Annotated in this window: 53 protein-coding genes and 2 pseudogenes (2 of these 55 cut by a window edge); 29 read left to right on the top strand and 26 right to left on the bottom strand. The window is 59.2% G+C overall.

Features of this window, described 5'->3' with window-relative positions:
- The 3 genes from VDP61_RS08570 to VDP61_RS08560 form a co-directional block, all read right to left on the bottom strand.
- Positions 1-136, bottom strand: partial view of a gamma-glutamyltransferase family protein gene (locus VDP61_RS08570; RefSeq protein WP_323006517.1) — the beginning only. It extends 1,442 nt beyond the left edge of the window; only the first 136 of its 1,578 coding nucleotides appear in the window; the start codon lies at positions 134-136; its stop codon lies beyond the left edge, outside the window.
- Between the two features lie 555 nt (positions 137-691).
- Positions 692-1,144 (bottom strand): ATP-binding protein, encoded by a 453-nt coding sequence (locus VDP61_RS17845; protein WP_416236510.1) that lies wholly within the window; start codon positions 1,142-1,144, stop codon positions 692-694.
- Between the two features lies 1 nt (position 1,145).
- Positions 1,146-1,481, bottom strand: a complete 336-nt coding sequence (locus VDP61_RS08560) for an STAS domain-containing protein (protein ID WP_323006515.1) — start codon at positions 1,479-1,481, stop codon at positions 1,146-1,148.
- A gap of 87 nt (positions 1,482-1,568) precedes the next feature.
- On the opposite strand from VDP61_RS08560, the gene VDP61_RS08555 reads away from it, so the two are divergent.
- From VDP61_RS08555 to VDP61_RS08545, 3 genes are all read left to right on the top strand, one after another.
- Positions 1,569-2,741: an acetyl-CoA C-acyltransferase gene (locus tag VDP61_RS08555; RefSeq protein ID WP_323006514.1), complete on the top strand. Its 1,173-nt coding sequence runs from the start codon at positions 1,569-1,571 to the stop codon at positions 2,739-2,741.
- A gap of 122 nt (positions 2,742-2,863) precedes the next feature.
- Complete coding sequence (locus VDP61_RS08550; RefSeq protein ID WP_323006513.1) at positions 2,864-3,319, top strand: GAF domain-containing protein; 456 nt, start codon at positions 2,864-2,866, stop codon at positions 3,317-3,319.
- 103 nt (positions 3,320-3,422) lie between these two features.
- Positions 3,423-4,073: a pseudouridine synthase gene (locus tag VDP61_RS08545; RefSeq protein ID WP_323006512.1), complete on the top strand. Its 651-nt coding sequence runs from the start codon at positions 3,423-3,425 to the stop codon at positions 4,071-4,073.
- Between the two features lie 238 nt (positions 4,074-4,311).
- On the opposite strand, the gene VDP61_RS08540 is transcribed toward VDP61_RS08545, so the two are convergent.
- The gene (locus VDP61_RS08540) at positions 4,312-4,998 is read right to left on the bottom strand and encodes a rhomboid family intramembrane serine protease (RefSeq protein WP_323006511.1); all 687 of its coding nucleotides are present in this window, start codon (positions 4,996-4,998) and stop codon (positions 4,312-4,314) included.
- An 89-nt stretch (positions 4,999-5,087) separates the two neighbouring features.
- Here VDP61_RS08540 and trpS point away from each other — a divergent pair, with 89 nt between their 5' ends.
- The 4 genes from trpS (at position 5,088) to VDP61_RS08520 (ending at position 9,546) form a co-directional block, all read left to right on the top strand.
- Positions 5,088-6,131, top strand: coding sequence for a tryptophan--tRNA ligase (gene trpS / locus VDP61_RS08535; RefSeq protein WP_323006510.1), 1,044 nt, complete (start codon positions 5,088-5,090; stop codon positions 6,129-6,131).
- 461 nt (positions 6,132-6,592) lie between these two features.
- Positions 6,593-7,867, top strand: coding sequence for an Hsp70 family protein (locus tag VDP61_RS08530; protein ID WP_323006509.1), 1,275 nt, complete (start codon positions 6,593-6,595; stop codon positions 7,865-7,867).
- A gap of 201 nt (positions 7,868-8,068) precedes the next feature.
- Entirely contained in the window at positions 8,069-8,935 is an 867-nt protein-coding gene (locus VDP61_RS08525) for a branched-chain amino acid aminotransferase (RefSeq protein ID WP_323006508.1), read from the top strand.
- Between the two features lie 155 nt (positions 8,936-9,090).
- Complete coding sequence (locus VDP61_RS08520) at positions 9,091-9,546, top strand: universal stress protein (protein WP_323006507.1); 456 nt, start codon at positions 9,091-9,093, stop codon at positions 9,544-9,546.
- A 225-nt stretch (positions 9,547-9,771) separates the two neighbouring features.
- Here the strand turns inward: VDP61_RS08520 and aroC are convergent, their stop codons facing one another.
- The 6 genes from aroC to pyk form a co-directional block, all read right to left on the bottom strand.
- Positions 9,772-10,872, bottom strand: a complete 1,101-nt coding sequence (gene aroC, locus VDP61_RS08515; RefSeq protein ID WP_323006506.1) for a chorismate synthase — start codon at positions 10,870-10,872, stop codon at positions 9,772-9,774.
- A complete protein-coding gene (pheS, locus tag VDP61_RS08510) occupies positions 10,869-11,945 on the bottom strand; it encodes a phenylalanine--tRNA ligase subunit alpha (RefSeq protein ID WP_323006505.1) in 1,077 nt (358 codons plus the stop codon). Before pheS ends, aroC begins: the two co-directional genes overlap by 4 nt.
- Positions 11,946-12,469: 524 nt before the next feature.
- On the bottom strand, positions 12,470-12,859 hold the full coding sequence (gene rplT / locus VDP61_RS08505; RefSeq protein WP_323006504.1) for a 50S ribosomal protein L20: 390 nt from the start codon (positions 12,857-12,859) through the stop codon (positions 12,470-12,472).
- 12 nt (positions 12,860-12,871) lie between these two features.
- Positions 12,872-13,072 (bottom strand): 50S ribosomal protein L35, encoded by a 201-nt coding sequence (gene rpmI, locus VDP61_RS08500; RefSeq protein WP_323006503.1) that lies wholly within the window; start codon positions 13,070-13,072, stop codon positions 12,872-12,874.
- Between the two features lie 123 nt (positions 13,073-13,195).
- Positions 13,196-13,420, bottom strand: a complete 225-nt coding sequence (locus tag VDP61_RS08495) for a hypothetical protein (RefSeq protein ID WP_323006502.1) — start codon at positions 13,418-13,420, stop codon at positions 13,196-13,198.
- 33 nt (positions 13,421-13,453) lie between these two features.
- Positions 13,454-14,902 carry a pyruvate kinase gene (gene pyk / locus VDP61_RS08490; protein ID WP_323006501.1) on the bottom strand — a complete coding sequence of 483 codons (1,449 nt, stop codon included), beginning with the start codon at positions 14,900-14,902 and terminating at the stop codon, positions 13,454-13,456.
- A 184-nt stretch (positions 14,903-15,086) separates the two neighbouring features.
- Between pyk and VDP61_RS08485 the strand changes: the two genes are divergently transcribed.
- The 4 genes from VDP61_RS08485 to VDP61_RS08470 all read left to right on the top strand — a co-directional run bounded on the left by VDP61_RS08485 (position 15,087) and on the right by VDP61_RS08470 (position 19,155).
- Entirely contained in the window at positions 15,087-15,836 is a 750-nt protein-coding gene (locus VDP61_RS08485) for an N-formylglutamate amidohydrolase (RefSeq protein ID WP_323006500.1), read from the top strand.
- Positions 15,829-16,140: a DUF1244 domain-containing protein gene (locus VDP61_RS08480; RefSeq protein ID WP_323006499.1), complete on the top strand. Its 312-nt coding sequence runs from the start codon at positions 15,829-15,831 to the stop codon at positions 16,138-16,140. The genes VDP61_RS08485 and VDP61_RS08480 overlap by 8 nt, the downstream gene beginning before the upstream one ends.
- Before the next feature lie 231 nt (positions 16,141-16,371).
- Positions 16,372-17,922 carry a calcium-binding protein gene (locus VDP61_RS08475; protein ID WP_323006498.1) on the top strand — a complete coding sequence of 517 codons (1,551 nt, stop codon included), beginning with the start codon at positions 16,372-16,374 and terminating at the stop codon, positions 17,920-17,922.
- Positions 17,923-18,165: 243 nt separating this feature from the next.
- Entirely contained in the window at positions 18,166-19,155 is a 990-nt protein-coding gene (locus VDP61_RS08470; RefSeq protein WP_323006497.1) for a calcium-binding protein, read from the top strand.
- Positions 19,156-19,406: 251 nt separating this feature from the next.
- Here VDP61_RS08470 and VDP61_RS08465 read toward each other — a convergent pair whose 3' ends face one another.
- On the bottom strand, positions 19,407-20,270 hold the full coding sequence (locus VDP61_RS08465; RefSeq protein ID WP_323006496.1) for a D-amino-acid transaminase: 864 nt from the start codon (positions 20,268-20,270) through the stop codon (positions 19,407-19,409).
- A gap of 3 nt (positions 20,271-20,273) precedes the next feature.
- Positions 20,274-21,236 (bottom strand): N-acetyl-D-Glu racemase DgcA, encoded by a 963-nt coding sequence (gene dgcA, locus VDP61_RS08460; protein WP_323006495.1) that lies wholly within the window; start codon positions 21,234-21,236, stop codon positions 20,274-20,276.
- Positions 21,237-21,446: 210 nt separating this feature from the next.
- Between dgcA and VDP61_RS08455 the strand changes: the two genes are divergently transcribed.
- Positions 21,447-22,403 carry an L-malyl-CoA/beta-methylmalyl-CoA lyase gene (locus tag VDP61_RS08455; RefSeq protein WP_323006494.1) on the top strand — a complete coding sequence of 319 codons (957 nt, stop codon included), beginning with the start codon at positions 21,447-21,449 and terminating at the stop codon, positions 22,401-22,403.
- 116 nt (positions 22,404-22,519) lie between these two features.
- Here the strand turns inward: VDP61_RS08455 and trxA are convergent, their stop codons facing one another.
- The 8 genes and pseudogenes from trxA to regB all read right to left on the bottom strand — a co-directional run bounded on the left by trxA (position 22,520) and on the right by regB (position 34,620).
- The gene (gene trxA / locus VDP61_RS08450; RefSeq protein WP_323006493.1) at positions 22,520-22,840 is read right to left on the bottom strand and encodes a thioredoxin; all 321 of its coding nucleotides are present in this window, start codon (positions 22,838-22,840) and stop codon (positions 22,520-22,522) included.
- A 58-nt stretch (positions 22,841-22,898) separates the two neighbouring features.
- A complete protein-coding gene (gene addA / locus VDP61_RS08445; protein WP_323006492.1) occupies positions 22,899-26,255 on the bottom strand; it encodes a double-strand break repair helicase AddA in 3,357 nt (1,118 codons plus the stop codon).
- Positions 26,252-29,235 (bottom strand): annotated as a pseudogene (addB, locus tag VDP61_RS08440) (double-strand break repair protein AddB). Before addB ends, addA begins: the two are co-directional and overlap by 4 nt.
- On the bottom strand, positions 29,225-29,932 hold the full coding sequence (locus VDP61_RS08435) for a nucleotidyltransferase family protein (protein WP_323006491.1): 708 nt from the start codon (positions 29,930-29,932) through the stop codon (positions 29,225-29,227). The pseudogene addB and the gene VDP61_RS08435 overlap by 11 nt, the downstream one beginning before the upstream one ends.
- Positions 29,908-30,921, bottom strand: a complete 1,014-nt coding sequence (locus tag VDP61_RS08430) for an aminoglycoside phosphotransferase family protein (RefSeq protein ID WP_323006490.1) — start codon at positions 30,919-30,921, stop codon at positions 29,908-29,910. Before VDP61_RS08430 ends, VDP61_RS08435 begins: the two co-directional genes overlap by 25 nt.
- Positions 30,914-31,393 carry a tRNA (adenosine(37)-N6)-threonylcarbamoyltransferase complex ATPase subunit type 1 TsaE gene (tsaE, locus tag VDP61_RS08425; RefSeq protein WP_323006489.1) on the bottom strand — a complete coding sequence of 160 codons (480 nt, stop codon included), beginning with the start codon at positions 31,391-31,393 and terminating at the stop codon, positions 30,914-30,916. The genes VDP61_RS08430 and tsaE overlap by 8 nt, the downstream gene beginning before the upstream one ends.
- A gap of 48 nt (positions 31,394-31,441) precedes the next feature.
- A complete protein-coding gene (locus VDP61_RS08420; protein ID WP_323006488.1) occupies positions 31,442-33,034 on the bottom strand; it encodes a PAS-domain containing protein in 1,593 nt (530 codons plus the stop codon).
- Between the two features lie 185 nt (positions 33,035-33,219).
- The gene (regB, locus tag VDP61_RS08415) at positions 33,220-34,620 is read right to left on the bottom strand and encodes a sensor histidine kinase RegB (protein ID WP_323006487.1); all 1,401 of its coding nucleotides are present in this window, start codon (positions 34,618-34,620) and stop codon (positions 33,220-33,222) included.
- 117 nt (positions 34,621-34,737) lie between these two features.
- Between regB and VDP61_RS08410 the strand changes: the two genes are divergently transcribed.
- Together VDP61_RS08410 and VDP61_RS08405 are read left to right on the top strand one after the other, a co-directional pair.
- Positions 34,738-35,352 carry an SCO family protein gene (locus tag VDP61_RS08410; protein ID WP_323006486.1) on the top strand — a complete coding sequence of 205 codons (615 nt, stop codon included), beginning with the start codon at positions 34,738-34,740 and terminating at the stop codon, positions 35,350-35,352.
- Positions 35,353-35,404: 52 nt separating this feature from the next.
- Entirely contained in the window at positions 35,405-35,959 is a 555-nt protein-coding gene (locus tag VDP61_RS08405) for an ActR/PrrA/RegA family redox response regulator transcription factor (protein ID WP_323006485.1), read from the top strand.
- A 92-nt stretch (positions 35,960-36,051) separates the two neighbouring features.
- Here VDP61_RS08405 and VDP61_RS08400 read toward each other — a convergent pair.
- From VDP61_RS08400 to VDP61_RS08390, 3 genes and pseudogenes are all read right to left on the bottom strand, one after another.
- A pseudogene (locus VDP61_RS08400) lies at positions 36,052-37,524 on the bottom strand (heme biosynthesis protein HemY).
- Positions 37,525-37,533: 9 nt separating this feature from the next.
- Positions 37,534-39,027, bottom strand: coding sequence for a hypothetical protein (locus tag VDP61_RS08395; protein WP_323006484.1), 1,494 nt, complete (start codon positions 39,025-39,027; stop codon positions 37,534-37,536).
- Positions 39,028-39,135: 108 nt separating this feature from the next.
- Positions 39,136-39,870, bottom strand: coding sequence for a uroporphyrinogen-III synthase (locus tag VDP61_RS08390; RefSeq protein WP_323006483.1), 735 nt, complete (start codon positions 39,868-39,870; stop codon positions 39,136-39,138).
- Between the two features lie 46 nt (positions 39,871-39,916).
- Here VDP61_RS08390 and tsaD point away from each other — a divergent pair, with 46 nt between their 5' ends.
- The 7 genes from tsaD to VDP61_RS08355 all read left to right on the top strand — a co-directional run bounded on the left by tsaD (position 39,917) and on the right by VDP61_RS08355 (position 45,992).
- Positions 39,917-40,996, top strand: coding sequence for a tRNA (adenosine(37)-N6)-threonylcarbamoyltransferase complex transferase subunit TsaD (gene tsaD / locus VDP61_RS08385; protein WP_323006482.1), 1,080 nt, complete (start codon positions 39,917-39,919; stop codon positions 40,994-40,996).
- Positions 40,993-41,928, top strand: coding sequence for an NAD(P)H-dependent glycerol-3-phosphate dehydrogenase (locus VDP61_RS08380; protein ID WP_323006481.1), 936 nt, complete (start codon positions 40,993-40,995; stop codon positions 41,926-41,928). Before tsaD ends, VDP61_RS08380 begins: the two co-directional genes overlap by 4 nt.
- A 6-nt stretch (positions 41,929-41,934) precedes the next feature.
- Positions 41,935-42,207: a YciI family protein gene (locus tag VDP61_RS08375; protein ID WP_323006480.1), complete on the top strand. Its 273-nt coding sequence runs from the start codon at positions 41,935-41,937 to the stop codon at positions 42,205-42,207.
- Positions 42,207-42,626 (top strand): EVE domain-containing protein, encoded by a 420-nt coding sequence (locus tag VDP61_RS08370; RefSeq protein ID WP_323006479.1) that lies wholly within the window; start codon positions 42,207-42,209, stop codon positions 42,624-42,626. Before VDP61_RS08375 ends, VDP61_RS08370 begins: the two co-directional genes overlap by 1 nt.
- Positions 42,627-42,885: 259 nt before the next feature.
- Complete coding sequence (locus VDP61_RS08365; protein ID WP_323006478.1) at positions 42,886-43,878, top strand: tripartite tricarboxylate transporter substrate binding protein; 993 nt, start codon at positions 42,886-42,888, stop codon at positions 43,876-43,878.
- Between the two features lie 82 nt (positions 43,879-43,960).
- Positions 43,961-44,473 carry a tripartite tricarboxylate transporter TctB family protein gene (locus VDP61_RS08360; RefSeq protein ID WP_323006477.1) on the top strand — a complete coding sequence of 171 codons (513 nt, stop codon included), beginning with the start codon at positions 43,961-43,963 and terminating at the stop codon, positions 44,471-44,473.
- A gap of 1 nt (position 44,474) precedes the next feature.
- Positions 44,475-45,992, top strand: coding sequence for a tripartite tricarboxylate transporter permease (locus tag VDP61_RS08355; protein WP_323006476.1), 1,518 nt, complete (start codon positions 44,475-44,477; stop codon positions 45,990-45,992).
- A 275-nt stretch (positions 45,993-46,267) separates the two neighbouring features.
- Here VDP61_RS08355 and VDP61_RS08350 read toward each other — a convergent pair whose 3' ends face one another.
- Complete coding sequence (locus tag VDP61_RS08350; RefSeq protein ID WP_323006475.1) at positions 46,268-46,609, bottom strand: DUF2853 family protein; 342 nt, start codon at positions 46,607-46,609, stop codon at positions 46,268-46,270.
- A 213-nt stretch (positions 46,610-46,822) separates the two neighbouring features.
- The gene (gene ahcY / locus VDP61_RS08345; protein ID WP_323006474.1) at positions 46,823-48,214 is read right to left on the bottom strand and encodes an adenosylhomocysteinase; all 1,392 of its coding nucleotides are present in this window, start codon (positions 48,212-48,214) and stop codon (positions 46,823-46,825) included.
- 88 nt (positions 48,215-48,302) lie between these two features.
- Between ahcY and VDP61_RS08340 the strand changes: the two genes are divergently transcribed.
- Together VDP61_RS08340 and VDP61_RS08335 are read left to right on the top strand one after the other, a co-directional pair.
- The gene (locus VDP61_RS08340; RefSeq protein WP_323006473.1) at positions 48,303-48,911 is read left to right on the top strand and encodes an HD family hydrolase; all 609 of its coding nucleotides are present in this window, start codon (positions 48,303-48,305) and stop codon (positions 48,909-48,911) included.
- A gap of 113 nt (positions 48,912-49,024) precedes the next feature.
- Complete coding sequence (locus VDP61_RS08335; RefSeq protein WP_323006472.1) at positions 49,025-50,035, top strand: glycosyltransferase family 2 protein; 1,011 nt, start codon at positions 49,025-49,027, stop codon at positions 50,033-50,035.
- 4 nt (positions 50,036-50,039) lie between these two features.
- Here the strand turns inward: VDP61_RS08335 and dapB are convergent, their stop codons facing one another.
- A complete protein-coding gene (gene dapB / locus VDP61_RS08330) occupies positions 50,040-50,849 on the bottom strand; it encodes a 4-hydroxy-tetrahydrodipicolinate reductase (RefSeq protein WP_323006471.1) in 810 nt (269 codons plus the stop codon).
- Positions 50,850-50,991: 142 nt separating this feature from the next.
- On the opposite strand from dapB, the gene VDP61_RS08325 reads away from it, so the two are divergent.
- From VDP61_RS08325 to mutS, 6 genes are all read left to right on the top strand, one after another.
- Complete coding sequence (locus VDP61_RS08325; RefSeq protein WP_323006470.1) at positions 50,992-51,717, top strand: sterol desaturase family protein; 726 nt, start codon at positions 50,992-50,994, stop codon at positions 51,715-51,717.
- 69 nt (positions 51,718-51,786) lie between these two features.
- Entirely contained in the window at positions 51,787-52,209 is a 423-nt protein-coding gene (gene rbfA / locus VDP61_RS08320; RefSeq protein WP_323006469.1) for a 30S ribosome-binding factor RbfA, read from the top strand.
- Positions 52,199-52,948, top strand: coding sequence for a phosphodiester glycosidase family protein (locus VDP61_RS08315; RefSeq protein ID WP_323006468.1), 750 nt, complete (start codon positions 52,199-52,201; stop codon positions 52,946-52,948). Before rbfA ends, VDP61_RS08315 begins: the two co-directional genes overlap by 11 nt.
- Before the next feature lie 64 nt (positions 52,949-53,012).
- Positions 53,013-53,918, top strand: a complete 906-nt coding sequence (gene truB / locus VDP61_RS08310; protein ID WP_323006467.1) for a tRNA pseudouridine(55) synthase TruB — start codon at positions 53,013-53,015, stop codon at positions 53,916-53,918.
- A 203-nt stretch (positions 53,919-54,121) separates the two neighbouring features.
- Positions 54,122-55,201 (top strand): calcium-binding protein, encoded by a 1,080-nt coding sequence (locus VDP61_RS08305; RefSeq protein WP_323006466.1) that lies wholly within the window; start codon positions 54,122-54,124, stop codon positions 55,199-55,201.
- Between the two features lie 238 nt (positions 55,202-55,439).
- On the top strand, positions 55,440-57,050 hold the 5' portion of the coding sequence (gene mutS / locus VDP61_RS08300) for a DNA mismatch repair protein MutS (protein ID WP_323006465.1). It continues 1,011 nt past the right edge of the window; 1,611 of the gene's 2,622 nt are visible here — the first part of the coding sequence; the start codon lies at positions 55,440-55,442; the stop codon falls past the right edge of the window.

The following is a 57,050-nucleotide window of genomic DNA, read 5'->3' as shown; positions in this document are numbered from 1 at the left end:
CAATTGCCGCATCCACTGCATTGCCACCAGCTTTCAACACGTCGATCGCCGCACCTGCGGCCAAAGGGTGCGAAGTGGCACACATGCCGTTCGTTGCGTAAACAGCCGATCGACCCGGTTTTTGAAAATCGCGCATTGCTACCCTCTTGCAGTGATTTAGCCAAACCTAATGGGAAAATCAGCAGAGTGGAATTCGTTTCTTTTCGCCCTTTATGGTGCCATGCCACAGCCGTAACGGCCCATAGCGGTTTTGGCCGGGGCCAAACTGGTCTATAGCAGGCGGCTGTAAAGCACAGGCCTCGGCGCTACGATATGGGTGGGGGCAATTACCGCAGCGCCGAGGGAAGCTATATGCAGCTACACCGACCATAAGGGGCAAAAACTGTGGCAAGTTCAGGGGAAAACAAAGGCAAGATTGCGTCACATCTGTAAATATAGCGTATCAACACTGACTTAAATCGCAGCCCCTCACATGACGCGTTGGAATCTATGAGTTCAGGCCGCGATATGTGAGTAAGGTTCAAGGCGAAACGCTTTGGGGGTAGGCCTGATGCCAGCCTTGCCGAATTGTCTGCGGTGGGCGCGCGTTGCCCCCCGACCAAAGCGCATAATCAGGCAGCAGCTCAAGGCAGCACAGGCAGGGCATGACACATTCAGGGTATTGGCTGACTGTGATTATACGCAACACGCTTTACTGATCAGTCGGCAGAGGAAGGAAGAAGGAAAGGTGATTACACGCTGCTATGCGCCTGTACGCAAGATCCCGGACCAGATTGCGGATCAAAAACCAGCCAAAACCGCCCTCTGGCAACTCGGTCATCACATCAATCTGAGGCAGAGTGCCCGATGGCGGTTCTTTCTGCGGAAAAGCCGCGCCCTGATCAATGATCACCACATGAATTCCGCCGGCTTGCTGATTCAGCCTGATACTGATTTCGCCAGAGGCGTTGGAATAGGCATGCTCAACTATATTGTTCAGAACCTCGGCCAGAACAATCTGGACAGTGCCCCGCGCTTCAGCATCCAGATTGCGCAAGGCAGGGCCGGCCAGCAGACAGGCCAACCCATCTCGGACGGCGTTCGGATCACCTGCAATTTTCACCTGCACGGTCTGCCTTTTGTTGCCACCATCTGATTTGACCATCTTAGCCAGCTTTACGCAGGCCGTCGGGCAAAGTTGGATGGATGGTAAAAACCGTATCCATCCGCGTCAGACGGAACACTTTGGCCACTGTGGGCGTCAGGCCGACCAGTTCCAGTTTGCGCGTTGTTCCAAGCTGCTTCATCACGCCAACCACAGCGCCCAGGCCGGAACTGTCAAGAAACGCCACCTGCGACAGATCAAGCAGCACGCGGTCAGATGCGGCCTGCGTCATCTCGCGCATGCGTTCCTTGAATTGAATGGCGCTGGCGGCGTCAATGCGGTCTTCGCAGACGGTGACAACCAATAGGGCGCCATGCGCCTCGGCAGTCAGGTTCATCCTGATACTCCTTCACGAATTCGGGACTTGCAGGCTATTGCCCAGTGGTTAGCATTCGGTAACCGAAAATCGGACAAGGGGGCAGAAATGCAAAAAGTTGTCATTGTGGGGGCTGCACGGACGGCTATGGGAGCGTTTCAGGGGGCATTTTCGGGTGTTTCTGCGGCGGTTCTGGGCGGGGCCGCGATTCGCGCTGCTTTGGGCAAGGCCAACCCCGCCTTGGTCCAAGAGCTGTTGATGGGCTGCGTTTTGCCCGCTGGCCAAGGCCAGGCACCGGCACGTCAGGCGGGATTTGCGGGCGGTCTGTCCAAAGCGGTGCCTGCAACCACGCTGAACAAGATGTGCGGATCGGGAATGAAGGCGGCGATGATCGCGCATGATCAGATCGCGCTGGGCCAGACCCATGTGATGATGGCCGGCGGCATGGAAAGCATGACCGAAGCCCCCTATCTTTTGCCAAAGATGCGCAGCGGGGCGCGTCTGGGCCATGCCGGGGCTATCGACCATATGTTCCTTGATGGGCTGGAAGATGCCTATGACAAAGGCCGCCTGATGGGTACATTTGCCGAAGATTGCGCGCAGGCCTTTCAATTCAGCCGCGAAGATCAGGATACCTATGCACTGGCATCATTGTCGCGCGCTGTCGCGGCGCAAACCTCGGGCGCGCTGGCAGCCGAAATCGTGCCCGTGGCCGTAACCACCCGCAAGGGCGCAGTAACCGTCAGCGCAGATGAGCAGCCGGGCCAGGCGCGCCCCGAAAAGATCCCAGGCCTGAAACCGGCCTTTCGCAAGGATGGCACGGTCACGGCGGCCAACGCCTCATCAATTTCCGACGGGGCTGCGGCGCTTTTGCTGGCCTCCGAGGCGGCTGCGCGCGAACATGCGTTACCAATCCGCGCCTATGTCATGGGGCACGCCAGCCACGCCCAGGCCCCGGCTGATTTTCCAACAGCCCCGGTGCCAGCCGCCCGCAAATTGCTGGATCGGCTGGGCTGGACCAAAGAAGATGTTGATCTGTGGGAAGTGAATGAGGCCTTTGCCGTCGTCCCCATGGCCTTCATGCGCCAACTCGACATTGCGCATGACAAGATGAATGTGAATGGCGGCGCATGCGCCCTCGGCCACCCGATAGGGGCGTCGGGCGCGCGGATCATCGTGACCCTTTTACACGCCCTTGAAGCGCGGGGCCTGAAACGCGGTATCGCCGCCATTTGCATTGGTGGCGGCGAAGGCACCGCAATCGCGATAGAGCGGCCCTGACCCGTTCCCCGCGTTCCTTTAGGCCCAAACACCCAAGGTTCTGCCCCATTCTGCACCAATGCCTCGCGCGCGACAGCATGGGTAGCCCCGCCCCTCACTTCACTTCACAGAAAAGCAAATTCATGCCCGATTATGCCCAGCTTGCCCAAACCCTCCATGCGCTCTGTCACGCCGAAACCGATAGCGTCGCCCTGATGGCCACCGTTGCCTGCGAGCTGCACCATGCGCACGCCTTGTCCGACTGGACCGGCTTTTACCGCGTCGTAGCGCCCGAACTGTTGAAGATCGGCCCCTATCAGGGCGGTCACGGCTGCCTTGTAATCCCGTTTTCGCGGGGGGTCTGCGGCGCTGCGGCTCGTACCGGGCAGGCGCAGCTTGTTCCTGATGTTGATGCCTTCCCCGATCATATTGCCTGCGCTTCCTCTACCCGGTCGGAACTGGTTCTTCCGGTCTGGAACGGTGCGGGCAAACTATTGGGTGTTCTTGATCTTGACAGCAATACCCCCGACGCCTTTACCGAAAACGATGTCACGCAATTGTCCCGGCTGATGGCCAGCCTGTTCCACAATGCGGTTTAAGGCAGGGCTGCCACCCCTGCGCGGCCCAACCACGGACAGGCAGCCACGCCTGATCACAGGACATGCGATTGTCTGACGCCCCGGCTTGGGATAAACGCAGCGGATGAACGAATTTGTCTATACCCCACCGATCACGCCACTTTCCGTGATCTATGCCGACGATCATATTGTGGTCGCGGACAAACCGTCTGGCTTGCTGTCTGTGCCGGGGCGGGGCGCGGCGCGCAGCGATTGCCTGATCAACCGCCTGCGAGAGGATTTCCCCGATATCTTGCTGGTGCATCGGCTGGATCAGGACACCTCGGGCGTGATGATATTCGGCCGAACCAAAGCCGCGCAGGGGTTTTTGGGCCAGCAGTTTGAGAAACGGCTGACCAAGAAGATTTATATCGCCCGAGTCTGGGGCGAAGTGACAGAAGAGAGCGGCCGCGTGGATTTGCCCCTGATCGTGGATTGGCCGAACAGGCCGCGCCAGCATGTGAATTTTGAAACCGGAAAGCCTTCGGTCACCGATTGGCGGATTTTGAAACGAGGCCGCGATGAGACCCGGATGCGGCTGACCCCGCTGACAGGTCGAAGCCATCAGTTGCGGGTGCATATGCTGGAAATCGGGCATCCGATTTTGGGCGACCCTCTATACGCCAGCGGGCCGGCGGCGGCATTTCCGCGCTTGATGCTGCATGCAGACAGTCTGAAAATCCGGCATCCCGAAAGCGGGGCGGCGATGAGTTTTTCGGCTGTGTGTCCGTTTTGAGGGGGGCGTCGCCTGTTGCCCCCTTGCGCGGCGTTTTATTGCATGGCCATTGAAAAATAGTGATTTAAAGCGTTTTGCGTTAAATCTGACTCAGGCATCGCTGCCTGCAATCAAAGATTTCAACGCGCCATGTGATAGGCCTTGGTTCAAGTCAAAGGCGAAACGCTATAATCATCTTCAATTCCTGTCTGCGGCGATCTGGCTATTTTTCAGACGGCCCAGGCTGCCCGCCGCGCCCTCACCTTTCCCGTATCTTCTCCTTTACCCGCGCCCAGCCGCCGGGGCTGACGACAAACGACAAGAAGAACCCGACAAAGAACCCCGCCAGTTCTGCCACCCAATCCCAGCCGCCGCCAAACAGCAGGCCGAATAGCAATTGTATGGCCATCAGCATGCCGATCAGGGAAAACGCGCGGTATTGGCTGCTGCCGGTATCAGCCAGGTTGGTCCATAAAAGGAAGGTAAACGCGCCGATAAGCCCGTATACCGGGGGGTAGCCACCGATCAGGGGGATATGGATGAACGGCAAGGCGGTATAGGTTAACGCCCCCGCGAGGGTAGCGCCAAAAAACACGACAAGAACGGCCCATGGGCGGAACACCTCGCCCACCATCTTGCCCAGCGCCAGCAAGAACACCACAACAAACAGCGCATGGGTAAAGTTCAGATGAACCAGCGGGTAGCTGACAAGGCGCAGCAAATGCTCAGGCGGGTAATAACTGTTGGCGATCATCTCACGCATGAAGTCGGGGGAAAAGGCAAAGCGTTGCACGGCATCCTGCCGCCAGCCGACCCCCGTGGCCCCCCCGACAAAGCCCGCCGCCGCAAGATTCAGCACCGCCTCCATCGCGATAAGGGGCAGCGCCAGCAGCCAGATGACCACGGGCAACGGGTTAAGCGGGGCGGCGTTGTGATCTGTCTGCATATAGCCTCATCTGATGGGGCTGTTGATTGACGCCCCTTTGCGGCAAGAGTAAGCGAGATGCAGCACAATTTCCAGATGGAGTATTCCCTATGACAGAGCCGGTCCAAACGCCTCGGTCCGCTTTCCCGACCCGTGTCTTTTCCGGCATTCAGCCGTCAGGCGGGTTGACGCTGGGCAATTACCTTGGCGCGCTGAAGCGTTTTGCCGAAAAGCAGAATGAGGGGATCGAGACGATTTATTGCCTGGTCGATATGCATGCAATTACCGTATGGCAAGACCCGGCAAGCCTGCGCCAGCAAACCCGCGAGGCGGCAGCCGCATTCATTGCTTCGGGGGTGGACCCTGCACGGTCGATCCTGTTCAACCAGTCACAGGTCAGCGCACATGCCGAATTGGCGTGGATTTTCAACTGCGTAGCGCGGATGGGCTGGATGGGGCGGATGACCCAGTGGAAGGACAAGACCGCCGGCAAGAACTCTGAAAACGCCTCGTTGGGTTTGTTTGCCTATCCTGCCCTTATGGCTGCCGACATTCTGGCCTATAAGGCGACGCATGTGCCGGTGGGCGAGGACCAAAAGCAGCATCTGGAATTGTGTCGCGATATTGCGACCAAGTTCAACAATGACTTTGGCGTGGATTTCTTTCCGATTACCGAACCTTTGATCGAAGGCGCCGCGACGCGGGTGATGAGCCTGCGCGATGGCACCAAGAAAATGTCAAAATCGGACCCGTCAGATCAAAGCCGGATCAACCTGACCGATGATTCCGATATGATTGCCAAAAAGATCAAGAAGGCCAAGACCGACGCAGAGCCTTTGCCAAGCGAATTGGATGGGCTGAAAGACAGGCCCGAGGCGCGAAACCTTGTGAATATCTATGCCGCTTTGACGGGGATGACAGCCGAGGCGGTTATTGCCCAGCATGGCGGGTCGCAGTTTGGCAGCTTCAAACCTGCGCTGGCTGATCTGGCCGTATCGGTGATGAGCCCGATCACCTCGGAAATGAACCGGCTGATGCAAGACGTGGCCGAGATTGACCGGATTTTGGGCGCAGGCGCCGCGCGAGCCGATGCGATTGCCCGCCCGATCGTGAATGAGGTTTACGATATCGTGGGGATGATCCGATCACGTTAAAGCCCGGCAAGAAGTTTTGGCCATTGTAACCAAGGTAACAGCGGCGCGGGGGCGGGCCTGCCATAATAAAAGCGCGGCATATTTTGGCTGTGTCGGTTCGGTCCCCCCTGTGCAAGCAGGTCGTGCTGGCTTTTATTGTGCCCCCCGGATCTGTCCTTGGGTCCGGGGGCTTTTAATGGTGTAGCGTTGCGTTCGGGCCCCCTGCGTTGGGGCTTTGAAACAGCGTGCAGGTTCGTCAACTGTTTGGTTCCCCAGAGCTGTGGCCCGTTTCGCCGGGTTGGCTAACCCGTTTCACGCCCTTTTCCCGCCCCGGAAAAGGGCGTTTTTTTGGCTCAAAGCATATCACCTTTGGCCTGCTGCATCAGATCAGGGCTGAAATACCCTGGGCCGCAAGACCGCAGCTTTACTTGGGCGGCAAACCCGCTTACACCCCGCGCCTTTCGCAAGCTATGGGGGCCGGAATGAAACGGACGACGCAAGTATGTGGCATCGACTTCGGCACCTCGAATTCGACAGTCTCTATTATGGCAGGTGGCACCGCGCAATTGATCGCGCTGGAAGGCCGTTCCCCGACCATTCCGTCAGCCGTATTCTGGGACAGCGAAGGTGCCGCGCCAGAATTTGGCCGCGCAGCAATTGCTGCCTATACCGAAGGCTGGGATGGGCGGCTGATGCGGGGGTTGAAATCAACGCTCGGCTCGCCCCTGATCCATGAAAAGACCCGGGTGGGCAACCGCGCCTTGGCGTTCACAGATATCCTTGGCTGCTTTTTCGGCCATTTGCGCGATAAGCTGGACCAGGTGCAGCCCGGTACGCATCACGCGGTTTTGGGCCGACCTGTGCATTTTGTAGACAACGACCCCGAGGGCGACGAGGCCGCACAGGATGTGCTGCACGCCATTGCCCGCGACAATGGGTTTGAGCATGTCGGGTTTCAGTTTGAACCGATCGCAGCGGCGCTGCACTACGAATCCACGGTCGAGGCCGAGGAACTGGTGCTGATTGTGGACATCGGCGGCGGCACATCGGATTTTTCGATCCTCCGGGTCTCGCCTGCGGGGCGCAGCAAACCCGACCGAGATCAGGATATTCTGGCAAGCCACGGCATTCGCGTTGGCGGCACCGATTTTGATCGTTTGCTGTCGCTGGCGCAGGTGATGCCCGCACTGGGTCTGGGGTCGCCTATCAACAAAGGCAAAAACGTGATGCCTTTGCATTATTATCACGATCTGGCGACATGGCACCGGATCAACGCCATCTATGCCGGGCGGGCGCTGATAGAATTGAAGCAGATCAGATATGACGCTGACGCGCCGCAGGTACTTGACCGCCTGATTGGCGTGATTGAGGGGCGCAGCGGTCATTCCATAGCCATGGCCGTTGAGGCAGCCAAGATTGACCTGTCAGAAACCCTGGCCACGCCGATACGGCTGACCGAGTTTATCGGGATGGATACCGGCGCCACCCGCGCGATATTCGACGCCGTGGTCCACAAACCTGTTGCCCGTATCGCCGAGGCGATTGCGATCGTGTTGGCCCAAGCCGGGCTGCATCCGGGGCAGGTCGGGCCAAACCGGATCGGCACCGTGTTCATGACGGGCGGCTCCTCCAGCCTGCCGATCGTGCAGGCTGCGGTGCAGGCCAGCCTGCCGGGCGTCAGGATTGCCACGGGCGATCTGTTGGGCAGCGTTGGCACAGGCCTGGCGCTGGATGCCGCGCGGCGGTTTGGCGGATAGGCAGCACCCAAGCCCCATGAAAAAGCCGCAACCAAACCGCATTTTCACGAACGGCAGCACGCAAAGATGCGTTCAGGGCGGTTGAATGGCCAAACCACGCCAAGGCCCCCTTCGATTCATCCAAGGGCCGGGCGCGCGAGGGCTGGACCAGGGCCCGGCAGAGTGGTTTACTCGGCCCGATGAAACTGAAAGGCTTGACCAATGGCATTTGGCACCAATATCCGCACCTATTTTGAAGGCAAATGGCATGATGGTGATGTTCCGATCATGCGGGCGGCAGACCATGGGTCTTGGCTCGGGTCTTCTGTGTTTGACGGCGCGCGGCATTTTGACGGCGTAACGCCCGATTTGGCCCGCCATTGCAGCCGCGTGAACCGATCTGCCGAAGCGCTGATGATAACCCCAAGCGTTGACCCCGAAGAAATGGAGGCGATTGCCCGCGACGGGTTGCGCGCCTATGGCCCCGGTCAGGCGGTCTATGTGCGGCCGATGTATTGGTCACTGGATGCGAATGAATTGGGGGTGGGGCCCAAGCCCAACTCTACCGGCTTTGCGCTTTGTCTGGAACAAGTGGCAATGCCGGACCCCGAGGCAGCCACCACATTGACCCGCACCCGCTTTCGTCGGCCCGTGCTGGAAGATGCTGTGTGCAACGCCAAGGCGGGCTGCCTGTACCCCAATAACGCGCGGATGCTGGCCGAGGCGTCATCGAAAGGGTTTGGCAATGCCTTGGTTGCCGATGCGCTTGGCAATGTAGCCGAATCCGCGACGGCGAATGTGTTTATGGTGCGGGACGGCGTCGCCTTTACCCCGGTTGCCAATGGCACGTTCTTGTCGGGAATCACGCGCGCACGGCATATTGCCAATTTACGCGCCGATGGGGTCGAAGTCGTCGAAGCTGTGCTGACATTTGACGATTTTCACGCAGCGGATGAGGTTTTTCTATCTGGCAATTTTGCCAAGGTAACGCCCGTGAAAGCCTTCGACGATACGCAATATCAAATTGGCCCCGTGACCCGCCGGGCGCGGCAATTGTATTGGGATTGGGCACATAGCGCCGGATCGTAACTCGCGATGTGATGGCCACGGTTCTGCATCGCCCGCCTTGGTATCATCCGGTTCCAAGGCGGTAAAAGCCGGTCTCGAAAAGCAAAAGCCTGCCAGAAGGCTTGCAAACCCAAACGCAGATACGCCATTATCTGCGGGCAAAGACGAGGAACAAGATGCGCAAGTTTATGGTGGTACTGGATGACAGTCGCGAATGTTTGAACGCCATGCGCTTTGCCGCGTTGCGTGCAGCCCGTACCGGCGCGGGGGTACAGATTTTATCGGTGATCCCCCCGGAAGAGTTTCAGCATTGGATGGGGGTTGCCGACCTGATGCGGGCCGAGGCGCGCGAACGGATTGAGGCACATTTTGAGGTGTTCGCCAAGTGGATGCGCGACAAGCAGGGCGTGAACCCCGAACTGGTCATCCGCGAAGGTGACCCGGTGACCGAAATTTTGGCGCAGATGCGCGAAGACCCCGAAATCGGGATTCTGGTCTTGGGTGCCGGCAATGACAAATCCGGCCCCGGCCCCTTGGTCACACAGCTTAGCCGAAGCTCGGGCGGATTGCCGGTCCCGATCACGATTGTGCCGGGTGACATGTCCAAAGAGCGGCTGGAAAAGATTACCTGACGCCCCTGCGGTCACCGCCCCATCGTGGCCCTCCCAGGGTAACGCCTTGGGGCGCTGGCGTACTGGCTTTAGCTTGGAACAATACCTATCACATGACGCGTTGAAATCTTTGATTTCAGGCGGCGTTATGTGAGGAAGGCTTTAAGTAGGGTATAGGCGCGCCCGCTTACCCTGTTGGGCCAAATGCCCGCCCCGCAAAGCCCACTGGCGTACACCCGGTTCAAGTCAGCCGATTTTTCCGCGAATACCGCCGGTCTGGCCGCGATCAAGCAAGGCATGGTCCAGCAAGACACAGGCCATCATCGCCTCACCCACCGGCACCGCGCGAATGCCTACGCAGGGGTCATGCCGCCCCTTGGTGATCAAATCCACCTCTTCGCCCGTCACCGTCACCGTCTGGCGCGGCGTCAGAATCGATGATGTCGGCTTGACCGAGAACCGCACCACAACATCTTGCCCGGTTGAAATACCGCCCAAAATGCCGCCCGCGTGGTTGCTCAAAAACTCCGGCCCGCGCTCGCCCATCCTGATTTCATCGGCATTCTCCACGCCAGTCAGCATCGCTGCCGCCATGCCCTCGCCGATCTCCACGCCTTTGACCGCGTTGATTGACATCATCGCCGCCGCCAAATCGGTATCCAGCTTGGCATAGATCGGCGCACCAAGACCGGGAACCATGCCCCGCGCAGTCACTTCGATCACCGCCCCGACAGAGTTATGACTTTTGCGCAACCCGTCCAGATACTCGGCCCAATGCCCTGCCGCGACCGCATCCGGCACCCAGAAAGGATTTTCCGCAATCTGGCCCCAATCAAACCGCGCGCGGTCAATCGTATGCGGCCCCATCTGCACCATATAGCCCGTGATCGTAAGGCCGGGCAAAAGATGCGCCAGTGCCGCGCGCGCGACACCGCCCGCGGCAACCCGTGCCGCCGTTTCACGGGCCGAAGACCTGCCACCCCCCCGCGGGTCACGCAGCCCGTATTTCTGATGGTAGGAAATATCGGCATGGCCCGGCCGGAATTTCTGAACGATATCGCCATAATCCTTGGACCGCTGATCGGTATTTTCAATCATCAACTGAATCGGCGTGCCGGTTGTGTGCCCCTCATAAACCCCAGACAGGATGCGCACCTGATCGGCCTCTTGCCGCTGGGTGGTGTATTTGTTCTGCCCCGGCTTGCGTTTGTCCAGCCAGGGCTGAATATCGTTTTCTGTCAACGGCACCCCCGGCGGGCAACCATCGACCGTCGCCCCCAGCGCCGGACCGTGGCTTTCGCCCCAGGTCGTCACACGAAACATATGGCCGAAGGTGTTGAAACTCATGCCACGCCGCCCGCCAGTTCCGGCACGTTCAGCGCCGAGAAACCGTAATGGCGCAACCAGCGCAGGTCGGATTCAAAGAACGCCCGCAAATCGGGGATACCGTATTTCAGCATTGCCATCCGGTCAATTCCCATGCCAAAGGCAAACCCCTGCCATTCATCCGGGTCCACACCCGCCGCCCGCAGCACTTTCGGATGCACCATGCCAGAGCCAAGAACCTCCATCCAGCCGTCGCCCTCACCAATGCGCAACTGCCCATCAACCCAGGAACACTGAATATCCACCTCTGCCGATGGTTCGGTGAAGGGAAAATGCGAAGCGCGGAACCGGGTTTTCACCGGCTTGCCGAAGAAGGCGCTGAAAAACTCCTCCAGCACCCATTTCAGATTGGCCATGGAAATATCCTTGCCAATCACCAAACCTTCGACCTGATGGAACATCGGCGAATGGGTTTGGTCCATGTCCATGCGGTAGACGCGACCGGGGCAGATGATGCGAATGGGCGCGCCCTGATCCAGCATCGCGCGGATTTGCACGGGGCTGGTGTGGGTGCGCAGCACATGCGGCGGGCGGTCATCGCCCTCGGCGCGGTTCATGAAAAACGTGTCATGCTCTTGCCGCGCGGGGTGCTCGGGCGGGATGTTAAGCGCGTCAAAGTTATACCAATCGGATTCCACCTGCGGCCCTTCGGCCACGGCAAACCCCATATCGGCAAAAATCGCAGTCAACTCCTCGGTCACCTGGCTTACCGGATGAATCGTGCCTGCCGCGCGTGGCCGCCCCGGCAACGTCACATCCAGCCATTCCGAGCGCAGTCGCATTTCCAGCGCCGCATCGGCCATCGCCGCTTTTTTGGCCCGCAGCGCCGCGTCAATCTCATCCTTCAGCGCGTTCAGCGCCGCGCCGAAGGTGCTGCGCTCCTCAGCCGACATTTTGCCCAATTCGCGCATTTTCAGGCTGATTTCGCCCTTTTTGCCCAGTGCGGCCAAACGCACCTCTTCCAAAGCGGCCTCATCCCCCGCGCCGGCAACTGCGGTCAGGTATTTGCCCTTCAAATCGTCAAGCGCGCTCATTCTCAGCCTCCGAAATTTCTTGCGTTGTTGCTAGCGATGCCGCCAGCCAATTGCAATACCATGCCCCCTGCGCTTTCTGTCCGGTAAAAATATCCAAGGGGTTTTCAGACCACATGGCCAAAGCGGGCAGCGTGAGGGCATTCAAAAGGTTTGACCATTTGACAAGTGACAGGGCTTTTATTTCCAATAAGTTACGGGGTTGGGCGCGCCCCGGCATGGCATGCCTTGCCCAGATTGGCCTGAACCGCAATCTTTGGGCCGGATACATCCACAGGGCCTATGCAGGGCGGGATAAGCGAAATACAGGGCTGGAACGCTGCTTCAAAGTTTCAGGCTGCGCCGCCAATTCCCAACGTGCCCTACCAAACGGCGGCCGTGGTCGCAGCTTTTGGGCTGTTAGGGTGGTAGGTGTTGAACGCACAGATCACTGCCCCCTTTTCAGGCGGCGCAGGTGAAGGCGGCGCAAGAAAAAAGGCCCTGCGGTTCTCACCAGCAAGGCCTCTCAAAGTCTTAATCTACCAAGATCAAGCGGCAGCTTTGGCTTCTTCCGATTTATCGAAAGCAGCCTTGGCCGAGGCCGCGATGGCGTTGAACGCCTCTGGCTCATGTACAGCCAGATCGGCCAGAACCTTGCGGTCCACCTCAATACCCGACAGCATCAAACCATTGATGAAGCGGGAATAGGTAAAGCTTGGGTCAAACAACCGCACAGCCGCGTTGATTCGCTGAATCCACAGCGCGCGGAAATTGCGCTTGCGGGTTTTACGGTCACGGGTGGCGTATTGGTTGGCTTTATCAACCGCCTGCGTTGCAGTGCGGAAGTTGGTGCTGCGCGCGGCATAATAGCCCTTGGCAGCTTTGATTACCTTGCGGTGACGGGCGTGGGTAACGACGCCAGATTTTACGCGGGACATCTTTGGCTCTCCTTACCGGTTATACGGCATGTATTTTTTGACGATCTTGGCATCGGCATCACACAGGATCATGGTCCCGGCGGTGTCACGAATGAATTTCGTCGTACGTTTGATCATGCCGTGGCGTTTACCGGCGTGGCCAGCTTTTACCTTACCGGAAGCGGTGAAGGTAAAACGCTTCTTGGCCGCAGATTTGGTCTTCATCTTGGGCATTTCCATCTCCTCGTTCGAGTGGTTATCGCGCGACTCGGCATGCCACTTTGGCCGGTCGGGCGGTTCATAGAGCGCGTCGTGTAGGATGGGCAGGCCCCAAGCGCAAGCCAAAAATGCAAGGCATCAACGGAAATAGCGGCCAATCACGTTGTAAAACACCTGTGGAATTTCGGCAAAGGTGTAACCGCCTGCTTTATTTTGCACCGCCACGACAACCAGCACACCCGCAATCAACACAAGTACCGCCCCAGCCCGTGGGGAACGACTTTCAGAAAACGCGGAAAGCATAGAGGGAATGGCAAGAACCCCGATCACCATGCCGACAACCAAGAACAGGTCGGGGTCCATGCCATGCTCCAAATACCTGACTTATTTCAGGTATTATTCAGCTTCCGACGCATAAATCAACCGTTCATCACAGGGTGCCACGCGCAGGATATTCGTGGTTCCCGGCACGTTGAACGGCACGCCGGCGGTCACCACAATCTGATCGACCTCGGTAGCAAAGCCGTCGCTGCGCGCCGCCCGTACCGCTGCCAGAACGGCCCCCTTGAAGCGGCCCTGTGGTTCGGTGATGACGCAATGCGCGCCCCAGGTCATTGTCAATCGCCGCGCCGTCCGCACCAAAGGCGTCAGCGCGATAATCGGCGTGCGCGGGCGTTCACGCGCCACAAGGCTGGCCGTGGTGCCCGATTGGGTAAAGCAGCAGATCGCCTTGATATCGGTGGTTTCCGCAATTTCGCGCGCCGCCGACACGATCGCATCGGCTACGGAGGTCTTGTTGGCTTTGCGGCTGGCTTCAATCACCTCACGGTAGATCTTGTCACTTTCAACACTGATTGCCACGTTGTTCATCGTGGTCACGGCCTCTATCGGGTATTGGCCAGCCGCCAATTCCGCCGACAGCATCACCGCATCCGCACCCTCATAAATTGCCGTCGCCACATCCGATACTTCCGCACGCGTCGGCACGGGTGCTGTGATCATTGATTCCAGCATCTGCGTTGCAACAATCACTGGCTTTGCCGCCGCACGCGCCCCGCGCACCAGGCGTTTTTGGATAGGCGGCACCGCATGTACCGGCAGTTCCACGCCCAAATCGCCCCGCGCCACCATGATTCCATCTGACACCGCCAAAATCGAATCATAGGATTTTACTGCAGCCGGCTTTTCGATCTTGGACAGGATCGCTGCGCGCCCTTTGGCAAGAACCCGCGCCTCCAGCACATCTTCGGCGCGCTGCACAAAGGACAGTGCCAGCCAATCCACGCCCATTTGGCAGGCAAATTCCAGATCATCGCGGTCTTTATCCGACAGCGCCGCCAGCGGCAGCACCACATCCGGCACGTTCACGCCTTTGCGGTTCGAAATCACACCGCCCACAATCACACTGCAATCGGCATAATCCTTGCCGCATTTTTCAACCTTCAGCCGGATCTTGCCATCATTGACCAGCAGGCTCGACCCCACCTCCAACGCGGCAAAAATCTCGGGGTGTGGCAGGTTTACGCGGTTCGCATCGCCCGGTGCCGGGTCAAGATCCATGCGAAAGCTGGCACCTTCAACCAATTCCTCGCCCGCGTCATTGGCAAACACCCCGACCCGCAGCTTTGGCCCCTGAAGATCGGCCAAAATGCAAATCGGACGGCCGGTATCCGCCTCAATCTTGCGAATGATGTCATAGCGGGCGCGCTGTTCATCTTGCGTGCCGTGGCTCATGTTCAGACGGAACACATCGGCCCCGGCCTCAAACAAGGCGCGAATGGTTTCATAGGTCGAAGAGGCAGGGCCAAGCGTGGCCACGATTTTTACATTGCGAAGGCGTCTCATATCTGCCGCTGTCCTCTTTTGGGTATGGTGAGCAAGCGTGTTATGGCGGAATTTCCGGGCTGGGGCAACGAAGGAATGGTAGCGCAATCACGGCAGGCCGGTGCGGGCTTCAATCAGGCGGTTCCTTTGCGACCAAGTTTAACCTAAACATGGCCAAACCTTAAAGACACAAGGTAAACAGAATATGACCAAGGCCTATCAGATCATCGGCGCAGACCGCCCGTCCCGGTTTTTAATCACCTGCGACCACGCCACCAACCGCGTGCCGGATGATATCGGCAGCCTTGGCATCTCTGCCGCCGATATGCGCCGCCATATCGCCTTTGATCCCGGCGCGGCCGGTGTCACGCGGGCCTTGGCTGCGGCCCTGGATGCCCCTGCGATACTGTCCGATTTCAGCCGTCTGGTGATCGACCCCAACCGCGGCGCGGATGATCCGACCTTGGTGATGAAGCTGTATGATGGCACCCTGATCCCGGCCAACCGCCATGTAACCCCGGCGCAGATCGCACAGCGAAAGGCCACGCTTTACGATCCCTATCATGACGCCTATGCAAAACTTGCCGCCCGCCGCCCCGATACCGTTATCGTCGCTGTGCATTCCTTTACCCCTTGCCTGCATGGCCGCCCGCCCCGGCCCTGGCATATCGGCATTCTGCATGCGCCGCAGGATGGCCGCCTCAGCGCCAGGTTGCTGGCCCGGCTTCATGCGGAACCCGATCTTTGCATCGGTGACAATGAACCCTATCTGGGCCATCTGCCCGGCGATGCAATAGATCGCCACGCCTTGCAGATGGGCCGCCACAACACCTTGATAGAACTGCGCAATGACCTGATAGTAGATGCAGCCGCCCAAACAAGATGGGCGCAGCGCCTGGCGCCCTTGCTGCTTGCCGCGCTGACGGATCTGGAAAAGGAAAGCCCAAATGGATGACACCACCCGCACCGAACTGGAGGCCGCCGCCTTTCGCCGCCTGATCGAGCATCTGATGGACAAACGCCCCGAGGTGCAAAACATCGACATGATGAACCTTGCCGGGTTTTGCCGCAACTGCCTGTCTCGCTGGTATCAGGAAGCCGCAAACGAACGCGGCATCGCAATGGACAAAGACGCCGCCCGCGAGGTGATCTATGGCATGCCGTATGAGGATTGGCGCGCCGCCAACCAAACCCCCGCCGATGCCGAAACGCAGGCTGCCTTTGCCAAGGCATTCAAGGAAAACGTCGGCAACGGCTAACCCTTTTATCCTGCAAAACCTGTACATTCCCACCAATCCCGCTGGCATTGCATCCAGTCGGGAAACAGTGCTGCACAGGCCTTTGTCGCGGCCTTTGCAAGAGGTTGACTTAAAGCATATTCAGGATGCTTCATTACAGGTGGGAATGGTGGAAATAGTGGTTCGCCCAAGCGATGGCCGTGCTGCCGCATGATGCTTTGCCTTGGGCCTTAACATTTATGGGGTGACCTGATGGAATTGTTGCTGCTTGCATTGCCGATGCTTTTGCTTGGGGGGTTTTTGCTTGATGGTTCCGGCGATGATGACGACGCCCCGCCAGAACCGACCCCCGGCCCAGGCCCGGCCCCCGATACCACCATTTACGGCACCCAAGACGACGACACCTTAACCGGCACCGATGGCGCTGATACGATCATGGCGGGCGCGGGCAATGATAGCATCAGCGGGCTTGGCGGCAGCGACCTGATCCTGGGTGAGGCAGGCAATGACAGCCTGAATGGCGATGGTGGCGCCGACACGATCTTGGGCGGCGCTGGCCACGACTTGCTGAACGGCCAGTTTGGCCATGACCTGCTGAACGGTGGCAAGGGCGGCGACTGGATTCGCGGTGAAGGTGGCAATGATACCCTGATAGGCGGGGCCGGGGGTGATTTATTGCTGGGCGGGAACGGCAATGACGCGCTTTATGGCGGTTTGCAAGGAGACTGGCTGCAAGGCGGCGGCGGCAACGATCTGTCAAGCGGCGGTGGTGGTGACGACACCATGATAGACGAATCCGGGGCAGACACGCTTTACGGTGGTGCCGGGCGTGACATCATCATCGCAGCCATGGAAAGCCTGAATTCCGAAGGTGACCCCATCGACACAATGGGCGATGTCGTCGATGGCGGCGCAGGAAACGACTTGATTTACGGCGATGCCGGTTTTGTTCTGGGTGCCGCCGATATGATTACCGGCGGCGACGGTGATGACCTTATCTATATCAACGCCTGGGGCGCCGAGGCGGGCCAGACCATCATCGCCCCCGTGGTCATCACGGACTTTTCGGCCACCGACGCGCTGGAAATCCACATCGACCGCATGTCTGATCTGACCAACCTAAGCCTTGCCCCAACCGAGGATGGCACCGGAACGGAAATATTGGTAGACGGCGTTACCCACGCAATCTTGCAAGGGGCCACCGCGGTTGATCTGACCCAGATCACCCTGACCGCCGAAACAATTGCCCCCGGTCGCTATGACGGAACCGAGGGGGATGATACAATCATCTCGGGCGGCGGCGATGTCTATATGTCGGGTCGTGGCGGCCATGACCTGCTATCAGCCAATGTGGCCGGGGCGGGCAATGCCACGATAGAAGGTGGCTTGGGCAACGACACAATTATCGGCGGCCCGCTGGGCGATTGGCTCTATGGGGGGCTTGGGGATGATGTGATTGAAAGCCATTCCAGCGGGGATCAAGCCTCGGGCGATTTCATTTCTGGCGGCTTTGGCGATGATACGATTCTGGGCGGGCATCTTGATTTCATCATTGGGGGCGACGGCAGCGATGAAATCCGGCTGGATGCCGCGCATGGCCCTGTGACATTGCTGGATTTTGTACCGGGCGTTGACGTCATTGCCCTGACGGATGCCAGCGGCGGCCCTGCGGCAGATTTTTCACTGCGCGAGGTCGAACCCGGGGTTGAACTGCTATATGCTGGCAATGTCATCGCCTTGGTCGTCACTGTCGAAACCGCAGCGTTTGACCTGACACGAGATGTCCGCCTGACGCTTGGCTAACACCCCCCCTGGGCCTGCCATTCAAGGCGCGGGCCCAGGGGTACGAATCACCTCATCCAGCCGATTCAAATACTGTTTCCTGAACCACCTCAAAAAGCTGCGCACAACGCCATTGTAGCCGGGCATCGTGCAATGGCGCCACGCCCGGCAATTATCCTTGACAACCCTAACGATTCATTAAACTTGGCAGGAATTACCATCCAACTTCAACGCATTACGCTGCCTGTTCAGCCGAGATTTTTCATGGAAATGTTACTGTTGCTTCTTGTTCCTGCGCTTATTGGTACGCTTATCATCGGGGGCGGCAATGATGACGATGATGAGGGTGCCAAGACCCGGCCAGAATCAGAGACCGATACAGTCACCGGCACCGACGGAAATGACATTCTGCGCGGCGCAGATACCAACAGCGATATCAGCGGCGGTGAGGGTAACGACCTTATCTTTGGCAATCGGGGCCACGACACGCTTGATGGCGGCGATGGCGTTGATTTTCTGGATGGTGGTCCCGGCAATGATCAGTTGATCGGTGGCGCTGATGGTGACGTGCTTGCTGGCGGTGCGGGGAATGACGTTTTGTCAGGTGGTCCGGGCCGCGATTTCATCTCGGGTGGCGCGGGGGATGATACGCTGACCGGCGGTAGCGGCGCGGATGTGCTGATAGGCTCTACCGGCGCGGATGAATTGTATGGCGGCACAGGCGATGACTTTCTTGATGGTACATCCCGAAGCTTTACCCACGACCCGGACGGGATGCGCGAAGAATTCATAGCCGCGCTTAGCAGTGCGCATGGGGATGCGCTGACCAATGCAGACATTGATCGCTTTCTCAAGGATTTCACCTCTGATGCGGGCGACGATGCACCCGACGCGCTTTATGGCGGCATGGGTAGCGATTTCATCGCTGGCGATGATGGCGATACGCTGACGGGCGGCGAAGATACTGATTCCTTTGGGGTCGTCTGGGCCAGCGGCAGTGCGCCCGTGACGATCACCGATTACAGTGCCGCCGACGAACGTGTAAGCGTCTATCTGGAGGAGACCCCGGAAACCGTGCCGGAATTTGGTATGCGAGATGCGGCAGACGGATCAAGCGTCGAACTTCTTGTCAATCAGGAGGTCGTTGCGTCGTTGGCGAATGCAACGGTTGCCAATCTGAACAGTGATCAGATCGTGATGATCCTGCCCGGAAGCGATACCGCTTATGCAGCCACCCTTTTGCCCGCAGCCTGACTCGCATCGCTGCGCAGGGCCACAGGGGCGGTTCATTGCCGCCCCAATAACGCACAGGCCCTTTTACCCTTGGCCTGATGCCGCAACCCGCCTCTTTGCCCGCCTTGGTTGGCCCTCGATTATCGCGTTTCGCCTGAAGCAAAACGCTTTGGGGTTCAGGGCAAGGCGGTGTGATGGTTGGTAAAAATGGCCTACCATTCTTCGTGCAAGCCCACCCTGGGCTTGGGCCGCAACCCAGCCCGTTTACTGGCTCAGATCGCGGCTTTGCGGCTTTCCTCCACATAAATCTCGCGCAGGCGTTTGGCCACGGGGCCAGGGGTGCCGTCGCCAACGCTGGCCCCATCAACCGCCACTACCGGCATCACAAAAGCCGAGGCAGACGTCATGAACGCCTCCTCTGCGCCCTGCGCTTCTTCAATCGTAAAGGGCCGCTCTTCGACCACCATCTGCGCCTCTTTCGCGAATCTCAGCACGGCGGCCCGCGTGATCCCGTGCAAAATATCATGCGACAGGTTCCGCGTGATAATTCGCCCGTTTTTCACGATATAGACATTGTTCGAGGTGCCTTCGGTAACCTTGCCATCCTCGACCAACCAGGCATCATCTGCGCCGGCCTTTTTGGCCATCATCTTACCCATGGACGGGTATAATAGCTGAACGGTCTTGATATCCCGCCGCCCCCAACGGATATCCTCGATAGAGATCACCTTGATCCCCGTCTTTGCCTGCGGGTTATCCGCCAGCCCCGGTTTGGATTGGGTAAACATCACAAGGGTCGGCCGCGTCGTCGCCGGGTCCGGGAACACAAAATCACGGTCCCCCGGATTGCCCCGCGTCACCTGCAGATAAACCATGCCATCGGTCAGATCATTGCGCGCCACCAATTCGCGGTGAATTTCCAGCAGCTCGTCATCCGAACAGGGCGCTGCAATCTCCAGTTCTTTCAAGCTCCGCGCCAATCGCAACTGATGGCCAGCAAAATCAATCAGCTTGCCCCCCAGAACACTCGTCACCTCATAAACCCCGTCAGCCATAAGAAAGCCGCGATCAAAAACCGATACCGTGGCCTCGGCTTCGGGCAAATACTCGCCGTTGACGTAAACAATGCGCGACATGCTCTATCCCCACAAATTGGCGCTGGGCGGATGGACGCCTTGCGCGTCAAATACCAGCGGGTTCTCTCGGTCTTCTGCCAAAAGCAGCGGCCCGTCAAGATCGGTAAAGGCCACCCCCTGCGCCAAAAGCGTGGCAGGCGCCATCGCCAGCGATGACCCGACCATACAGCCCACCATCAAATCAAACCCTTCCGCCAGCGCCGCGCGCTTCATGGCCAACCCCTCGGTCAGCCCCCCGGTCTTATCCAGCTTGATATTGACCACATCATATTTGCCCCGCAAACGGGCCAGGCTTTCACGATCATGCGCGGCCTCATCGGCACAGACGGGCAAGGGCCGCGCCATTTCTGCCAAAATCTCATCCGCGCCCGCTGGCAGGGGCTGCTCTACCAAGGCCACGCCCATTGCGACCAAATGCGGTGCCAGCGCGGCGTAAATCTCGGGAGTCCAGCCCTCATTTGCATCAATGATGATCCGCGCTTTCGGTGCCCCCAGCCGCACCGCCTCCAGCCGCGGCATATCATCCGCTGTGCCAAGCTTGATTTTCAGCAAGGGCCGATGCGCATGTTTGGCTGCCTCTGCCCGCATGTTTTCAGGCGTATCAAGGGACAGCGTAAAGGCCGTAATTTGTGGCCCCGGTCGGGCCAGCCCAGCCAGCTCCCACACGCGTTTGCCTGCCAGCTTGGCCTCCAGATCCCATAAGGCGCAATCCACCGCATTGCGGGCCGCCCCCGGAGGCAACGCATCTTGCAAAGACATCCGCGTGATCCCCAAAGGCAGCCCCTCAATCTGCGCCGTCACCGAGGCCAGGCTCTCGCCATAGCGGGCATAGGGCACACATTCCCCCAGGCCCGTCACCCCCCGCCGCGTGATGCGCACAGTCAGCACTTTCGCTTCGGTTCGCGACCCGCGGCTGATGGTAAAAGCCTGCGCAAGGCGAAAGGTATCCGGGGTAACGGTAATCATGGCTTGGCCTGCTATTTTGTACATCTGTCAGGCGGCAGCGCAATCCATGGTGCCGCAAAATACGCGCTCGCAAAACGTCGCGCAAAACGCCCCCGCGTTCAAGCCCGGAAACAATGCTGCGACTGCAAAGGCTGTCTTGCGCTTGGGCGCGCCACAATCTAACCTTGCGACCAGCAAACGCGATATAAAATTACGTTGAGGATATCTGATATGAGCTTCCGCATCCAACCCGCACCCACTGCACGCCCCAACCGCTGCCAATTATTTGGCCCCGGCTCTCGGCCAGCTATCTTTGAAAAGATGGCGGCGTCGGCAGCGGATGTCATCAACCTTGACCTGGAAGATTCTGTCGCCCCGTCAGACAAAGACAGCGCGCGCGCCAATGTGATTGCGGCCATCGGTGCCGTCGATTGGGGCAATAAAACCCTGTCGGTGCGCATCAACGGCCTCGATAGCCCCTATTGGTATCGCGATGTTGTGGATTTGTTAGAGCAAGCCAGCGACCGGCTGGATATGATCATGATCCCCAAGGTTGGCTGTGCCGCCGATATCTATGCGGTTGACGCGCTTGTCACCGCGATTGAGCGCGCCAAGGGCCGCAAAAAGCCGATCGCCTTTGAGGTGATTATCGAAAGCGCTGCGGGCATCACCCATGTTGCGGAAATCGCCGCCGCCTCGCCACGTTTGCAGGCGATGAGCCTGGGCGCCGCCGATTTTGCGGCCTCGATGGGCATGCAGACCACCGGTATCGGCGGCACGCAAGAAAACTATTACATGCTGCAAGATGGTGCGCGGCATTGGTCTGACCCATGGCATTGGGCGCAAACGGCGATTGTGGCCGCCTGCCGCACCCATGGCGTTTTGCCCGTCGATGGCCCGTTTGGTGATTTTTCAGATGATGAAGGATTCCGCGCCCAGGCCCGCCGTTCCGCCGTGCTGGGGATGGTTGGCAAATGGGCAATCCACCCCAAGCAAGTCGCCTTGTCGAATGAGGTGTTCACCCCCTCCGAAGCTGCCGTAGCCGAGGCGCGAGAGATTCTGGCGGCGATGGAAGAAGCCAAGGCACGCGGCGAAGGCGCGACCGTCTACAAGGGTCGCCTGGTCGATATCGCCTCGATCAAACAGGCCGAGGTGATCGTGCGGCAATCTGAAATGATCGCCGGCTGACGCGGTTTGCACCGAAATCCACGGCCGACAAACCCTGCGTCCCGGCGACACCACACGCCCGATACCATAAAAAAAGAGCGGCCCGAAGGCCGCTCTTTGTCGCTATCCCTGACAAATCAAACTGCCGAGGCGATCCAGGTTGCCAGTGCCGCCTTGGGGGCAGCGCCAACTTTGTTTGACACAACCTGACCATCCTTGAACAAGAACAGCGCCGGAATACCGCGCACACCCAGTTCTGCAGGGCTGTTCGGGTTTTCATCCACATTGACCTTGACGATCTTTACCTTGCCTTCATATTCGACAGAAAGCTCTTCCAGGGCTGGCCCGATCTGGCGGCACGGCCCGCACCATTCGGCCCAAAAATCGACGACAACGGGAATATCCGACTTGCGAACTTCGGCGTCAAAGGTTGCGTCAGTGACAGGAATCGTGGCCATTACATATCTCCTTAATGGAATGTGTTGCAAGTAAAGTTAAGGGCGCACCGCACCAACGTCAAGGGAGCGCGGCGCGACTAAGTGCCAAGTCTGCTATCTCGGGGGCGATGGGCATAAGCTGTGCCGTGCGGGTCCATAGCAGCGCCACCTCGACGTGCTTGTCAGGGTAAATCTGGCTTAACGCCGTATGATAAGCGGCCATCTGGCGCAGCAATCCGTCCGGCACCGCCGCAACCGTATCTGGCACCAGAAGATTGGATTTGAAATCCACCGCCAGCACCCGCGTCTTTGATACCAACAGCCTATCAATCGTGCCAACCAACGGCTTGCCGTTCAGATCGGCGGTTATCGGGGCCTCGGCCAGCGCATCCGGGCTGAACAGATCGGCAAAATCGGGGTGCGTCAAAACGGCCTGCGCCTCGGCCAGAAGTTCGGCAGTATCGGCTGCATCGCCCAGCAAAGCCGCCGCAAAGCCGCGCCATTCCGCCGCTGCATAATTCGGCAAATGCTCCAACAGCAGGTGCAACCGTGTGCCCCGGTCCATCGCGGCGCGGTTGTCATCATCCGCCGTGAAATCGCCGGGCAGCGCCTTTGCCCCCCCCAGACCTGACGGGTTCACGGGCTGATCGGGGCGGCTTTCCACCGCGGCAGGGGCCGAAACCCAGGCCGGCAGGGCAATCCCCTCTGCCGCCAGCGCGGCTTGCGGGCCAATATCCGGCGGCCATTCACCTTCGGCCAATCGCAGGCCGCCACCGGGCAACACAGCGGCCCCCGCCGCCTCCATCGCCTCTTGGATCAGCCGATACCAAACCACATTCGACGCGTCTTCGTCGTCGCTTTTATCTTTTCCAATCGCCCCCGCCGCTGCCACGATCAGCCAGCTTTGCGCCCGCGTCATCGCAACATAAAGCAAGCGCATCGCCTCGGCCTCTTCGCGCGCTTTGCGGGCAGCGCGGGCCTCGGCAATCGGCTCCGGGCTCTCGGCCTTGGGCGTTTTCCAGGCCGGACCTTCCGCCAGCAGAAAAATCTCATCTCGCTCTCGTGCACTATATTGTGCGGTGTCAGGCAAGATCACGATCGGCGCCTCCAGCCCTTTCGATCCATGCACCGTCATCACCCGAATGCGCTGCCCTGCGCTGTCCATCTGACGTTTCACCTCTACGTCATCCGTCTCTAGCCAGCCCAAAAACCCGGTCAGGCTTGGCACATCATTGCGCTCATAGGCCAGCGCCTGCGACAGCAATTCGTCAATGCCATCTTCTGCCTCGGCCCCCAGGCGCGCCAGCAATTTGCGGCGGCCATCATGGCGGGTCAACATCCGTTCAATCAGATCATAGGGCCGCAGAAAATCCGCCTGATCGCGCAAATCCCTAAGGATAGAGACTGTTTCGGCATGCTGCGGGTCCAGTTCCAGCGCCCGCCACAAAAACCCCTTGCGCGGCTGGGCAAGGCTGTAAAGCTGTTGTTCGGACCAGCCAAACAGCGGGCTGCGCAGACAGGCGGCCAGCGACAGATCATCCTCGGGCGTGGCCAGAAACGCCAGCAGCGCCGCCAAATCGCGCACCGCAAGTTCCGCCCCCAGCTTCAGCCTGTCTGCCCCTGCAATCGGCAAGCCCGCCGCCTTGCAGGCCTGAATGATCGCGCCGAAAATCTCGGACCGTCGGCGCACAAGGATCAGAAAATCCCCCGCATGCACCGCGCGGCTTTCCGCACCGCCCTTGATCGGGATTTGGGTACCTTTGGCAATCGTGTCGCGAATGGCCTCGGCCACCTTTTGCCCCAGCTTGGCCGCGTGATGTTCCTCGGTGAACAGATCAACCGGATCATACCAGTTTTCCGGCTTCGGGTTTTCCGATTTCTCGATCACCGGCCACAAATCCACCCGCCCCGGCATATCGGGAAAGAAGGCGATGTGCTTTACCTCGCCGCCCAAGCCCTTTTCGCGGCGTTCATCAAAGGTCAGATCAACCAGCCGCAACACCGTGTTTGACGACCGGAACGAATGTTCCAGCAACAGTTCTTGCAGCGGGGTTTGCACCTGGCCCAGCTTGCCCTTGAACAAGTCGCGCTTTTGGTCAAACGCCTCGACATCCGCGCCTTGAAAGCTGTAGATCGACTGCTTTTTGTCACCCACAACGAAAATCGTCCGCGCCTCCTCGCGCGCGCCTCGCCCCGAGGTGAACTCATCCGCCAACAGCTCTATCACCCGCCATTGGTCAGGGCTGGTATCTTGCGCCTCATCCACCAAAATATGGTCAATGCCGCCATCCAGCCGGAACAAAACCCATTGCGCAACTTGCGGGTCGGTCAGCAAGGCCTTGGCATAGGTGATCAGATCGTCGAAATCGAGCCAGCCCCGCGCCTCCTTTCGCGCCTTGTATTCCGGCAAAAACGCTGCGGCAAAGCGGTGCAGAATGGCGGTACGTTTGGCGGCATACAGCGCAATCCGCGCGCCCCGTGCCGCCTCAACCCGGCGCATCAGGTCTTCCAGCCGGTCCAGCAACTGCCCCAGTTTGGTTTGGGTGCCTTTGGTCGGAAAACTCCCTATCTTGGCGGAAAACGGGGCTTTTGCACCTGCTCCGGTCAGCAAAACCCCCTCTAACCCCGCCAAAAGCCGCAGGTCAGGGCTGGCCAATTCCAGCCCCCGCAGCTTATCTGCCGCCTTCACATCATTGACCGAGCCTGTCGCGATGATCTCAATCGCCTCGCTCAGCCATTCTGCCTCACCGCCAAGGAAAACCTCGGCCAGAACGGCTGCCTCAGTCTGGTTATCGGGAACATCAAACAAGGCGCGGCACTCTGCCTCGGACAAAAACCGCGTAAAGTCATTGCGCCGCCGCACAACCTCGCCCGCCAAAGCGCCAAAATCCTCGCCCGTATAAGCCCCGGCCAGCGCGGCAATCACATCGGGCGCAGCAAGATCGGCCAGTTCGTCAATAATCTCATCGCGCAGCAAGGCTGCCGCGCGGTCATCCATTTCCGTAAACTGCGGCGATACTTTTGCCTCTAGTGGAAAGCGCCGCAGCAAAGACGCGCAAAACGAGTGGATGGTTTGTATCCGCAAGCCGCCGGGGGTTTCGATCGCGCGGGCAAACAACTGCCGCGCCCGCGCCAGCCGTGCGGCATCAATCGCATCGTCAACGCCCAGATCGGCAAGCGCCTGCCGCAGCGCCGCATCCTCTTTCATCGCCCATTCGCCCAAGCGCGCGAACAAGCGGTTCTGCATTTCGGATGCCGCCGCCTTGGTATAGGTCAGGCATAAAATCCGCCCCGGATCGACGCCCGACAGCAACATCCGCGCCACCCGGTCCGTCAAGACCCGCGTCTTGCCCGATCCGGCATTGGCCGACAGCCAGGTAGAGGCCTGCGGATTGGCCGATTGCACCTGCCGCTCAGACGCTGCGTTGCGGATCATGTTATATCCTCGGGCTTTGGATCATCGGCCATTTCCCATTCGCCATAGCGGGCAAGCTGGTCGTAATCGCCGGGAAAGCGTTCCTCATGCATGGCGCGGCGTGAAACATAGCCGCGGTCCGGCGACAGATAGTCCGCGATCAATGCATGCAACTCCTCCCACACCTGCCCCAAGGCCGCCTCATCCGGGGTGCTGGTATCTTGCTTGGGGGTGGAGCCGAGCCCGATATAGGTTATCCCGGCCACATCACGCGGCCCATCCAGCGGCTTGAACGCCCCCCGCGTTGCCATCGCCGCTTCCAAAAGCAACTGTTTATCGTAAAACTCTTGCTGTTTCTTGCTGGGCGGGCTGCCGGTTTTATAGTCGAAAATATGCACCCGGCCATCGGGCAGCAGATCAATCCGGTCGGGTTTCGCGGTCAGGGTAAAGGGCAAGCCAGCCAACGGCACAGCGCCTTGTTCCTCAATCACCACGGGCGTACCCCCTAGGCTGGCCTCAACCGCCAAAAAGAAATCCGCCGCGCGCTGCATCCGCGACAGCCACAAGACACGGGCGGCGGGCCATGGCACCTCCTCGGCCAAAACCGTTTCCGCCACGGAAATCAGCCGCAGGCGCGCCGCCTCTCGCGTCTCGGCCTCGGGTCGATTGCGGGTAAAGGTTTCCAGAACCTTGTGCAAAACCGATCCGCGCAGCAGCGCATCGGGCGAAGGGCGCAAAGGGTTCAGCTTGAACAGGCGCAAAATATGGCGGGCATAGATCGCATAGGGGTCGCGCAGCAGCGTCTTGATCCCGGTCACCGCCAATTTGGCAGGGCGCACCGCCACGGGGGGGGCGCGGCGCTGGGCGGCCTGCGGTTTTCACATCCCGATCCGGCCGCTCTGCCGCTGCAGCCAACGTCAGCCACTCCCGGCCCCGCAACCGCATATCAGCCAAGGCCGCCTGCCCGCCCTGATCGGGCAAGCCGCTTAAAAGATTGGTCAACCTGTTCACCCAGCGCGAGGCAACCGTTTCCGCATCGGCATTGCGCACCGCACGACTGATAACCACCCGCGGCGCGCCCAGCGCCTGCTGATAGTCATGCGCCGACAGGCCAATGCGGCGCTCGGGCAGCAGCAAGCCCGCCTCCAGCCGCATCGCGCGGTTCATCCACGGGTCAGGCGGGGGCGATTGTGGCCAGATGCCATCATTCAACCCGCCCAGAATAACCAATTCCGCCCCCTGAACGCGGGCCTCGATCGTGCCCCAGATCATGATCCTTGGGTGCGATTGCAACGGCTCACGCACCTCGCCCCGATTCAGCAATGCCTCAAACAAATGCCGGTAGTCGGCAGGGGTCATCGTACCGCCATGCGCAGCCTCGGCCTCCAGCTCGGTCATGGTGGCCAGCGCCGCCTCACCCGCCGCCTTTTCCCACAACTCGCTGGTCTGCGCGCTGGCCGCAGGCCCAAGCGCCAAAGCCTCGGCCAGGGCACGATGCCTGGCGACATGATCGGCCAAGGGCATGGCACCCGGCGTGGGCAAGCCAGCCAGCACCGCCGACAACCACTGCGCCCAGATCAGGGCTTTGGGGTCTTTCTCGGCCCCGGCCCAGACTGTCAAATCCGACCCGGTCGGAAAGGCCGGGCCATGACGGCGCAGCTTTAGTTCAAGATTGCGGGTAAACAGCAGATGCTCGCCCCGATTTCAGCCCCGGCTCATCCTTGCCACCAGCCCCATTGCCGCTGGCCGTCAGCGGATGTTTCAGCAAAATCAACAGGGTTTCCGCTGTCATCCGGTTTTCAAACAGGTCCAGCACATGCCGCAAAAACCGCCCCGGTGCCGAAAGCGCCAAGGGCCGCCCCGCACTGTCATCAGGCAAAATGCCCCAGCGATCCAGCGCCGATGTCACCTGCCGCGTCAGCCCCCGGTCGGGCGAGATCAGTGCCGCTGTCACCCCATTCTCGGCCGCCTCGCGCAAGATCAGGGCTATTGCCACAGCTTCGGCCCGCGGGGTCGGCGCCTCAATCAAGGTCATATCGGCGCAGGCCCGGGCAAGATCGGTCAAAGCTTTGCCTTCGGTCAACCATTGGTCGGTCACGGGCGCCGGCCGCAGCGACAGCGAAATCAGCCTGTTGCGCGCAGGACTGGGCGCAGGCGCATCTTCCCACGGCTGAATATCCATGGGCCCAAGGCCAAACATCTGCATCAGCTTGAAAAAGCGATATTGCGGATGGTCCTCGGCGGTCAACGCATCGCCAAGCCCCTCCCACACCGACGCCGGCAAATCAAAGTCAAACCCCGGCAAGACAATCGCACCCTGCGGCAGCTTTGCCACCGCCTGCATAAACAGCGCCGTCGTACCGCGCGACCCGGTAGAGCCCGCAACAATCACCGGATTGCCGGGCGGGGTTTCTTGCCAGCGCGCCGCAATCGCCTCTACCAGCTTGCGCTGTCGGGTTTGGCTGTCAGGTTGGCCCATTGTGGCCAAAAGCTGTGACACAATCGTCATAAATGCGCGCGTTCGCGCCCAATGGGCGGAATGATTGGCAACATCCAGCGTGGCTATCGTATCGGGTGAAACCCCTTCGCCCTGCATCTCATCCAGCAAGGTTGCAAGACTGTCGGCCAAATCATACAGCGCCGATCGCGGTGCCAGATCGGGCTGCTGCTGCAACAGGCCTTCGATCAACTGCGCCAGAATCAGCCGTTGCCGCAAGGGCGAGGTTGCGGGCGCAATACCTGTGCCGGGCAGGCTGCTTTCCAGATCGGTAACCAGCCGGATACGCGGTAAAAAGCTGGCCCCCTGCGCGACAAACAACTCTATAATCCGCCGCCGCATCCGCGTTGTGTTCACATAAAGCACCACCCGCGCCATCGCCTCGGGCGGCTGCCCGACCAGTCGCCGCTTCAACCCGGCAACCAATTGCGCCGGAAAATCCGCGCCGGGGGGCAGGGCAAAGATATGTGGGCCAGATATAGCGGCGCCAGTGTCACAAAACATTATTTGCCTCCAGCAACGTCTCGGCCTCGGCTATCCCCTCGGGTCGGCCAACGTCGCACCATCCACCCGCATGCTGCACACCAAAAGCGCGGCCCTTGGCAATGATCCGATCCCATAGAATGTTCAATGAGAACACCTGTTCCTTGATCGTTTCAATCCCATCGGGCAGCACTATCTGCGCCCCCAGATAGGCCAGGCCCGGCGCGCCATTGGCGCGGGTAATCCGGCCATCCGCGCCAAGCAAAAAGTCACCCATCCCACGAAACCCCTTGATCTGTGACGGTGGCGCCAGCAGCAAAAGCGCATCCATACGGGTTGCATCCCATTGGTCACGCAAGGTGATCAGCGGGTTTGGCCCGGTCCAGACCGCATCAGAATTCAGCGTGAAAACCGGCCCGGAACCAAGTGCGGGCAAGGCTGCCCGCAGCCCGCCCCCGGTTTCCAGAATCTGCTCTTGCTCCCATGACAGGGCGATATTCGGGCGGCCCTGTATGTGCGCCGCAATCTGTTCGCCCTTGTAATGCAGGTTCACCACCGTTTGCGCCACCCCGGCCCGCGCAATCTGATCCAGCGCATGGTCCAACAGGGTCTTGCCTGCAACGGCAATCAGGGGCTTTGGCCGATCCGCCGTCAAGGCGGCCATGCGTGTGCCAAAGCCCGCGGCGAACAGCATCACCGCGTCAGGTTTGTTCCGCATTGTGCGCGTATCCTCTCCAAGGCTTCAGGCGTGGGGGCTGGCAAGTAAAACGCACAGAATTCGGCCAGATCAGCAAGGGCCGGGTGCGCCAGATTGCGCTGCAATTGTGCCCAGACCCGGGGGATCAGTGCAAGATACTGGCCCTTGCCTGCCACCAGACAAAGCCGGGTGAAAATGCCCAGAATGCGCAACGCACGCTGCGCGCCAATCGTGGCGTAACTGGCGGAAAAGGCTTCGTTCGGCGCATCTTCGCCACGAAACCGGGCAATCATCGCGGCCTCGGTTGCCTGTGAAACATCGCGCCGCGCATCTTGCAACAAAGACACCAGATCATAGGCGGGTTGCCCCAGTTGCCCCAGTTGAAAATCCAGCAACCCTACCCGTGCAATGCCAGTCCTATCGGGCAACCAAAGCAGATTTTCTGCGTGGTAATCGCGCAAAATAAACACTCTGGGGCCATCGGCATGCACCTTGATCAACCGCGTGAGGATTTCGGTAAAGCCTTTCACATCGCCAGCATCGCCGGCAATCGCCCGACGATACCATTCCAACGCAAAGCCCGCCGCTTGTGCCCAACCTTCGGCGCGCAGATCGCCAAGCATCTGGGGTGGGGGCTGCGATTGAAGATGCAGCAGCACATCGGTTGCGGCGGCGTAAAGCTCGGCCTCCCTCTGCGGTTCCTCCGCAACCAATCGGGCAAACAGAAAATCGCCCAGGTCCTCAATCAGCAAAAAACCTTGCGCCAGATCCTTTGCCAATATCTGCGGCGCCGAAAGCCCAAGCGCATTCAGATGTGCGCCAATGGCGATGAAATCCGCCGGGTCATCGCCCTTGCCCGGTGGCGCATCCATCAAAACGGCCGTTTTATTCGCAAGACGCACCCGTTCATAGCGCCGGTCTGAGGCGTCGCCAGCCAAGAATACCCGGTCTGCCGCACCCCAACCGGCATCAGCCAGAAATACTGTTGCGGCGTTGCTTCGGCTATCCATTTTGGGCCAATGCGGCTTGCAACTGGTCCAGCAACCCGGCCCGGCCACCGGTAAAAACGGCGTCTCGCCCGTCTTCGCTTATCGACAGTGCAAGTCGCAATGCAAAGGGTGGCGCCAAATCCCCCAACCTGTCGGGCCATTCAATCAAGCAAATGGCGGTTTGGAAGGCCGAGTCCAACCCCAGTTCCAACACTTCATCCGGGTGCGACAAGCGGTAAAGATCGGCGTGCCAAATCTCACAATCCGCCGCCTCATAGGTCTGCACAAGGGTAAATGTCGGCGATGGCACATCCTCGGCCCGGCCCAGCTTTGCCTGAATAAACGCGCGGGCCAAATGGGTTTTTCCGGCGCCGATGCCACCGCTCAGCAGTAGCGTATCACCGGGCCGCAGATGCAGGGCCAGAAGTTCAGCCAGCGCTGTCGTCGCAGCGTCATCGGGTAAAAAGCAATGGGCAGATTGAGGTGCTGGCATTCCGGCAGTTTTACGCGCTGCGCCGCCCGGCGCAAGGGTCAAGACGCCCTATCCGGCCATTTTGCAGCCAGGAGAGAATCGAACCGAAACCCCATCCTGATTTTCGGCCTCAACCCGGAACGTTGCCATCGTTGCCCCGCCCGCCAAAGGGGTAAACTGGCACGTTATACGTCGCCCATCCGATAGTCGCGCCTCATCTTGCCATGCGTCACGCGGGTTCATCGCCGCCGAGAAATCCTCGACCCTATCCCACAATGTTGAGGGTGCGGTGGCGCTGCGCCAATGATTGCAAACCTTTGCAATCGCGCCATCTGCCCCCAATGTGCCTGCTGGATCATGGCCCCAAAGCTGGCTGTAGGCGGCATTTGACATCACCAGAATACCCGTCGCAGAAAACACGGCAATAGCCGCATCAACCGCATCAATCACCGCCTGCCCCAGTTCCAGATCCGCCCGATAGCGGCGCGTCTGGGTCATCTCATTTGAAATATCCTCGAATGAAAGGGCAAGCGCACCGTTGGGATGCGGCCTGCCGGTCACACGATATGTCTGGCCGCTGGAAAGGCTCCAGGTTTCTTCATAGAGTCCCGATGCGGCAGCTTCTTCAATATCGGTGATCTGGTTGCGCCAGCTTTTGTAATCGCGCGGTTCCGGAATCATCAGCCCAGCCCGCAAAGCATCAAAGAAACCCGGCAAGGTTGGCCGCTTGGTCAAAAAATCAGGCGGTAATCCCGTCAGATCAATCAAGGCGGGGTTGAACAAGGCCAGCTTGCGATCCTGGTCAAAAATTGCCAGCCCGGTGGAAAGATGGGCAAAGGTTTTCGTCAGGGTTTGCATGAAGGCACGCAGCCCCTCTTCGGCTTTGACGGTACTATCGGCGGGCAGCGCATAAAATTGACGCTCTTTGGCATCCCTGAATTCAAACAGGTCAAACCACTGCGGCTTTTCAGTGTCTGGGCCCACAAGCTTTTTCCGCTCACCCTGCATGGTATCGGCGGCTGCAGCATGCGTAAACAGCTTGGGCAGCGGCCATGTCAGATCTTCGTCATCCACCAGCCGGGCCGAGGCAAGGGCAAGATAGGTGGCATTTGCCCAAACCACATCACCCGCATCCGTTTCACGCCAGATCGGCAGCGGGGCATTGGACGACACACGGCGAAGCTGCTCCAGCTCATCCTTTATGGCGCGGCGCGTCAACGGATCAAGTACAGTCTTTGTCGCCGCCGCATCAACATCCAACACACTGATTCGAGTCAACCCGCCGCGCATTTCCGCGCGCAACAACAAAGGCGCACTGTCGGCATCATCGGCACTGCCCATGGTAAGCGCACCGTGCTGCGCCAGGGTTTCCAGCCGCGCCGCAACACCGGGAAAGCGGTGTTCAAGATAGCTGATCAGCCCTGGCCATGCCGTTGCCTTGGTCTGACAGGCCTTTGGAAGCAGGTTTCGTCCAACTGGCGTTATATCTATCAATACTTTATCATCAAACAGATATTCTGCATTTCCATTTGCCTCCAGAAACACGCTGTCGGGTTCACGCTGCGACTTTCGCTGTAGCAATGTCAGGAATAAAAGCCCCAGAAAGGCCGAAAAAACGCCGGTTACAACCAAACCGAATGCAAGCGAATAATCGAATACCACAAGCTACCCTCAAGATTAGTTTTCACCACAGGACACAACCTGAAGCAGATACCCTTAATGGGACGTTAATAAATGAAAAAATGCTGCATTTTTCAAGATTTCAGCAATGTGAAACCGTTTTGCCCTTGGTGCCAGGCCTGCAAGCCGTCACCGCAAACCGCCAAGCTGCGCATTGGCGGCGCGACTCAGGCCTCAATCGGGGTGTTTTCACCCAAAACACCTTGATCTTTCGCAATAATTTCTGCCAAGGGCCAAACCACCTCGACAATGGCACCGCAGCGGGCCGGGCGCTCTGCCGTAGTCAAGAACGGGTCAGAGCCATTGGCAAATGACACATCAGCGCCCGACCGTTCCAGCAGGGTTTTGGCAATGAACAGGCCCAAGCCCATACCTTCATACCCCGGCCGCACATCTTGTTTCTTGGTTGCGTTGCGGCGTTTGACAAACGGGTCACCGATCCGGCCAAGGATGTCGTTTGAATAGCCCTCTCCGTCATCAACCACCCGGATTGTCAACGCCTCGGCCCCCCATTCGGCATCAACCCAGACCGAGGCTTTGGCAAAGTCCACAGCATTCTGAATAAGGTTGCGCAACCCATGAATTATTTCGGGTTTGCGCTGAATGGTCGGCTGTTGCGGCTGCCCGTCCGAAAGCGGTCGCAGATCGAACAATACGGTTTTCCCGCGCCCGACATGCGGTTCAGCCGCATCGCGCAGTACCGCCCCCACCGGCGCCCGCATCAGGTGCAGATCCATTTTGCCGGCCCGGCCCATAGAGCGCAAGATATCGCGGCAACGGTCTGCCTGATCCTTGATCAACTGGGCGTCATCGCGCAGTTCGGGGCTGGCGGAAAGCTCTTCGATCAGCTCGGCGCTGACCAGCTTGATGGTTGCCAGCGGGGTCCCCAGTTCATGCGCCGCCGCCGCTACCACGCCGCCCAGATCGGTCAGCTTTTGTTCCCGCGCCAGTGCCATCTGCGTCGCCAGCAATGCCTCTGACATCGACTGGATTTCTGAGGCAACCCGGTACGAATATAGACCCAGAAACAGAATACCGATCACAATCGACAGCCAGAATCCAAATTCCAACAGCCGTGGCCCCGACAAAATCGTCCCATCGGCAAAATGCAGCGGTATATTGAACATCATTGTCAGGCTGATCAACCAGATCGCCATCAAGCCCAAAACAACAGTTGTGCGCGATTGCAGCGCCGAGGCCGAAATGATCACCGGCGCAATGATCAGCAACGCGAACGGGTTCGACAAGCCCCCCGTCAGATATAGCAGGAACGATAATTGCGCCAGATCGAACAGCAGAACCAACATCGCCTCAACGTCCGACAGCCGCCGATTTTTCGGAAAAACAAACGCAGACACAAGGTTGGCTATCACCGAGGCACCGACCACAAGATAGCAAAGCCCCAAGGGCAATCGTAGCCCAAAGTAGAATTGCGCCACCGAAATCGCCGCAAGCTGCCCCGCAATTGCCATCCAACGCAAGACGATCAGGGTGCGCAATCGCAGCCTGTTCTGCCCGGCAGAGCGGAAAACAAGGCCTCCGCCCCGTTTTAGCTCCGGTTTTATCATTGCATTGCCCCGCAAGCAGAAAAAGACTATCTCCAGTGATAAGAGGCGGCAGCCGGGGTTTCAATGTAAACCATGAAAGCCAGCCACAGGAACAGATTGCGAGTATAGGGTACGCAGATGATCAAGATTTATGCCGGGGTTGCCGTTGCTGTAGTGGCCGCAGTTTTGGGCGGGTCCGCCTATTGGGTCTATAGCAATCAAGGCGGTGACAAGTTTGACCAGTGCCGTGGTGGCCAGGTTGCGGGTGGCTCGATTGGCGGGCCTTTCACGCTGGTCAACCAAAAGGGTGAAACCGTCACCGACAAGGACGTGATCACGAAACCAACGCTGGTCTATTTCGGCTATACATTCTGCCCCGACGTCTGCCCCCTCGATAGCGCCCGCAACGCCGAGGCCGTGGATATTTTGGAAGAAATGGGCCTCGACGTGACCCCAGTCTTCATTTCCATCGACCCCGCGCGGGATACGCCCGAGGTAATGGCCGAATTCACTTCTGTCATGCACCCCAAGATGATCGGGCTGACCGGCAGCGAAGATCAGGTAAAGGCCGCGTCAAAGGCGTATAAAACCTATTTCAAAAAGCAGGACTCGGGTGACGAATACTATCTGGTCGATCACTCGACCTTTACCTATTTGATGATGCCCGAAGTTGGCTTTATGGATTTCTTCAAACGCGAGGCCACCCCGGATGAAATGGCCCAAACCGTTGCCTGCTTTATCAACGCAAGCTAATTCTTGGCCCAAGACTGGTCGACTGAGCGCAAATGAAAATGAAGGGATTGAGATGTCCGAAGATCTAAGTGCAGAAATTGGGACAGATCGCTCGCTGCTTTTGGTCGATGATGATGAGCCGTTTTTGAAACGTCTTGCACGGGCCATGGAAAAGCGCGGTTTTCTGGTTGAAACCGCCGAAACCGTGGCCATGGGCAAGGCCATCGCCCAAGCGCGCCCGCCAGCCTATGCGGTGGTTGACCTGCGGCTGGAGGATGGCAATGGCCTGGATGTGGTAGAGGTGCTGCGCGAACGGCGGCCCGACAGCCGGATTGTGGTTTTAACCGGCTACGGGGCCATTGCTACGGCCGTAGCGGCGGTAAAAATCGGCGCAACCGACTACTTGTCCAAGCCAGCCGATGCGAATGAGGTAACAAATGCGCTATTGTCGCGCGGCGATACCCTGCCTGAACCACCCGAAAACCCGATGTCGGCGGATCGGGTGCGCTGGGAACACATTCAACGCGTGTATGAAATGTGTGATCGTAACGTGTCGGAAACCGCGCGCCGCCTGAACATGCACCGCCGCACCTTGCAGCGCATCCTGGCCAAACGCAGCCCGCGTTAAAGCGTTTTAAAGTCTGGGTCAATCAGCCCCTTGCCGCAGCCCTGACCGTAAGACAGCAGGCCTGAACCGCGAAAAAGCAAGGGGCGGCGTCGCTATTTTTCGGCTTTGTCGCCTTGGTCGTCCAAGACGATCTCGGCATCTTCCGCGCCATCATCCGCGCCATCATCCCTTGTGATTACAGGCTGTTCAGGTTTGCCAATGATAAGCGGCAAGAGTTCGCTGCCGGTTGCGCTGGGGCCAGAGGCATCGGCGGGCTCGCGCCATGACAAGGTGTCAAAGCCAGCGCAGTTTTCACAGATGGGCACCCATTGCGAATGGATCGCCTGACATTTGTCGCAGCACCATTGCGGCCCACGCGGGGCCGTCAGCGCGCGGGCAAGCCAGCCACGGATCACAGCGTCATCGGCGCCCTCCCCACGCTCCACTGCCGCCATTATGGCCAGGGTGCGGGCATTCGGGTGGCTGGTTGCCAGATCACCCAAGGCGCGGCGGGCTGCCGGAAATTCCTCAGCCGTGATGTTCAGCTCGGCCAAAAGCAAGCGGGTTTCGATATGATCAGGGCTGAGCTTTGTCAGCACGCGAAAGCGTTTCAACCGGTCGGTTACGCTTTCATTCGGCGCAATTTCCGCAAAGGCGGCGGCAAGATCGGGGTGCGGCTGCACAGACCACGCCTTTCTAAGCACTTTGGTCGCATTGCGCGCATCGCCTCTGGAAATATAGCTGCGGGCGGCCAGAACCGCAGCCGGGATCAGATCGGGTGACAGGCGGTTTGCCTCTATCGCGGCCTCACGCGCCTCGATGCTGGCAAATTCGTCGATCACACCGCTGGCTTCTTGCAGGGCAAGAACGGCATCACGGCGGCGGAACACATCCTTTGGCAAGGCGCCAGATTTAAGCTTGGCACCCAGCGTGACCCGCGCACCCTTCCAATCGCCCTGCCCGGTTTGCAGGCCCAGCAAGGTTTCTTAAATCTCGCCATGCTTGGGCTTTAGCGCAAAGGCTTTTTCGGCCAGTTTCAACGCGGTCGCCGTATCGCCCTCGGCCATCTTTTGGCGCATCAGGCCACGCACACCCACAAAGCGGGATTTGTTGTCGTCCAGCAGCAGCTTATACGCCTCGGACGCGCGTTTTGTATCGCCCGACATCTCGGCGGCTTGCGCGATCAGCAGCGTTGTCAGCTCTGGCCGGTCCAGCAGCTTGTCGGCCTTGGTGGCCCGCGACAGCGCAACGCGCCCCTCACCCGAGGCCAGCGCCATCAACCCATCCGTCAGCGCCTGATAGCCCTTGCGTTCACGGTTGCGGTCGAAGTAGCGCGAAATCGCGGTTTCATCGCCATTCAGAAACCGTAGCACCGCAACCAGCAGCCCCACCAGTTTCAGCAGCAGCCACAGCCCCGCCAGCAACAAAAGCAGCGTAATGGCGGCTGCCAACGGCTTCAACGTATATTCCATCCCGAGCATGTCGATGCGAATACCGCCGCCGGTATCCATCAGCACCCCCGCCCCATAGGTGAGGCCCGCAATCGCGGCGACAAACAGCAAAACCTTGATGAGCGACCAAATCATTCCAGTGGGTTACCTTTCGCTCAACGCTGTCGCCAATTCGACAGTCGCTGCCTGTGCGTCAAGACGCAGTTTAGCCTGTTCACCCCATGCCGAAAGCGCCGCTTGCGCCGTTTCGGGCAGGGTGGCGATTTCGGTCAGGGCGGTTTGCAGATCGCCTTTTGCAACGGCTGCATTGGCCCGCGACAGAACCGCGTCGGGGTCGTCGCCTTCCTTGGGCGTCAGCGACCGCGCGCCGGTTTGGCTGCGCAGGAAAGAGCCGAATCTGTCAGACCAGGTGCTGCCCATATTACCACGCAAGCCCTTTTGCAGCGCAATGCGGGCGGGGGCATCAAATTCTTGGGTCAGGGCTGCAATGGTTGGCACGCCGCTTTCCGCCGTCTGGGTCAGAACCGCGGGCACCACCACACCGGCATTTGCCAGCATCGCCAAAGGCTCGGCAAAGGTTGCGCCGTTTTGCATGGCCGCCTCTACCTTGGTCAGCGCCGCTTGCAACAGCACCGATTCCGCCTGTTCGACCGCATCAGCGCGCACAGCTTCGGCCTTGAACACAAGATTTTCAGAGGCAATTTTTTGCGCCTCCAGCCCTGCACGCAAGGCGTCAATCTCGGCGTTCAACCGTGTGATAACGGCAGGGTCAACTGCTGCCCCCGCGCTTGGCTGGGCCTCAACAGCGGCAACACGATCTTCAAGGGCGGCAAGGCGCGGCGTCAGATCTTGGTTTGCCACTGCGTCGGGGATATTGGCCGCTGCAAGTTTCGCGGCCTCGGCAGTTTCAAGCGCAGTCGCGGCTGCGGCCTGAACACTGGCAAGCGCGTCTTGCAGCGCCGCGGTATCGTTTTCCTTGGGCAAGGCCAGTATTTCAGCGCGCAGGGCTGCAATCTCATCGCCCTGTTGGCTTAGCTGCGCTTGCAGCGGGGTAGCCCCCGGCACTGGCCAACCTTCGGGCACAACATAACGCGCCAAGCCAAAGCCCAATCCCGCAGCCACAACACCACCCAACACCAAGGGCACAAAGCCCGGGCCGGACTTGATGACGCTTGGCGCAGAACTGGGTAAAGCCGCAGGCGCATCGGCCTGCGGGCGCTTAGCCTGTTTCGCGGGCTCTTGCGGGGGCCGCCCAGAGCCGGGCTCGGCGTTGGTAGGCAGATCGGGGGTAGGCAGATCGGGGGTAGATAGATCGGGGGTAGATAGATCGGGGGTAGATAGATCGGGGGCGGGTTGGATGCTGGAATCGCCCGGAACAACGGCTTGCTCAACCGCTGTCTCTACAGCCTTATCCAACAGCGCATCGGGCGCAGAAGCGGCGCTGGCGGCTTCGGCAGCTTTATCCAATTTCAAACCCGGTTCTTGCGCGGGTCTTTGCGCAGCGGGCACGACCACATACTCACCCGTATCTGAACTGATCTTGGGTGCGGCAGGATCAATCACCGCTTTTGCTGCGTCAGCGGGCTTGCCCCCGTCTGGTTTATCCGCGCGTTTTCGCGGAGTCTTTGGGATAGCCATCACTGCGCCTCCATTTCCACACCCCAAACGACCGGGGATTTTTTTTAATCTAGACCGACTGGGCCGCAGGCTCAAGTCATCTACCTTTGGCCGCCGGCCTTGGGCCATTCAGGCCGGAGGATAAAAACCCTCGATCGCAGCCAGCAGCGACTCGGCGGTTGGCCTGTCTGCATACCACAGCTTTGCAATCTCCAACCCGGACAATGTGTCGCCCACCGCCTTGCTGAGAACGACGCAGATCAGCGGGGCCAAGGGGCCAAGGCTGGATACCTGCTTGCGAAACAGCGTGGCACTGCGCGGCGAAAACAAGGGGGCCAACACCGGGGTTTTACCCTGCAGCAAGGCAATGGCGGGCTTGGTCAGCGGCTGTTCGGCCTGACGGTACAAGATACAGGCCTCTGCAGGTATTCCAGCCTTGGTCAACACCTCTGCGACCGCCCCGCGCGTTTGTTCACCGCAAATATGCAACAAGCGCCCCGAAGGGCGTTGCGCGCAGATCAACGCAATCAGCGCCACAGCATCACCATCGGCTGAAATCGGCTCTAACCCGGCCAGTGCAGCGGCTTTGGCGGTACGGTTTCCCACACAATACGCGCGCTTTGGCAAGGTATCTGGCCGCATCGCATGGGCCATATAGGCCGCCACACCCGTTTCCGAGGTGAAGATAAGCGCCTCAACAGGCCCGGCGGGCAAAGGCGACGCTATAAAGCTTGGCGCAATCAGGGGGCTGATGGTAATCGCGATGTCATTTCCGAACCGCTGCCGCAAACTCGTGGCAAAACGGTGGCTCTGTGCAGCAGGGCGCGTAAGCAGAAAGGCGGGTCGGCGGGATTGTATGGCCATGGTGCAGGTGTTACCTGCAATAAAACCCTCTGGCAACGGGCCTGACATGCGACAAACCATTACCCTTCTTGGCATTGAAAGCAGTTGTGATGACACAGCCGCCGCCGTCGTGCGCGATGGGCCGGAAGGACGGCAAATTCTTGGCGCTGTCGTTGAAGGCCAGACCAGCCTGCACGCGGCCTTTGGTGGTGTGGTGCCCGAAATCGCCGCGCGCGCGCATGCAGAACGAATCGATGGGTGCGTGGCGCAGGCCATGATGGCTGCGGGTCTGGGGTTTGGTGATCTGGATGGAATCGCGGTGACCGCAGGGCCGGGGTTGATCGGGGGCGTGTTGGCGGGCGTGATGTGCGGCAAGGGGCTTTCGGCTGCCACGGGGCTGCCGTTGATCGGGGTGAACCACCTGGCAGGCCATGCGCTGACCCCACGCCTGACCGATGGCCTGGATTTTCCTTACCTGATGCTTTTGGTCTCGGGGGGGCATTGCCAATATTTGCGCGTTGATGGGCCAGACAGCTTTACACGGCTGGGCGGCTCTATTGACGATGCGCCGGGCGAGGCCTTTGATAAAGTGGCCAAGGTGCTGGGCCTGCCGCAACCCGGCGGCCCCAATGTCGAGGCAGAGGCGCGCAAGGGCGACCCCAGGCGCTTTGCCTTGCCGCGGCCGCTACTGGACCGGCCCGGCTGTGACATGTCATTCTCGGGCCTGAAGACCGCATTGCTGCGCGCGCGCGACAAGGTGATCGCGCAAAAGGGTGGATTGACCCGGACAGACCGCGCCGACCTATGTGCCGGGTTTCAGGCGGCTGTGGTCGATGTGATCGCCGAAAAGACCCGCCGCGCCTTGGCGATTGCGCCCGTTGCGACGCTGGCTGTGGCGGGTGGCGTGGCCGCGAACCAAGCCATTCGTGCAGCGTTAGAGACTGTTTGCACCGAAACAGGGGTGCAGTTTATTGCCCCGCCTCTTTCCCTGTGCACCGATAACGCAGCGATGATTGCCTGGGCCGGGATCGAACGGTTCCGTATGGGTGAGTATGACGATTTGACCTTGTCAGCCCGCCCCCGTTGGCCGCTTGACCAAACCAGCCCTGCCCTGCTTGGCTATGGCAAAAAGGGGGCAAAGCTATGATCGGGATAATTGGCGCCGGCGCGTTTGGCGGCGCTTTGGCGATAAGTTTGGCGGCCAAGGGGCCGGTTATGCTGTGGGGCCGGGGGCAGACCGGGCGGAACATCGCACGCCTGCCGGGGGCTGAACTGCCCGCTTTGGTAACAGTGGCCAAAGACGTGGCCGAAGTGGCACAGGCAAGCACCGTGCTGCTGGCCCTGCCCGCGCAGGCAATGGGCCGGTTTTTGGCAGATCATGCCGGATTGTTTCAGGGCCAAAGGCTGGTGGCTTGCTGCAAGGGGGTGGACCTGACCACGGGGCTGGGCCCGACAGGGGTTATCATCGCACATTGCCCTGGCGCAACGGCGGCCATTCTGACAGGGCCAAGCTTTGCGTCTGACATCGCCAGGGGCTTGCCCACCGCGCTGACGCTTGCCTGCGCCGATGCGACAGCGGGCGAGGCGCTGCAACACCAGCTTTCGACCGAGGTCTTGCGCCTGTACCGCACAACCGATGTAACAGGCGCCGAATTTGGCGGTGCGGTGAAGAATGTGATCGCCATTGCGGCGGGCATAGTGATGGGTGCGCAGCTGGGTGAAAGCGCACGCGCCGCCCTGATGACCCGTGGCTTTGCCGAACTGACACGGCTTGCCTTGCACCTTGGCGCAAGATCGGAAACCCTGAGCGGGCTGTCAGGCTTTGGCGATCTGGTGCTGACCTGCACCTCGGATCAGTCGCGCAACTACCGCTTTGGTACAGCGCTGGGCGCGGGGGCCGCGTTTGACCCCGCGATGACGGTTGAAGGGGTTGCGACAGCCGCAGCCGTGGCTACACTGGCGCGCAAACAGGGGATAGACATGCCGGTAACGCAGATGGTTGCGGGCCTGACCCAACACAAGATCACGCTTGAGGATGCTATCCGCGCCCTCATGTCCCGGCCTTTGAAACAGGAGTAAACCTTGATGCGCGTCGCTCTTTTCTGCCATGATAAACCCGGTGCCCTGCAATTGCGCAAAGACAATCGCGCGGCCCATCTGGCCTATATAAACAGTACTGGCGTGGTTGAAATGGCCGGCCCGTTGCTGACCCCAGAGGGCGAGATGAACGGATCGCTGGTCGTGCTTGATGTAGATACGCTGCAACACGCACAGGATTGGGCAGCGGCAGACCCCTATGCATTGGCCGGGTTATTTGCCTCGGTCACCCTTTCGGAATGGAAAAAGGTTGTGGGCTGATGGCCTATTGGCTGTTCAAATCGGAACCCGATGTCTGGGGCTGGGATCATCAGCTGGCCAAAGGCTGCGCGGGCGAAGAATGGAGCGGGGTACGAAACTATCAGGCCCGCAACAACATGCGCGCGATGAAGCGCGGTGATCTTGGGTTTTTCTACCATTCCAACATCGGCAAGGAAATCGTGGGGATAGTAGAGGTGTGCCGGACCAGCGCGCCTGACAGCACCACTGATGATCCGCGCTGGGACTGTGTGATGATAAAGGCGGTAGAGCCGCTGTTGCAGCCCGTCACGCTGGATGATTGCAAAAAGCAACCGGGTTTGGAAAACATGGCGCTGATAAAGAACATGCGGCTTTCAGTGCAGCCCGTTACACCCGAGGAATGGCAGATCGTGCGGCGCATGGGTGGCCTGACGACTTAGGGTGTATTGCACATGATCGCATTCAGCCAAGGCCCCGAACGCGTTCTGGCAAGCAAAGGCTGCCATGGGGGTATTGGCTGGTTGCGTAACCGCGGCGGCGCACGGGCACCCAGCCAAACGGGCCACAGGCCGGAAAGCAAACCCTTGCGGCCAAACCATATCTCATGCTTGACAAGCCTTTCAACCTGACCATTTTACACGGGCGACTTGCAAGGGAAGCAAGACTTGGCAGAGAATAAACACAAAGGGGAGGACAGGAATGTCTCGTAAACTCATCAGCGCCGTGATCGCGCTTGGCCTGTCGGCGGGGATGGCAGTTGCCGAATATCCGGAAAAGGAAATTCAAGGCATCATTCAATGGGGTGCAGGCGGCTCTACCGATACTGTCATGCGCTCGGTCACGCCATATGCCGAAGGGCTGCTTGGCGGTTCGGTCGTCATGCAAAACATGACGGGCGGCGTTGGTGCGATTGCGCTGAACCATGTGGCCGAGGCCGAGGGGGATGGCTATACATTGCTGATGGGCGCCGAAAACCCGTTGCTTTACAAGGTCATGGGCCTTGGTGACAAGGATTACAGCGATTTCACCGCGATCACTTTGCTGGCACGCGGCACCCCGTTGCTGGTTGCCGGCAAGGATGCGCCCTACAACACCTACCCGGAAATGCTCGACTATATCAAAGCCAATCCCGACACCGTGCGCTTTGGCTCTACCGGCCCCGGCGGCTTGCCGTCGGTTGTGACCGCGATGATCAAGTCGACCACTGATTTGCCAGTGATTTTTGTACCCTATGATGGCGACGGCCCGGCACTGACAGCCCTGCAAGGCGGTGCGATTGATGTGATGCCTGTCGTTTTGGGCCTTGCGATAGAAGGCATCCGCGCCGGCACAATGAAGCCGCTGGCGCTGTTTGATGTTGCCCCCGCGACATCTGCACCAGACATCGCGACCATCACCTCTACCAACCCGGAATTTGAACCCATGCTGCCCTGGGGGCCGTTTTTTGGTGTGTTCGTCAAGAATGGCACGCCCGATGATGTGGTTGCCAAACTGTCGGCCGCCTATGCCGAAGCTGCCAAAACACCAGATTTCGTTCAGCAGATGACAGGGCGCGGCTATACGATGATGGGAATTTCGGGGGCCGAGGCCCAGGCGTTTCTGACCAAATGGCAGCAAACGACCACATGGCTGATGCAAGATGCCGGGCTGACCAAAAAGTCGCCCGAAGATTTTGGCATCGCGCGCCCCTGATCGGGCTTTGGGGCGGGGCCAAATACGGCCCCGCCAACGCGACCACCTTCGCGCACGGGCCAACCCATATCAGGAGATCCGCATGCAATCGCCCAAACAGCGCCGCCCCGGAGAATTGCTGTTTGCGATCTTCCTGACCGGGCTCAGCGTGTTTCTGCTCTATAGTGCTTACGGCATTTCCGGGTTTGAGGCGTTGAGCGCGCCCGGGGGTATACCGATGGCCACAACATTCGTGATGGTCATTACCGCAGGCCTCGTGCTTGGCCAGACAGTGCGGCAGCGCGCTGCGCCAAGGGGCCTCTTTTGGCAGCAGGTTTTACCGCCCTTGGTTCTGGTGATGATGGCGATGCTGCTTGCCTATGCCCTGCTGTTGAAACCGCTGGGATTTTTGCCGGTTTCGGCCCTGTTCCTGATAGTTTCGATCCAGATTTTGGGCAAACAAGGCTGGGCGTTCAGCATTGCAACCGGGCTGTTTTCGCTGCTGATCATCTATCTGACCTTCCGCATCGTGTTCACAGTCCTGATGCCCGTGGGAATTGTGCCCGAAGGCGCGCTGCTGGCCTGGCTGCGCGCGCTGTTTGGCGGGGCGCCTTAGGATGTGGGAAGCCTTTAGCGCGTTCAGCACTGTGCTGACCCAACCTGAGCTGCTGGCACTTGTGGCGCTTGGTACGTTTGCGGGTATTTATATCGGTGCAATTCCGGGGCTGTCGGTGACGATGGCAGTCTCTATCCTGATCTCATTCACGTTTTCATGGGATGTATACCCCGCGATTTCGTTGATGATCGGCATCTATATGGGCGGGGTTTATGGTGGGTCGCGCACCGCGATTTTGCTGAACATTCCCGGCGCACCTTCGGCGATTGCCACGGCGCTTGATGGCTATCCGATGGCGCAAAAGGGCGAGGCGGGCGTGGCGATCGGGGTGACGACCGTAATGTCCTTCTTTGGCGGGCTGATCGGGATCGCGGTGCTTGCCGCCGCCGCCCCGCTGGTTGCCGGCTTTGCGCTGCGCTTTCAGCCGCGCGATTACATGCTGCTGGCGCTACTGGGCATTTTGCTGGTTGGCTCACTTTCCAATGGCAGCCTGACCAAAGGGATTTTTGCAGGCGCTTTGGGCATCGGGATTGGTTCGGTGGGTATGGACCCGCTGACCTTTACCGAGCGTTTCACCTTTGACATTCCATTGCTGCGGCAAGGGGTTTCGTTCATCGCGGTGATGATCGGGCTTTTTGGCGTGTCCGAGGCGCTGACGCAATTGCACCATATCGACACACCCGCGATCAAGCAAAAGATCGGGCGGATTGTTCCGTCATGGGCCAGTATTCGCAAACACCTGCCGCTTAGCCTGCAAACTTCATCCATCGGGGTGATTATCGGGGCGTTGCCCGGTACGGGGGGCGATATTGCGGCCCTGATGGCCTATGACCACGCCAAGCGAATTACCAAAAACCCCGAGGTGCCGTTTGGCGAGGGCGCGATGGAAGGGCTGATTGCGCCCGAAACCGCAAATAACGCCGCCGTGGGGGGGGCGTTCATTCCAATGATGACGCTGGGTATTCCCGGCGATGCGGTAACGGCGATCATGATCGGGGCGCTATATGTTCACGGGTTGAACCCCGGCCCGATGCTGATGATCGACAAACCCGATATGTTCTGGTTTATCGTCGGCGCGTTGGTCATGGCCAATTTCTTCATGCTGATCTTTGGCCTGACCGGCGTTCGTGTCTTTACCAGGATCGTTGAAATGCCGCGCGCAATTCTGATTCCGCTTATCTTCCTGCTGTCGATTGTCGGGGCTTATGCCGTCAATACCTCTATCACCGATGTCTATTGGATGCTTGGTTTTGGCGTCTTTGGCTATTTCATGAAGCTGTATGATTACCCGCTGGGGCCAGTCATTCTGGGTGTGATCTTGTCGCGGTTACTGGATGACAACTGGCGGCGGGCGATCATTTCTGTCCGCGAAAGCCTGCCGAAGTTTATGGAAGGCGTTGTGACCAGCCCGTTGTCGCTGATGCTGTTTGTCAGCGTGATCTTGATTTTTGTCAGCCAGACCCCGCTTTGGGCCGCCATGAAACGCCGAGTCTACGGCATGCAAAACAAGGGCGGGTGATCACGGCGGGCAGAACCAAGCCGGAAAACAGGAGGGCCCCGACCCCATCAGGACCCTCCTTCCTACCCACGCGCTCCCTAGCACCACACGTGTTCTGATTGAAAGGTCCCGGGCATACTGCCCTATGGGTTTATCTGTAGCGTATTCGCGGGGTTGGTGCAAAAGCCAAACTATAAAAAATTGATGCAACACGCATGGCGTTTTATCAGCACTCTGCTAACCAAAACGCCCGCGCAATTGCTTGGCGGGCGTTTTGGCTGGTGTTTCGACACCCCTCAGGCGTAAACGGATTCCTTGTTGAAATGCTTTGCCAGCATATAATAGACCACCGCGCGATACTTGCTCCGCTCCGACTTGCCATAGGTGTTGATGACGGCGTCAATGCCCTCCATCAAGGCCGGGCTATCCGCAAGGCCAAGTTTCTTCATCAGAAAGTTTTTCTTTACGGTTTCCAGTTCCGTAGGGTCGCTGCCCGCAACGGTAGAGCTGTCGGCGTTATAGATCGCAGGGCCGCATCCAATCGTTACCTTGGTCAACAGCGCCATGTCCGGCTCCATCCCGCATTTGTTGCGCAGGTCGTCGGCGTATTTTGCGATCAGATCGTCTCTCTTGCTCATCTTCAGTCGCTCCGTTTTGGTTATATTTCATCATAAGCCCTACAAACGCCGGGCACTTGTGAAACATTAGGCGTAATGCCCCAATCAAACAAAGGGAAAAGTTGCGCAGCTTTTGCCTCTGCGCAAAGCAACGCCGATCTGTTTGGGTTTTGAAAAATGAAAAAGGCCCGGCGCAGGGTGCCGGGCCGATTTTTTGGCAAACCGATTGACCGCTTAGTAGCGATAATGCTCGGGCTTGAACGGGCCTTCAACCGGCACGCCGATATAATCGGCTTGCTCTTTGCGCAGCTCGGTCAGTTTTACGCCAATGCGGCCCAGATGCAGACGGGCGACTTTTTCATCCAGATACTTGGGCAAAATATAGACGCCGGGCGCATAATCTTCGCCTTTGGTCCACAATTCAATCTGCGCCAGAACCTGATTGGTAAAGGATGCCGACATCACAAAAGACGGGTGGCCCGTAGCGTTGCCAAGGTTCAACAAACGGCCTTCAGACAGCAAGATCAAGCGGTTGCCCGAAGGCATCTCAATCATGTCAACCTGCTCTTTGATATTGGTCCATTTGTGGTTTTTCAGCGCGGCGACCTGAATTTCATTGTCGAAATGGCCGATATTGCCGACGATGGCCATATCTTTCATCGCGCGCATATGCTCGATGCGGATCACATCCCTGTTGCCGGTGGTGGTGATGAAGATATCGGCGGAACCGACCACATCTTCCAGCAGCACAACTTCGAACCCGTCCATTGCCGCTTGCAGCGCACAAATCGGGTCTACCTCGGTCACTTTTACCCGCGCGCCAGCGCCTTGCAAGGATGCGGCCGAGCCTTTGCCAACATCGCCATAGCCACAAACCACGGCAACCTTACCGGCCATCATCGTATCGGTTGCGCGGCGAATACCGTCAACCAGCAATTCCTTGCAGCCGTATTTATTGTCGAATTTCGACTTGGTAACACTGTCGTTCACGTTGATCGCAGGAAAGGGCAGTTGCCCCTTTTTATGCAGATCATAAAGCCGATGTACGCCGGTTGTGGTTTCTTCGGAAACGCCCTTGATTGCATCACGGGTTTTGGTGAACCAGCCGGGCGTCGCGGCCATACGCTTTTTGATCTGTGCAAAAATCGCTTCTTCTTCTTCTGATGTGGGAACGTCGATCAGGTTGGTTTCGCCCGCCTCAACGCGCGCGCCCAAAAGGACGTACAAAGTCGCATCGCCGCCATCATCCAGGATCATGTTCGCACCTTCGGGGAACATGAACGAGCGATCAAGGTAATCCCAATGCTCAACCAGCGTTTGGCCCTTGATGGCAAAAACCGGGGTGCCGCCTGCCGCAATCGCTGCTGCGGCATGGTCCTGGGTTGAAAAGATGTTGCAAGATGCCCAGCGCACATCGGCACCCAGATCCACCAGCGTTTCGATCAATACCGCAGTCTGAATCGTCATATGCAGCGATCCGACAATCCGCGCGCCCTTCAGTGGCTTGGATGTGCCAAACTCTGTCCGCAAGGCCATCAGCCCCGGCATTTCGGTTTCCGCAATGTTCAATTCCTTGCGCCCAAATTCGGCCAGCGCGATATCCTTGACGATATAATCCTTCGGCATAAGCCGTACTCCTTGGCAATTATTCAATTGTGGGTCAGATAGCATTGTATCTTGATCGGAGCAATGTCAGGGAAAATCGGCTTGACCGATGCAGAGGGAAACGGGTGTGAAGCAACCAAGGGCGTGGCAAAGAATGCTGTCGGGGCGGCGACTGGACCTGTTGGACCCGACCCCCGTGGATATAGAGATCGAAGATATCGCCCATGGGTTAGCCTTTGTTGCCCGCTGGAATGGGCAGACATTTGGCGATTGGCCCTATTCGGTGGCCGAACATTCCCTGCTGGTCGAAGAGATTTTTCGCAAGACCAACCCCGGTGAGGCCCCTCGCTGGCAATTGGCCGCCCTTTTGCATGATGCGCCGGAATATGTGATCGGCGATATGATCAGCCCCGTAAAGGCAGCCGTTGGGCCGGGTTACGGCGCGCTGGATGATCGCTTGACGGCGGCCATTCACATCCGCTTTGGCCTGCCTGCGGTTCTGCCTGCCGTGATCAAGAAGGCGATAAAATCGGCAGATCATGTTTCGGCATGGCTGGAGGCGGTGCATATCGCAGGCTTTACCGAAGCCGAGGCGGATAAATTCTTTGGCAAGCAAGCGCCGCAGCAGATCCGCGGTCTGGCAATTCAGCTAAGGCCACCCGTGCAGGTGCGTGCAGCCTTTATTGCGCGGCATACAGATTTGTTGGCACAGCTTTGATCTGGCGCAGCCTTGCACTGCATGGCTTTTGGCGTTTCACATCTGGCTTGCAGGCTCTTGCCATTGCCGCGCTTGCCCTGTCATCTGGCACGACGACACAGTAGGGGTTGCCAGTGATCAGGCGTATCTGGGCAGGAATTGGGCGGCGGTGGCGGGGTTTTGCGGCGCGGCGGGCGGTAGCGCGTGGCAACCGCGTGCTATACGGCCCAACGCAAGTGGAACTGACCGCGGATGAGGTGGCCGTGGTATCACTGATGAAAGATGCCGCCTATTTCATCGCCCCTTTTATCGCACATCACCAAGCGCTTGGCGTGCGCCATATCGTGATCGTTGACAACGGGTCCAGTGATGACACTGTCGCCATTGCCAAAACCTTTGGCGGCGTAACCGTGATCCGCAACAGGCTACCCGCCAAGCGCTATGAGGTGCTGTTGCGAACACATGCTGCACGTCAGGTCTTGCGTGGCGGCTGGGTGCTGTTTGTCGATGCGGATGAAATGTTCGAGACGCCGCTGGGCGCCGCTTTGCCGCAATTGTTGACCTATCTGAATGGCCAGGGGTTCACCGCAATGGTTGCGCAGATGCTTGATCTGTTTGCACCGGGCCCCTATGGCGAAAGCAAACTGTGGGATTACCCCAAGGTCGTGACGCAGGCCAATCGCTACAGTCTGGGGCAGGTGACATCGGTTCCCTACCATGACCGCGCCCAAATCGGGTTCAACTGGTTCTTGCGCAGCAATCAAGGCGCTGTCGCGCTGAAAATCGGCGGCTTGCGGCGCGAGGTGTTTGGCGAGGATTGCTTTTTGTCAAAACACTCGCTGGTTCGCAACCTGCCCGGCGCGCAGCTGATGACCCATCCGCATGGCACCAGCGGGGTGAAGGTGGCCGATGTGACCGGGCTGCTGCGCCATTACAAGCTGGCGGGCGATTATCTGGCCCGTGACCGGGCATCCGTGGCCGCAGGCACATGGGACCATGCCGAGGATGCCAAGCGATTGGCGGCCGCCACGGATGGTGACGCTTTCACCATCACCCCCGCGCAATCGCAAGTATATACAGGGCCACAGGCCTTGGTCGAGCAGGGTTTTCTTGAGGCGTCCGACGCGTTTCGGCGGTTTTTATAGCGGCTTACAGCCCCAAAACATCCATCATGTCATATTCGCCCGGCTTTTGGCCAATACCCCAAAGCGCCGCCCGCAGCGCCCCACGCGCAAAGATGCCGCGATCGGTGGCAAGGTGGCGCAGCACGATACGCTCGCCATCCGCAGCAAAGATCACATCATGTTCGCCCACCACATCGCCACCGCGAATGGCGGCAAAGCCGATATCGCCGCGCTTGCGCGCACCTGTGATGCCATCACGCCCAGAATCGCGCACATGGTCCAGCGCCACACCCCGGCCTGCGGCTGCCGCCTCACCCAGCATCAGGGCGGTACCCGAGGGCGCGTCAACCTTCATGCGGTGATGCGCCTCGACCACTTCGATATCCCAATCTTCGTCCAGCGCTGCGGCGACCTTTTGGGTCAGCCGCGTCAGCAGGTTCACCCCCAGCGACATATTCCCCGCCCGCACGATCACAGCATGGCGCGCGGCGGGGGCGAGTTTGGCGATGTGTTCGGGTTCCATCCCCGTGGTGCCGATCACATGCACCAGACGGGCCTGGGCCGCGAGGGCCGCAAATTCCACCGTTGCGGCAGGGGCCGTAAAATCAATCACCGCCTGCGCCACGGCGAACACTTCAAGCGGGTCATCGGTCACAACCACGCCCAGCGCAGCACCGCCCATACATTCGCCAATATCACGGCCCACCCAGTCATGGCCGGGCCGCTCTACACAGCCGACCAGCCGCGCCTTGCCGGATGCCGTGACACCGCGCACCAACATCTGCCCCATACGGCCCGAGGCCCCAGTGACGACGATTCCCGGTAACTCAGCCATATGCACGATCCTTTTGCTGCTTTGCATCTGTGTAGCGTGAAGAATGCCAAGGCGCAAAGGGGGCATGCCCAAGAGTTTGGCGCAACGTAACCCGCGACAAGGCGCGGACAATCAGGCAAGATTTCGCGAAAAAGGGGGCGCGATGGAACGGCTGCAGATTATGTATCAACACTGGTCTGTCCGGGTGATGAGCGCGGTGATGCTGGCAGCGGCCCTGTGGTTGGCGCTGCACGGCCCGCTATGGGCCTGGGGTTTGGTAATTCTGGGCATCCCGGCGCAGATGCTGAATGAATATTCGCTGCATCGCTACATCTTCCACTTGCCCCCGCCCCGGCAGCAATGGGCGTTCAACCTGCTGTATCAGGCCCATTACGGCCACCATGATTTCCCGACCAATCAGCGGCTGTTCTTTGTGCCAGTCTGGGTGGCGCTGCCGGTGCTTTGTACCAGTTTTGCGGTGGTTTGGGGTGCGCTGCACCTTATCACCCCCGCCTATGCGCTGCCCGTCGCGGTGGCGATTGTGCCGGTTGGCGGCATCGCCACCTTTCTGGGCTATGAATGGTTTCATATGACCGCGCACCTGACCGTGGCGAAAACGCGGGTGGAACGGCACGTCACCACCCTGCACAACCAGCACCATTTCCGCGATTTTTCGCGCTGGTTTCATGTATCACCGGGCGGCGAGGTCATTGACCGCCTGATGGGCACCGCGATTGACCGCGAGACGCTGAAATCGCAGCAAAGAATTGAATTTATCCGCACCCTTGGCATGCGCCCCGATGATGCGCGGCTGGTGGCCGCACGCCAGCATTTCGCGCCCCGATATGGCCTGACACCAGCCGAGATCACGCGCGCCGCAACATCTTAGGCAAAAACCTGCGTGATTGTGCGCGCGGCCCCCGTTGCGGCAGGGCACAAAAGCGCCTATGTGGAACCTATGGCACATAAAAACCTTACCTCGGCCAAGGGGCCTTCGCAGCGTCAACTTCGTGTTGGTGAATTGATCCGCCGGATTTTGTCCGAGGTGCTGGCGCGTGGCGATGTGCATGACCCGGACCTGAACAAGTTTTACATCACCGTGGGTGAGGTGCAGATGTCCGCCGATCTGCGGGTGGCAACCGTGCATGTGATGCCCTTGGGTGGTGAAGACGTCGAAGGTGCGATTGCGCTGCTGGCCAAGCATCAGGGCGAATTGCGCCATCACGTCAGCAAGGGCATGATCATCAAACATGTGCCAGAGCTGCGCTTTCGCCGCGATATCACCTATGATCAACTTGACGAAACCCGCCGCCTGCTGGCCGATGAACGGGTGCGCCGTGATGTCGAAGCCCCCCCAAGCGAAGACGGTGATGAGGCTTAGGGCCCTAACTGCCCTTATTCTGGCGCTGGCCGCCCCTGCTGCGGCCTATGCCGCCTGCACCGATATGATTTTTGAAGCCCAGCCCTATACGCTGTGCAAGGTTTCTGCCAACCAGGACCTGCGCCTGTTTCACGCTGATGCTGATGGGGGGGTGTTGGGCAGCTTTGGCCGCGTGAACATGTCGCTGAAGCCAGAGCATAAAACGCTGCAATTCGCCATGAATGCCGGGATGTACCATGCAGACCGCGCGCCAGTCGGCCTTTTGGTGACGGATGGGGTGGAACGAAGCCGGATTGTCACCAGCAACGGGCCCGGCAATTTTGGCCTGCTTCCAAATGGGGTGTTTTGCATCGGCAACAAAGACGCGGGTCGCGGCAGCTTTGCCGTTGTCGAATCGCGGGCCTATAAGGCGCAGTCACCCGCCTGCCGCTTTGCCACTCAATCCGGCCCGATGCTGGTGATTGACGGCGCGCTGCACCCGCGCTTTTTGCCCGATAGCGACAGCCGCTATATTCGAAACGGGGTTGGCGTTTCAGCCGATGGTAAAACCGCTTATCTGGTCATCTCGGGCCGCGCGGTCAGCTTTACCGAATTTGGTCGGCTGTTTCGCGATGGGCTGAAAACGCCCAATGCGCTGTATTTTGACGGCAAGATCAGCCGCCTCTACGCGCCCGAACTTGGTCGCGATGATTTCGGTTTTCAGATGGGGCCGATTGTGGGTTTGGTTGTGGATAAATAGCGCCATCTTGACGCGCCACCCCGCCCACGATAGCACCCCGCTTTTCATACAAAGAGGCATCATAATGGCACGCAAACGCAAAGGCCGCGCGATTTCGGGCTGGCTGGTGGTCGACAAGCCCGCGGGCATCACCTCAACCACGGTGGTCAACAAGGTGAAATGGGCGTTTGACGCGCAAAAGGCAGGGCATGCCGGCACGCTTGACCCCGATGCGACCGGCGTTTTGGCGATTGCACTGGGCGAGGCGACAAAGACCGTCCCCTACATCACCGATGCCCTGAAATGCTATCGTTTCATGGTGCGGCTGGGTATCGCTACCCGTACCGATGATGCCGAGGGTGACGTTATCGAAACCCGCGACGCCCGCCCTTCGGATAATGAAATCACTGCCGCCCTGGCCGCCTTTCGCGGTGACATCTTGCAGGTGCCGCCGCAATTTTCCGCTGTGAAGGTCGATGGTGAACGCGCCTATGACATCGCGCGCGGCGGTGGCGAGATGGATCTGGCTGCGCGCCCGCTTTGGGTAGAAAGCCTTGATCTGATCGCGCGCCCCGATGCCGACCATGTAGAGCTTGAAATGGTCTGTGGCAAAGGGGGCTATGTTCGCTCGATTGCGCGGGATCTGGGGGCCGCAATGGGCTGCCTTGGCCATGTGCAATGGTTGTGCCGCACCTGGTCCGGCCCATTTGAGGCCGATAAGGGCATTTCCCTTGAAACACTGGATAGGCTGGCCAAAACCGATGCGCTGGACGCCTATCTGTTGCCGCTGGAACTGGCCCTGACCGACCTGCCCGAACTGCCGACAACGGCAGACGGTGCCGCGCGGTTGAAAAATGGCAATCCCGGCATGGTCCTGACGTCCAACGCAGACTTCGGAGATGAGGCATGGGCCAGCTATATGGGCCGCGCCGTGGCTGTCGGGGTGTACAAAGCCGGCGAATTGCACCCATCGCGGGTTTTCAACGACTAAGCGCAGCAGGCCGGCAGCCCCCAGCGCTTGGGCGCTTTAACCAAATTTGAACAAATCGCCGCTGTGCTGCCGCGATTCGCTGGCGTCACGCCCATTTTTGTGCCATATTGCCCTGCATAAACTCAATTATTCCAGATGCTTACCAAAAATCATGGTTAACGACATCTGCGGCATATTTGGGCAATCAAGCGGGGGCTGGGGCCATGTTGGGATTATTGGGTTTGTTCGGGGCGCTGTTTGCCGGCTTTATGGCCGATGGCGTCATGAGCGTTGGTTCAAAATCAGAGTCGGATGATACCGCCGAAGATGGCAGTTTTTCCGAGGCCTCACCCGCCGCAGGGGATGAGGCCGAGGGAACCGTGGACCTGCTGGATATCGCCACAAGCGCAGCACCACCCGAAGCAGATGATCCTTCCGGTTTCGACGTAACCGACACCCCCCCCACCGAAGCCGAACCCGGCCCGGAGAACCTGACCCTGACTGGCGGTGACGGGGATGATATTCTAACCGGAAATGCCGGTGCGGATACAATCAGCGGCGGTGATGGTGTTGACCTGCTGGGCGGCCGCGATGGTGACGATTTGATAGATGGCGGCGCGGGTGACGATTATATTGACGGCGGCAGCGGGGCTGACACGCTGCTTGGAGGAGATGACGACGACTTTGTTCAGGGCAATGACGGCAATGACCTGCTGGACGGGGGCAACGGCAATGATTCGCTGGCAGGACACATGCATAATGACAACATGACCGGCGATATCGGCGATGACTCGATCCTTGGCGGTGATGATGATGATACGCTGTCCGGGGGCGAGGGTGACGATTGGCTTGCCGGTGGCTATGGCAATGACGAGTTGCATGGCGATGCGGGCCAGGACACGTTGGATGGTAACGCGGGCAATGATACGATCTGGGGGTTTGATGCCAACAATCCAACCAACAGCCAAGATGCCGATTTTCTGAACGGCGGCACGGGTGAAGATACGTTGATGATCGGCGCGGGCGACTATGCCCATGGCGGCGAGGGTGCAGATCAATTCACAATCGGCGATTGGATTGGCGATGGTGGTTTTGCCCATATTACGGATTACAACCCGGATGAGGATGACATCGTTGTCATGTATGATTCAATCGCGCATCCAGACCCGTTTATCGAACTGGTGACGCAAGAAGGCTCTGGCGATGCAACCCTTTTGCTGGATGGCATCCCCCTTGCCCTTATCGCTGATGGCGCGGGCCTTAGCGTTGAGGCGCTGACATTGATGCCTTCAAATCTTTTCTGAACTGCTGCAAGTCGCTGTAGCGATGTGATCCGGCACCCCGAACGACAGGGGTGCTGGCCCCATTCGGGGTTCAGCCAACCTGTTCAGTGGCGTGTCAGCGGTCGAATTTTCACGCATTCCCCGATACCAAGCGCGGGCCTTTTTGGCGGCCGAACGCAGCGGAGCCACCCTTGCGTGGATTGGCCTTTCCCCTTGGCCTGCGGTTTTGTAGGGTTGGGGCCAAACTAGGGGGCACACCTTGACCACAGAGACTGTCACGCCAATGATGGCGCAATATCTGGAAATAAAGGCCCGAAACCGGGACGCTTTGCTATTTTACCGGATGGGCGACTTTTATGAAATGTTCTTTGAAGATGCGGTAAATGCCGCCTCGGCGCTGGATATTGCATTGACCAAACGCGGCAAGCATCTGGGCGAAGATATTGCGATGTGCGGCGTGCCGGTACATTCAGCGGAAGGGTATCTGCTGACGCTCATCCGCAAAGGCTTTCGTGTGGCGATTGCCGAGCAGATGGAAAACCCCGCCGAGGCCAAGAAACGCGGGGCCAAATCGGTTGTTGCCCGCGATGTGGTTCGGCTGGTCACCCCCGGCACATTGACCGAAGATACGCTTTTGGATGCGCGCCGCCACAATTTTCTGGCCGCTTTCAGCGAAGTTAGAGACATGTCTGCGCTGGCGTGGTGCGATATTTCTACGGGTGAATTTCGGGTGATGCCCTGCCCCGCAACCCGGTTGGGGCCAGAACTGGCGCGGTTGTCGCCCAAGGAATTGCTGGTCATTGATGGGTTTGACCTGACCATAGATGAGGGCCCCGCACTTACCCGGCTTGCCCGATCAAGTTTTGACAGCGGCGGGGCAGAGCGCAAGCTGTGCGACCTGTTTGGCGTGGCCTCACTGGAAGGGTTTGGCCAGTTCGATCGGGCCGAGGTTTCGGCAATGGGCGCGCTGGTCGACTATCTGGACCTGACACAAAGGGGCAACCTGCCGCTTTTGCGCCCCCCCATCCACGAAGACCCCGGCGGGCTGGTACAAATTGATGCCTCTACCCGGCGCAACCTTGAAATAACAACAGCGCTTTCGGGGGGGAAAGAGGGGTCGTTGCTGGCAGCAATTGACCGGACGCTGACAGCGGCGGGCGGCCGACTGCTGGAGCGACGCCTTTCGGCACCGTCGCGCGATTTGTCGGTGATACAAGATCGGCTGGACATGGTGCGGTTTTTGCTTGAACAGAGCCGGTTTCGGGTGGATTTACGCGACTTTCTGCGCCAATGCCCCGATGCCGACCGCGCCCTGTCACGCCTGGCGCTGGACCGGGGCGGGCCACGTGATCTGACAGCCATTCGAACCGGGTTGGAACAAGCGCGCGCGTTATCTGCGGCTATCGGCGCTACAGGGCCGGACCTGTTGCAGCAAGCCGCTGCGGCGCTGACCGGGCATGACCAGTTGCACGCGCTGCTGGATGCCGCACTGGTCGCAGAACCGCCGCTTTTGGCGCGGGATGGCGGCTTTATCGCGGCAGGCTATGATCCGGAACTGGATGAGGCACGAAAGCTGCGCGACGAGGGGCGCGCGGTTATTGCCGCGATGCAAGCCGATTACATCGCGCAAACCGGGATCGGCAGCCTGAAGATCAAGCACAATAATGTTCTGGGCTATTTCGTTGATGTAACGACGACCCATGCCGAAAAGATGCTGTCGGCACCCCTGTCCGAAACATTTATCCACCGGCAGACAACTGCGGGCCAGGTGCGGTTTACCACTGTGCCACTGTCGGAAATGGAAACCAAGATCCTCAACGCCGGGAACCTGACGTTGGAGATTGAAAAACATCACTACTCCAGCCTGCGA

Origin of the sequence: Pseudorhodobacter sp. (assembly GCF_034675685.1) — a bacterium.
Lineage (GTDB): Bacteria > Pseudomonadota > Alphaproteobacteria > Rhodobacterales > Rhodobacteraceae > Pseudorhodobacter.
The sequence above is the reverse complement of the archived record's forward strand: the minus strand, read 5'-3'. Positions and strand labels throughout refer to the sequence as shown.

Excerpts from the sequence above, each read along its gene's own strand:
- VDP61_RS08495 (WP_323006502.1), bottom strand. The coding sequence starts at position 13,420 with ATGGACCCCGACCTGTTCTTGGTTGTCGGCATGGTGATCGGGGTTCTT.
- dapB (WP_323006471.1), bottom strand. The coding sequence starts at position 50,849 with ATGGCTGAGTTACCGGGAATCGTCGTCACTGGGGCCTCGGGCCGTATG.
- VDP61_RS08530 (WP_323006509.1), top strand. The coding sequence starts at position 6,593 with ATGAAACGGACGACGCAAGTATGTGGCATCGACTTCGGCACCTCGAAT.
- pyk (WP_323006501.1), bottom strand. The coding sequence starts at position 14,902 with ATGAGACGCCTTCGCAATGTAAAAATCGTGGCCACGCTTGGCCCTGCC.
- VDP61_RS08410 (WP_323006486.1), top strand. The coding sequence starts at position 34,738 with ATGATCAAGATTTATGCCGGGGTTGCCGTTGCTGTAGTGGCCGCAGTT.
- VDP61_RS08465 (WP_323006496.1), bottom strand. The coding sequence starts at position 20,270 with ATGTCGCGCATTGTTTACGTCAACGGCGAGTATTTGCCCGAAGCCGAG.
- VDP61_RS08340 (WP_323006473.1), top strand. The coding sequence starts at position 48,303 with ATGCAGAGGGAAACGGGTGTGAAGCAACCAAGGGCGTGGCAAAGAATG.
- VDP61_RS08380 (WP_323006481.1), top strand. The coding sequence starts at position 40,993 with ATGATCGGGATAATTGGCGCCGGCGCGTTTGGCGGCGCTTTGGCGATA.
- VDP61_RS08550 (WP_323006513.1), top strand. The coding sequence starts at position 2,864 with ATGCCCGATTATGCCCAGCTTGCCCAAACCCTCCATGCGCTCTGTCAC.
- regB (WP_323006487.1), bottom strand. The coding sequence starts at position 34,620 with ATGATAAAACCGGAGCTAAAACGGGGCGGAGGCCTTGTTTTCCGCTCT.
- VDP61_RS08470 (WP_323006497.1), top strand. The coding sequence starts at position 18,166 with ATGGAAATGTTACTGTTGCTTCTTGTTCCTGCGCTTATTGGTACGCTT.
- VDP61_RS08370 (WP_323006479.1), top strand. The coding sequence starts at position 42,207 with ATGGCCTATTGGCTGTTCAAATCGGAACCCGATGTCTGGGGCTGGGAT.
- VDP61_RS08475 (WP_323006498.1), top strand. The coding sequence starts at position 16,372 with ATGGAATTGTTGCTGCTTGCATTGCCGATGCTTTTGCTTGGGGGGTTT.
- tsaD (WP_323006482.1), top strand. The coding sequence starts at position 39,917 with ATGCGACAAACCATTACCCTTCTTGGCATTGAAAGCAGTTGTGATGAC.
- truB (WP_323006467.1), top strand. The coding sequence starts at position 53,013 with ATGGCACGCAAACGCAAAGGCCGCGCGATTTCGGGCTGGCTGGTGGTC.
- VDP61_RS08480 (WP_323006499.1), top strand. The coding sequence starts at position 15,829 with ATGGATGACACCACCCGCACCGAACTGGAGGCCGCCGCCTTTCGCCGC.
- VDP61_RS08395 (WP_323006484.1), bottom strand. The coding sequence starts at position 39,027 with ATGGCTATCCCAAAGACTCCGCGAAAACGCGCGGATAAACCAGACGGG.
- addA (WP_323006492.1), bottom strand. The coding sequence starts at position 26,255 with ATGATCCGCAACGCAGCGTCTGAGCGGCAGGTGCAATCGGCCAATCCG.
- VDP61_RS08485 (WP_323006500.1), top strand. The coding sequence starts at position 15,087 with ATGACCAAGGCCTATCAGATCATCGGCGCAGACCGCCCGTCCCGGTTT.
- VDP61_RS08390 (WP_323006483.1), bottom strand. The coding sequence starts at position 39,870 with ATGGCCATACAATCCCGCCGACCCGCCTTTCTGCTTACGCGCCCTGCT.
- VDP61_RS17845 (WP_416236510.1), bottom strand. The coding sequence starts at position 1,144 with ATGGTCAAATCAGATGGTGGCAACAAAAGGCAGACCGTGCAGGTGAAA.
- VDP61_RS08540 (WP_323006511.1), bottom strand. The coding sequence starts at position 4,998 with ATGCAGACAGATCACAACGCCGCCCCGCTTAACCCGTTGCCCGTGGTC.
- VDP61_RS08350 (WP_323006475.1), bottom strand. The coding sequence starts at position 46,609 with ATGAGCAAGAGAGACGATCTGATCGCAAAATACGCCGACGACCTGCGC.
- VDP61_RS08555 (WP_323006514.1), top strand. The coding sequence starts at position 1,569 with ATGCAAAAAGTTGTCATTGTGGGGGCTGCACGGACGGCTATGGGAGCG.
- rbfA (WP_323006469.1), top strand. The coding sequence starts at position 51,787 with ATGGCACATAAAAACCTTACCTCGGCCAAGGGGCCTTCGCAGCGTCAA.
- tsaE (WP_323006489.1), bottom strand. The coding sequence starts at position 31,393 with ATGCCAGCACCTCAATCTGCCCATTGCTTTTTACCCGATGACGCTGCG.
- aroC (WP_323006506.1), bottom strand. The coding sequence starts at position 10,872 with ATGAGTTTCAACACCTTCGGCCATATGTTTCGTGTGACGACCTGGGGC.
- VDP61_RS08520 (WP_323006507.1), top strand. The coding sequence starts at position 9,091 with ATGCGCAAGTTTATGGTGGTACTGGATGACAGTCGCGAATGTTTGAAC.
- trxA (WP_323006493.1), bottom strand. The coding sequence starts at position 22,840 with ATGGCCACGATTCCTGTCACTGACGCAACCTTTGACGCCGAAGTTCGC.
- VDP61_RS08355 (WP_323006476.1), top strand. The coding sequence starts at position 44,475 with ATGTGGGAAGCCTTTAGCGCGTTCAGCACTGTGCTGACCCAACCTGAG.
- ahcY (WP_323006474.1), bottom strand. The coding sequence starts at position 48,214 with ATGCCGAAGGATTATATCGTCAAGGATATCGCGCTGGCCGAATTTGGG.
- VDP61_RS08435 (WP_323006491.1), bottom strand. The coding sequence starts at position 29,932 with ATGCGGAACAAACCTGACGCGGTGATGCTGTTCGCCGCGGGCTTTGGC.
- VDP61_RS08405 (WP_323006485.1), top strand. The coding sequence starts at position 35,405 with ATGTCCGAAGATCTAAGTGCAGAAATTGGGACAGATCGCTCGCTGCTT.
- VDP61_RS08315 (WP_323006468.1), top strand. The coding sequence starts at position 52,199 with ATGAGGCTTAGGGCCCTAACTGCCCTTATTCTGGCGCTGGCCGCCCCT.
- VDP61_RS08560 (WP_323006515.1), bottom strand. The coding sequence starts at position 1,481 with ATGAACCTGACTGCCGAGGCGCATGGCGCCCTATTGGTTGTCACCGTC.
- rpmI (WP_323006503.1), bottom strand. The coding sequence starts at position 13,072 with ATGCCCAAGATGAAGACCAAATCTGCGGCCAAGAAGCGTTTTACCTTC.
- VDP61_RS08365 (WP_323006478.1), top strand. The coding sequence starts at position 42,886 with ATGTCTCGTAAACTCATCAGCGCCGTGATCGCGCTTGGCCTGTCGGCG.
- rplT (WP_323006504.1), bottom strand. The coding sequence starts at position 12,859 with ATGTCCCGCGTAAAATCTGGCGTCGTTACCCACGCCCGTCACCGCAAG.
- VDP61_RS08360 (WP_323006477.1), top strand. The coding sequence starts at position 43,961 with ATGCAATCGCCCAAACAGCGCCGCCCCGGAGAATTGCTGTTTGCGATC.
- VDP61_RS08455 (WP_323006494.1), top strand. The coding sequence starts at position 21,447 with ATGAGCTTCCGCATCCAACCCGCACCCACTGCACGCCCCAACCGCTGC.
- VDP61_RS08375 (WP_323006480.1), top strand. The coding sequence starts at position 41,935 with ATGCGCGTCGCTCTTTTCTGCCATGATAAACCCGGTGCCCTGCAATTG.
- VDP61_RS08525 (WP_323006508.1), top strand. The coding sequence starts at position 8,069 with ATGGCATTTGGCACCAATATCCGCACCTATTTTGAAGGCAAATGGCAT.
- VDP61_RS08430 (WP_323006490.1), bottom strand. The coding sequence starts at position 30,921 with ATGGATAGCCGAAGCAACGCCGCAACAGTATTTCTGGCTGATGCCGGT.
- dgcA (WP_323006495.1), bottom strand. The coding sequence starts at position 21,236 with ATGATTACCGTTACCCCGGATACCTTTCGCCTTGCGCAGGCTTTTACC.
- trpS (WP_323006510.1), top strand. The coding sequence starts at position 5,088 with ATGACAGAGCCGGTCCAAACGCCTCGGTCCGCTTTCCCGACCCGTGTC.
- VDP61_RS08325 (WP_323006470.1), top strand. The coding sequence starts at position 50,992 with ATGGAACGGCTGCAGATTATGTATCAACACTGGTCTGTCCGGGTGATG.
- pheS (WP_323006505.1), bottom strand. The coding sequence starts at position 11,945 with ATGAGCGCGCTTGACGATTTGAAGGGCAAATACCTGACCGCAGTTGCC.
- VDP61_RS08545 (WP_323006512.1), top strand. The coding sequence starts at position 3,423 with ATGAACGAATTTGTCTATACCCCACCGATCACGCCACTTTCCGTGATC.
- VDP61_RS08305 (WP_323006466.1), top strand. The coding sequence starts at position 54,122 with ATGTTGGGATTATTGGGTTTGTTCGGGGCGCTGTTTGCCGGCTTTATG.